General features: G+C 45.9%; 24 protein-coding genes. 8 read left to right on the forward strand and 16 right to left on the reverse strand.

Annotated features, from left to right (window positions below):
- Nucleotides 1–1,026 precede the first annotated feature (1,026 nt).
- Nucleotides 1,027–1,371 (reverse strand): DUF4870 domain-containing protein, encoded by a 345-nt coding sequence (locus QUB11_RS21960; protein WP_333162138.1) that lies wholly within the window; start codon nt 1,369–1,371, stop codon nt 1,027–1,029.
- Nucleotides 1,372–1,472: 101 nt separating this feature from the next.
- Here QUB11_RS21960 and prfC point away from each other — a divergent pair, with 101 nt between their 5' ends.
- From prfC to QUB11_RS21975, 3 genes are all read left to right on the forward strand, one after another.
- Nucleotides 1,473–3,101, forward strand: coding sequence for a peptide chain release factor 3 (gene prfC / locus QUB11_RS21965; RefSeq protein ID WP_333206076.1), 1,629 nt, complete (start codon nt 1,473–1,475; stop codon nt 3,099–3,101).
- A 167-nt stretch (nt 3,102–3,268) separates the two neighbouring features.
- The gene (locus QUB11_RS21970; RefSeq protein WP_333206075.1) at nt 3,269–3,715 is read left to right on the forward strand and encodes a hypothetical protein; all 447 of its coding nucleotides are present in this window, start codon (nt 3,269–3,271) and stop codon (nt 3,713–3,715) included.
- 454 nt (nt 3,716–4,169) lie between these two features.
- A complete protein-coding gene (locus QUB11_RS21975; RefSeq protein ID WP_333085680.1) occupies nt 4,170–4,439 on the forward strand; it encodes a hypothetical protein in 270 nt (89 codons plus the stop codon).
- A 263-nt stretch (nt 4,440–4,702) separates the two neighbouring features.
- Here QUB11_RS21975 and QUB11_RS21980 read toward each other — a convergent pair whose 3' ends face one another.
- From QUB11_RS21980 to QUB11_RS21995, 4 genes are all read right to left on the reverse strand, one after another.
- Nucleotides 4,703–5,116: a PIN domain-containing protein gene (locus tag QUB11_RS21980; RefSeq protein ID WP_333050292.1), complete on the reverse strand. Its 414-nt coding sequence runs from the start codon at nt 5,114–5,116 to the stop codon at nt 4,703–4,705.
- Nucleotides 5,113–5,463, reverse strand: a complete 351-nt coding sequence (locus QUB11_RS21985) for a hypothetical protein (protein WP_333206074.1) — start codon at nt 5,461–5,463, stop codon at nt 5,113–5,115. The genes QUB11_RS21980 and QUB11_RS21985 overlap by 4 nt, the downstream gene beginning before the upstream one ends.
- A gap of 199 nt (nt 5,464–5,662) precedes the next feature.
- Nucleotides 5,663–5,998, reverse strand: a complete 336-nt coding sequence (locus QUB11_RS21990; RefSeq protein WP_333206073.1) for a DUF5615 family PIN-like protein — start codon at nt 5,996–5,998, stop codon at nt 5,663–5,665.
- Complete coding sequence (locus QUB11_RS21995) at nt 5,998–6,228, reverse strand: DUF433 domain-containing protein (RefSeq protein ID WP_333206072.1); 231 nt, start codon at nt 6,226–6,228, stop codon at nt 5,998–6,000. Before QUB11_RS21995 ends, QUB11_RS21990 begins: the two co-directional genes overlap by 1 nt.
- A 306-nt stretch (nt 6,229–6,534) precedes the next feature.
- Here QUB11_RS21995 and QUB11_RS22000 point away from each other — a divergent pair, with 306 nt between their 5' ends.
- Nucleotides 6,535–9,108, forward strand: coding sequence for a zinc metalloprotease HtpX (locus QUB11_RS22000; RefSeq protein ID WP_333206071.1), 2,574 nt, complete (start codon nt 6,535–6,537; stop codon nt 9,106–9,108).
- 1,116 nt (nt 9,109–10,224) lie between these two features.
- The gene (locus QUB11_RS22005; protein WP_333094544.1) at nt 10,225–10,788 is read left to right on the forward strand and encodes an RNA-binding protein; all 564 of its coding nucleotides are present in this window, start codon (nt 10,225–10,227) and stop codon (nt 10,786–10,788) included.
- Between the two features lie 338 nt (nt 10,789–11,126).
- Here the strand turns inward: QUB11_RS22005 and QUB11_RS22010 are convergent, their stop codons facing one another.
- The 7 genes from QUB11_RS22010 to QUB11_RS22040 form a co-directional block, all read right to left on the reverse strand.
- Nucleotides 11,127–12,134 (reverse strand): tellurite resistance TerB family protein, encoded by a 1,008-nt coding sequence (locus QUB11_RS22010; RefSeq protein WP_333206070.1) that lies wholly within the window; start codon nt 12,132–12,134, stop codon nt 11,127–11,129.
- A gap of 403 nt (nt 12,135–12,537) precedes the next feature.
- Nucleotides 12,538–19,629 (reverse strand): CHAT domain-containing protein, encoded by a 7,092-nt coding sequence (locus QUB11_RS22015; protein WP_445300862.1) that lies wholly within the window; start codon nt 19,627–19,629, stop codon nt 12,538–12,540.
- A 451-nt stretch (nt 19,630–20,080) separates the two neighbouring features.
- Nucleotides 20,081–21,187 (reverse strand): hypothetical protein, encoded by a 1,107-nt coding sequence (locus QUB11_RS22020; protein ID WP_333206068.1) that lies wholly within the window; start codon nt 21,185–21,187, stop codon nt 20,081–20,083.
- Nucleotides 21,184–23,079, reverse strand: a complete 1,896-nt coding sequence (locus tag QUB11_RS22025; protein ID WP_333391751.1) for a CHAT domain-containing protein — start codon at nt 23,077–23,079, stop codon at nt 21,184–21,186. The genes QUB11_RS22020 and QUB11_RS22025 overlap by 4 nt, the downstream gene beginning before the upstream one ends.
- Nucleotides 23,080–23,110: 31 nt before the next feature.
- Nucleotides 23,111–24,271, reverse strand: a complete 1,161-nt coding sequence (locus QUB11_RS22030) for a DUF1822 family protein (protein WP_333391753.1) — start codon at nt 24,269–24,271, stop codon at nt 23,111–23,113.
- Nucleotides 24,261–25,052 (reverse strand): sigma-70 family RNA polymerase sigma factor, encoded by a 792-nt coding sequence (locus QUB11_RS22035; protein WP_333391755.1) that lies wholly within the window; start codon nt 25,050–25,052, stop codon nt 24,261–24,263. The genes QUB11_RS22030 and QUB11_RS22035 overlap by 11 nt, the downstream gene beginning before the upstream one ends.
- 148 nt (nt 25,053–25,200) lie before the next feature.
- Entirely contained in the window at nt 25,201–25,392 is a 192-nt protein-coding gene (locus QUB11_RS22040; RefSeq protein ID WP_333206064.1) for a hypothetical protein, read from the reverse strand.
- Between the two features lie 385 nt (nt 25,393–25,777).
- Here QUB11_RS22040 and QUB11_RS22045 point away from each other — a divergent pair, with 385 nt between their 5' ends.
- Entirely contained in the window at nt 25,778–26,983 is a 1,206-nt protein-coding gene (locus QUB11_RS22045; RefSeq protein ID WP_333391757.1) for a hypothetical protein, read from the forward strand.
- 208 nt (nt 26,984–27,191) lie between these two features.
- On the opposite strand, the gene QUB11_RS22050 is transcribed toward QUB11_RS22045, so the two are convergent.
- The 3 genes from QUB11_RS22050 to cobU all read right to left on the reverse strand — a co-directional run bounded on the left by QUB11_RS22050 (nt 27,192) and on the right by cobU (nt 30,613).
- Entirely contained in the window at nt 27,192–29,261 is a 2,070-nt protein-coding gene (locus QUB11_RS22050) for an AarF/ABC1/UbiB kinase family protein (protein WP_333206062.1), read from the reverse strand.
- A 77-nt stretch (nt 29,262–29,338) separates the two neighbouring features.
- Entirely contained in the window at nt 29,339–29,761 is a 423-nt protein-coding gene (locus QUB11_RS22055) for a hypothetical protein (RefSeq protein WP_333055383.1), read from the reverse strand.
- A 276-nt stretch (nt 29,762–30,037) separates the two neighbouring features.
- A complete protein-coding gene (gene cobU, locus QUB11_RS22060; protein WP_333055385.1) occupies nt 30,038–30,613 on the reverse strand; it encodes a bifunctional adenosylcobinamide kinase/adenosylcobinamide-phosphate guanylyltransferase in 576 nt (191 codons plus the stop codon).
- Between the two features lie 309 nt (nt 30,614–30,922).
- Between cobU and QUB11_RS22065 the strand changes: the two genes are divergently transcribed.
- Together QUB11_RS22065 and QUB11_RS22070 are read left to right on the forward strand one after the other, a co-directional pair.
- Nucleotides 30,923–31,894, forward strand: a complete 972-nt coding sequence (locus QUB11_RS22065; protein ID WP_333055386.1) for a glycosyltransferase family 2 protein — start codon at nt 30,923–30,925, stop codon at nt 31,892–31,894.
- 101 nt (nt 31,895–31,995) lie between these two features.
- The gene (locus QUB11_RS22070) at nt 31,996–32,952 is read left to right on the forward strand and encodes a glycosyltransferase family 2 protein (RefSeq protein WP_333107235.1); all 957 of its coding nucleotides are present in this window, start codon (nt 31,996–31,998) and stop codon (nt 32,950–32,952) included.
- A 460-nt stretch (nt 32,953–33,412) separates the two neighbouring features.
- Here QUB11_RS22070 and QUB11_RS22075 read toward each other — a convergent pair.
- Nucleotides 33,413–40,681 (reverse strand): Ig-like domain-containing protein (locus tag QUB11_RS22075; RefSeq protein ID WP_333391759.1); only part of this gene is annotated, 7,269 nt, incomplete at its 5' end.

Consider the following 40,681-nt stretch of genomic DNA (forward strand, 5'->3'; position numbering starts at 1 on the left):
GTCCAAAAAGGACGGGCGGGACGCCCATCCCACAATAACAATTAAAATTGTAAGTTATTTAATTCGCGATCCTTAGCGGTATTTATCACAAATGTAGCCATCTTATGGTATTTGCTCCACCATTTGCCGAAGCATGGTAAAGGAGCTTAAAGTTTTGATTATTCAGAGGAAACTCACTGGATTTTATAAATGTCAGCATTTTCCCTTTAAATTTCATAAAACGGCTGATCCGTCAAATAAAAACCTCAATCTTTACAATAATTTTGTGATTGTAAAGATTCGATAAAGCTACGAGGGGTTAGACCCCCTATGAGTTATACTGACATATATATAGATGCACCCTGATGGCTTTCCCGTTCCACAAGAGCGGGATTTTTATTGGAAAAATATTGTATTAAGTTTTAAGACATCTGGTAGAGATAGAATTGGTGGAACATTTCCATAAAACGATCGCCAGATGCAAAAATAGCACAGCTAAAGCAAAAACGAGGGTTCGGAGCGATCGAACATCCGCCCTAACTCTGCGAAATAACCCAAAGACGTTAGCATAGTGTGGGAAACGGCATCAATGGAAGCTCAACTTAGCGTTCGCAACAGCGCTGCAACAGGGCGAAAACACCATAATTAATAGTTGATTTTGCTATAATTTTTGAAGTCTTATGGATTAAGAAGATTTCACTCATGATGTTAGGTCAATTTTCTGGAATCCCCAACTGGATGATGCTTAGTTTCACAAAGTTTTAAGTTTTTTTACTGAATCTTGTCTCCGATAATCAACCCTCTTTGTCACTTATATCATGTCCGATCGAGCGATTAAAAGGGCGGGTTTTTGAGATTGTCAATTATTGGAAGATATTTTTCGTGAGGGGAACCCCTACGGTATTAGGGGTAATCGACCGGACATAATATTAAGCAGTGTATTTGCCAGTTGGGGGTAACGAATGTGAGTTATAAAACAATTAAAAACCCGGTTTCTTATTGAAGAAATCGGGTTGGTGAAATCGATGGTGAAGCGCGATTTGCTGTCTAAACTATTCGGAAAATAAAAGGGTAGCGGTAAGGTTGGTTAGGATTTTGCAAAACCTGGAGGATAGCCATTATTGTCAGTCCCCAGTGTAGCAGATAACCTAGGGGCACTAGGATAAAGCCAGCAAGACCAAAAGTGACGACAGTTAACACCACAATCACGGTGCTGTACACCCATACATTAAGGTGAAAATTGATGGCTTCTGTGGCGTTTTCTTTGACAACGGGGTCATCTGATACTAACAATACAGCGATCGGCGCTCCGATCGAGAACAGTAACGTGCTGAAAAAAATCGCCCCGTGGCACACCAGTGATAGCAGTTTCCGCTTGTCGGAGTCGTACATATTATTTTTGTTCCTTGACTTTATTGATAATTTTACCTTTAATAGCAACTGTAGCACAGGCTATAATGGCGATCGGGTGATGATTCCCCTACCTAATTGTGATGACAACAGAACTCGAAACTGAACTGCTAACTGCTGTTGAGCGCCGGCGCAACTTTGCTATTATCTCGCACCCTGACGCGGGTAAAACTACTTTGACAGAAAAGCTGCTGCTGTACGGAGGTGCAATTCACGAAGCAGGTTCTGTGAAAGCGCGGCGGGCTCAGCGACACGCTACCTCTGACTGGATGGCGATGGAACAGCAGCGGGGAATTTCTATTACTTCTACTGTTTTGCAGTTTGAGTATAAAAAATATCACATTAATCTGCTCGATACTCCGGGACACCAAGATTTTAGCGAAGATACTTATCGAACTCTGGCGGCGGCTGACAATGCAGTGATGCTTGAGGATGCTGCTAAGGGTTTGGAACCGCAAACTCGGAAGTTATTTGAAGTTTGTAAGCTGCGAAGTCTGCCTATTTTTACTTTCTTTAATAAGCTCGATCGCCCTAGCAGAGAACCTTTGGATTTGTTGGACGAAATTGAGAAGGAATTGGGGTTGCAGACTTATCCGGTAAATTGGCCGATAGGTACGGGCGATCGCTTTAAAGGTGTTTTCGATCGCAGGGCGCGCAAAATTCACTTATTCGAGCGGACTAAACACGGTTCTCGTGCTGCTGTTGATACCGTCATTGAATTGGGCGATCCGCGCATTGAAGATTTGTTGGAACAAGACCTTTACTATCAGCTCAAAGAAGAGTTAGAACTGCTGGATGAGTTGGGAACTGAACTCGATTTAGAGTCCGTTCGGGCTGGAAAAATGACGCCAGTTTTCTTTGGCAGCGCCATGAGCAATTTTGGGGTCGAACTGTTTTTAGATGCGTTTTTAGATTACGCTATGAAGCCGATCGCCCGCAAGAGCAGCGCCGGAGATTTGCCGCCAACTTATGAAGACTTTACCGGGTTTGTGTTTAAATTGCAAGCGAATATGGACCCAAGACACCGCGATCGGGTGGCGTTTATTCGGGTTTGTACGGGCAAGTTTGAAAAGGACATGAACGTGACTCACGCTCGCAGTGGTAAAACGGTGCGTTTGTCAAGACCTCAAAAGTTATTTGCTCAGGATCGCGAGTCGATCGAGGTTGCGTATCCGGGCGATGTGATCGGTTTGAACAATCCGGGAGTATTTGCGATCGGCGATACTATTTACACTGGCCAAAAACTGGAATATGAAGGGATTCCCTGTTTTTCTCCTGAACTTTTTGCTTTTTTGAGAAATCCTAATCCTTCTAAGTTTAAGCAGTTCCGCAAAGGCGTTTCTGAGTTGCAGGAAGAAGGCGCAGTGCAAATTATGTACTCGGTTGATGAGTCGAAACGCGAGCCAATTTTGGCGGCTGTCGGACAGTTGCAATTTGAAGTTGTGCAGTTCAGAATGCAGTCGGAATATAATGTGGAAACGACGATCGATATGTTGCCTTACAGTGTAGCTCGTTGGGTTGACGGCGGTTGGGAGGCGCTGGAAAAAGTTGGGCGGCTATTTAATACGGTGACGGTGAAAGATACTTGGGGAAGGCCGGTTTTGCTGTTTAGAAATGAGTGGAATTGCCGACAGGTGGAAGGGGAACACCCTGTTTTGAAGTTAAATGCGATCGCCCCTGTGGTTTCTGGTTTGGCTGTTAGCGAGGAGTAGGGCTTACGCATGGAACCCAGAAACCGGGTTTTTTTACGAGAAGACGCATTACACACCGTAAATTCGGTAAAAAACCCGGTTTCTTTGTCGGAGTGCGTAAGTTATGTGAATGATTAAAGAGATGAAGGAGGCGATCGAAATTATCTCGAAGAAAAGGAGGAAGAGTGATGCACAAGTACATTATTTTTCAGGCTGAGTCAGATGAGGATGAAGGCTGGAGACAGAGAAAACTCCAACACAGCCAAGCTCTAACTTTTATCATTGCAGAAAACTGGGACTCTTCTAACGAACCGATTCCTGAACCGGGATATCGCCCTGTAGAATTTGTGCGGGTGGAGTCAGAACACGATCCAAAGGAACACGCACACAATACTCACTATCGCGTCAGCAATTGGGAAGTTGTGCGGGTGCAAACATACACGCCTGACATTCCAACTCCGATGAGCGACTATGACGTAATTGTGATGTGTTACTGTCGGTACAACCCGATCGATACTCCTCTCAAACCGATGCCGAAACGACAGGTATCGATCGATTCTTTTGGGGGCGATGAAATAGCTTACCAGCAATACCTAGAATCGGAAGAGGGCAAGAAGTATGCACAGTCAATTTAAGCGTCAAGTCCTTTATAACGCTAAATCCTCAGCCTGACCCAAAACCTCCCAATCCCCCTCTTCAATCCAAAATCCAAAATCTAAAATCCAAAATCGGTTGACGGCGGCCCCCCTCTGCGGCTACGCTTTGAAGTGAGAGGTTGCTTGCTTGTAGAGGAGGCAGCCCGCGTCGCCCAAAAATCTAGTTGCACTGCCCAAAGCTGTTGGTAGCAGCAATGGACAGCATAACCGCCAAACTGGAATCAGCAGTCTGGAGGCTCCGAGAATCTTAACATTCTCTGTAGCCGCCCTGCTAAGTAGGTGTGCAGAATTAATTACACAATATTTCTACTGAAACCCTTGCCTAGCAAGGAGTCTTTATGTAATTAATTTTGTGTGGTTACTTATGTCTTAAAATGCGGGGCGGCTGGGTTTTTGGGTTTTTCTAGAAAACCCAAAACCAGGAGAACATATTATGTCACAGGAATTCGTGCCTGACGACAACAAATCCCAATGCCCAAATGACGACTCAGCAGCAGTATGCGAACAGGAAGTGGTGCTGTTAACGGTTGTCGGTTCGCCCAAGGGTGTCCGGGAAACCATACTCACTTTGTACCGGCTGGGATTTGCAGAAGTGGGCGATTGGAGTCCCGTACAGCGCGCGGCTAATCCGAAGCAGGTGATGAGCGTGCTGATCCGTCGGAAGCGGGCTGAGGGTACATCGCCGAGAAAATCTGGGCGGTAAGCTGCAAGGTTAAGTCCTTTTTAGGGCTTACGCATGGGGCCCAGAAACCGGGTTTTTACGAGAATACTTGGTTGTGACCCACACATTCGGTAAAAAACCCGGTTTCTTTGTCGGAGTGCGTAAGTCCTATTAATCTGATATCTTGCACCATTATCAACTACCTGTTTAGGAACGGGCAAGATGCCCGTTCCACAAAACTCAATTTTATTGTGGAACGGGCATCTTGCCCGTTCTTAACAATGGTGCAAGATGTGAGATTAATCTTATTCCAAACGTTTTAATAACTCTTTAGGTGATAGAATTGGTAAGGTGGCACCAGCGAAATCTCCTGCATCGCGGGTTACGATCGCCTCCAAGTTATCTGACAGCGCACAAGCTAACTGCACGGCATCTTCAAAATCGGTTAAATTAGATGCAAATGCTATTTCCAAAACGTGGCGATCGACGGCAGATACTTTCATTAATGCTAGTGTTTCAGCAATAGCTTGCCTAGCGCGATCGAGGCTGCGAGTTTGCCTTCTGACAATATAGAAGATATTTGTTAAGGTTGTTGCCGTTACATATCCCTCAATTTGCTCATTTTCGATCGCCTCAAATAAAGCATCAGCATCTTCTACAAACGGTTCTCGTTCTAGCAAACTATCAAGGATAATGTTGGTGTCTATTAATACCTTCATTCTAGGTATTTCTCCACCAAACGCTCTTCTAACATGAGTGCAACTTCGGCATCTGTTGGAGGTGGCATATCAGTTTTTGCTAGCCCTCTGAGTCGCTTTGCCGCACCTTTGCGATCGCGCCGCAATCTAATTTCAAATTCGTCATCTGTTGCGGGTGGCGTATCAGTTTTTGCTAGCCCAGTCACGGGTTCCACAAAATCATCCAGCAGAGGTTGGCGGGATCTGAGTTCTTGTCTGATGGACTCAACAATCGCGTTGACTAAAGCTAATCTGTCGGTAACTGATAGTTTGTGCGCTTCTCGGCTTAATGGCAGCCAAGGAATTTGGGGTATTTGGGATTCGTTCATATTTATATTTTGATATTTTCTGGGTCTATTTTAGCAAATTTAGGGCTGACGCGCGGGTGGCCAGAAACCGGGTTTTTTCGACAATTTTTGATTGTGATGCGTAGATTTGGTCAAAAACCCGGTTTCTTTAAACGTTTTTATTAAAACTGAGATGTTGCACCATTCTCAATTACTTGTTTAGGAACAGGCAAGATATGAGTTAAAACAAACTGATAATACCGCTATTAGGAGTGTCTCTTAAAACTGCGATCGCATCATAGTTATCTCTTAGTAGCCTCTCGATATCCCGCGTCGAGCAATTTCCGCGTCGTATCCAAATTACCTTGGGAGGAAACCCCAACAATAGACTCAATTCGCTAAAATCCGCATCCTTGGTAACGACAATATAGTCATGCTGACGAGCATACTCCCAAACTTCGCGATCGGGTGCGGTAGGTAATCCAATTGCATCAACATGAGCGGAATCTGGATAAATATCAGCAAGGAGATTGACAAGACGAGGAGAGAGATTTTGGTCAAATAACAGTTGTTTCATCACCCAACAACTAACATAAACTGCTCTCGTTTAGCAGCGAAACTCAAGCAAGCTAAAATATCCTGTTGCGTGAGATAGGGAAAATCCTCTAGGATTTCTTGATAAGTCATCCCAGAAGCGAGATATTCCAACACGTCATAAACCGTAATTCTCATACCTCGAATACAAGGTTTACCACCTCGCTTACCCGGTTCGATAGTAATTATCTTAGCGATGTCTTGGTCTGACATGGCATTTTTCCTTTAGCTACTGTTTTCAATTTTAGCATCAAAAAATAGAGATTAAAGCCTGGCGATTGAAATCGCTTCTTGTCAAACAAAGTCCGCGCAACGCGAGACTAAAAGAGCAAGGAAGTATTTAACCACAAATTGACATAATTCTTCAGTCCTCTTTTAGAGGACTTTAGCTTTGAGGCAGGGGTTTAAACCCCTGTCGGATCCTGGTGATCGTGCAATATCTCAGAAACAAATAATTTTAGTGAAATTATTTAAGTACCTGGCGGCAAAAGTTGCAACTAATGACAGCAAAATAGAGCTGTGTTAGAACAGTTATCGATCGACCAGCCAAGCTATCTTAGAAAGGACGCGATCGCCAGCACTGTAATGGTATCTCCACCTAATTCAAATCAATCGGGTTCATCTGCAAAACAGTCTCTAGAGGCTGGGTTAGCTGCTTTGAAAGCGCGGGATTACGATCGGGCGATCGCCCTTTTAGAATCCGTTACCCAAACCGCCGCCAATCAGTCGTCGGGAATCCGCGCGCAGATGGGGTTAGTGGCTGCGTACAAAGCAACCGGTAATGTGAAAGAGGCGATCGCCCTGTGCTCTTCCCTCGCCAAAAGTCCCAACCCTCAAGTCAAAACTTGGGCCGATCGCGCTTTAAAAGAATTAACCCCCCCTCGCCCCCCAAAACCACCGGAAAATAAACCAAAATCCGCAGAAACTCCCCCCCAAACAGGCTTTGTCGCCTTTGATGCTGCAACAAAATCGGCGAAAAAATCGATTGGGGGCGATAGACCGACCGCCGATAAAAAAACAGGATTTTTACCTTTAGAGCCGACTGCCGCGCCTGTAAACGCCAAATCGCAACCGATTTCCCCGCCACCTCCACCCCCCACACCGCCGATTCGCCCGACATCAGAGGGCGGGCACGGGGGCACCGCCCCTACAGAAACCGCACCCGATACCGCAGAAATTAGCGGCGAAAATAGTTCCGCTTCCCCAACAGATATCCCCGGAGTCGCCAGCCCAGATACTTACCAACTCACTTGGCGCGACACCGGGCGCGCGAAAAGCCCGCGCCCCCTCAAACCGCTGAAGTTGCTGGAGTTTCGGGTGCAAGCCGTTGCAAGTGCGATCGCCCTATTTTTCCTAGCCCGGTTTATCCTGCAATTCCTGCTGACAAACACTAATTCTCTGTTGGTTCAGCTTTACATATTCACTAGACTGCCTATTTTCGCGCCGATTCAGCTTTTTTACCGCGATCCAACTCCGTTTGTTCAGATGGTTTTTGGATTGCTTTTGGCCTCGTCTCCCTGGCTGATAGACGCGCTGCTGAAACTGTTTTGCGGCATCGAAACTCTGCGCGGGTCAGTTTTATCCAAGCACAGCAAGGAAGCTAGTCGGGTACTGCGAAGCTTTTGTACGAAGCAAAATATGCCGGTGCCGGTGCTGAAACTCTTGCCGCTGAATGTTCCTGTAGCTTTCAGTTACGGCGGTTTGCCCCGTTTTGCTCGGATTGCTGTGAGTCGCGGGCTGTTGGAACAATTGACGGATGATGAAATTGCTACTATTTTCGCGCGCGAGTTGGGCCATATCTCTCACTGGGATTTTGCGCCGATGTCCCTGGCGCTGCTGGTGATTCAGATTCCTTACTTGATTTATTGGCAGGTGGCGCACTGGCAAGAGCGGTTGTGTGATTTAATGACGATCGAGTTTTTGCGTTCTGCTGTTAAATTTGTGGCCGCTGCAATTTCTGCTATTAGTTACGGGATTTATAAGTTGTTGCGCTGGCCGATGTTGTGGCTGTCGCGCCGCAGAGTGTATTTTAGCGATCGCACTGCTGCGGAAATTACGGGTAATCCTAACGGTTTGACGCGGGCACTGGGTAAAATTGCGATCGGCATTGCTGCTAATATCGAGCAGCAAAAACAAACTAGCTTTTTCCTCGAAAGTTTCGATCTATTGTTACCCGTAGGTGTTGGACAAGCTGTAACCCTTGGTTCTGCTGCATTACACGCGCCGCTAGAACAGATTTTGCTGTGGGATGTCAGCAATCAGGAGCGCAATTGGTTGACGGTTAATCGCGCGCATCCTTTGCTGGGAGAGCGTTTGAAGCTGTTGGCTCTTTATGCTCAATTCTGGCAAGTGGAGACAGAGTTAGATTTGGCAAACGCGGGAGTGCAAGAACAACCCAGGAAAGGAAAATTGTCTCTGTTTAAGTCAATACTCGAATTTAAAGACTCAAAACTATTTTTACAGGGTGCGCCGTTTTTTGGGATTCCGATGAGTTTGGGGATAGTCGGCGTGCTGTGGCTGATTGGCTGGATTTTTTCGAGGACGAGTATCTGGCAGTTGGATTGGCTTTGGGGCGATCGATCGATTCTTTGGGGGTGTTTGCCGATCGGATTTAGCATCGGTACTTTGATGCGGATCAATTATTTCTTCCCGGATATTATACCGCGAGAAACCGCTTCCCCGAGTTTGCCGGAAATTTTGTCAAATCCCGAGAGTTTGCCGCTGGATGCTGAACCGGTGCGGCTGGAAGGGCAACTTTTGGGTAGGCCTGGTATGAATAATTGGCTGGGACAAGATTTGATTTTGCAAACGGCGACGGGTTTGGTGAGGTTGCACCATGTTTCGAGGTTTGGCTACATTGGCTCTTTGTGGCCATTTTTGTTCAAAGAGACTACTCGCCCCAGCGATTTGATCGGAACATCTGTTGTCGCGACTGGTTGGCTGCGCCGGGGTGCTACTGTGGCGATCGACCTTGAAAGTCTCCGCAGTCAAGGAGGGAGGGTTAGTGACAGCGGACATCCGATTTGGTCTGCGGTTTTGGCTTTTGCTGCTGCTTTTTGGGGCGCATACATCATTATCCAGGGGCCAAGGTGAGGAATAATTGTCGGATTGTGGGGTGAATCTCACATCTTGCACCATTCTCAGGAACAGGCAAGATGCCTGTTCCACAAGAAAATTCACTCTTTGTGGAACAGGCATCTTGCCTGTTCATAAAAAGCTTATTGAGAATGGTGCCACTTCTCAGGTGAATCGGTCTCAACGGGCAGCCTCGATCGGTTTTGAGTTAAACAGCGGATGGGCGATCGGATTCTGGAGTTGCTCCCTACGCACCCTACAGTCTATCCGTTACATCCGTTACATCCGTTACATCCGTTACAAAATCCGTTGCCGAACTTCCTTCGTAAAGAAAAGTTGCTTTTTTGCCCGCAGTCTGTTACATTAGTTTACAGGAATTGGATTGAACCAAATAGCGCGATAACTTCAGTTGGCTAAAATCCCTTAAGGCATTGCGTAAAAATTGTCAACATCCCAACACAGCAAGTACAGCCAGCCGCTTGTCGGCTGTTTTTTTTCGATCGCTATTTTTGCTGTGCCAGATGAATTCTCAAAAGTGATTCAGATGTGGTTTCCGTTAAATTCAGACTGAAATCTTCCTAAATAACTAGCTCTGTTACCAAGGCTGTGATACCTTTAAAGAATGCTCGGACTCTGCCGGGCCTGATTTAAGGGATAGCAGGTAAGTGAGTAGTTCTCAGCATTAGGAGCGAGATTAGGATCGAGGTAAGATTACTGGCTGAAAAAATGTTAGCCATTTTATCCATCACTGTATTAAACTGAATACTGGCATTCCGATCGCTTACAATTGACATCCTTGGACATAAATTTCTAGACGGCGCTGGCTATAAACATTCTGAATCAAAACCGGAAGCAAGTAATACAGAATAGCCAATAGCCTAAACATTTGAGTGATGACTAAAAGTTTACACAACAACCTGAGATTTAAAAGCTCTCTGCATCGGCGGTTAAGTTCCGGCCTTATCAGAGTAAATCATCTTTTTGTTCTAAAAGGTGGGGGGAGCTGTCAAGGTTGGTGGGAGGAATGCGCTAATTCTCGGGTTAGGTGGTGTTTGCCTGAAGTAAATATTCAGTTGACTTCAGGTAATTCTGTTCGAGCAAATTAATTAAAATCCAAGTCGGGAGGAATTTTTCATGTCTATTCGTCTTTATGTTGGCAATCTACCAAAGGAACTCGATCGCCAAGAATTGCAAGAAGTTTTTGCACCGGAGGGCGAATCTGTTACCACCAAGGTAATTACAGACCGCAAAACTGGAAAATGCCGAGGATTCGGTTTTGTGACGGTGCTAACCGACGAACAAGCCGACCAAGTTATTGAGAAATACAACGGCTTGATGTTCAAAGAAAACCCGCTGAAAATAGAGAAGGCATTACCCCGCTCTAAGGGTAAATCTGAGAAGGGCGAAGACGATCAGCAGCAGTCGCCGCAGTCACCGCAATTGGTGTCGGCATCGGCGTCTGTGCCTATGCCTGTGCCTGCGCCTCAGCAACAGCAGCGCTCGGCTCCTCCTACCCAAGGTGGAGGCGGTTCCAGCAAAAGCAATCGCCGTCGGGGTGACAACAACAAGTCTCGCCGCAATCAGTCAGCAGCAACGGTGTCGAGCGCTGATTCCGGCTCGGTGCAGCCAGATCCGCGCTGGGCGAGTGCTTTGGAAGAACTCAAGCAAAGATTGGTGGAAGCTCAGACTACTAATTAGTCGAAAATGGCGGCTAATTGCTGCTGCCTCTCGACTTTGGTTGACTGAATGTATCTGGAAGTGCGATCGAGAATCGGTCAAAAAAGCCTGTTGTCGATCGCACTCTTTATGGCAAAAAACCTCTAATATCTAGCAGTGCGGTAAAATAAGCGCGAGCCGGGAAGTAATGAAAACTCAAGTCTTCACTACCAACCAGTTTAATTTTGGTCGATCGATCGGACCCGATGTCATATCCTGAGAATGGTTGGCCAAAAACCCGGTTTCTCTGAAAATATAGGGTTAAGCAGCGAGACATTTAGAAAGAAACCCGGTTTTTAGCCCCCCTAAATAATTCCTGCTTATTCGATTGGCCCGAATTCGATTGTCTCAATAAACTCAAAAATCTTGTTCATAATTCCCTCAACTTCAGACTCCAGGGAACCCAATTCATCCCCCTCCTGATAAATGCGCTGACAGCTTACGGTGTAGCAAAAATCGTCAGCAATAAAAGCCATAAGTCCCCGGTAAGCATCCAACCGAGTCAAAGGGCCATCGTTTTCTTGCACGCTGATAGTTGCACCCGCAGGCAAATCTAAAACCACGAAATAAGCTTCTTCATCTTCTAAATATTCTGCGTGGAGTAACTTAGAATTGGGAACATTAGCAAGAATTGCCTGAGAAACAAAATTGTCGAGAAAAGACTTGAGATAACCTTCCTCACCAACCGACTCGATTGTTTCTTCCACTTCACCAGCAACAGGGAAATAATCAATTTTCAGCAAAACACCAAAGTCGTCTGAAAATGCGACACAGCCTTCTTGATCATCAATTTTACCGCCTCGTTCCTCGTCAACTGGAATGGGAACGCTAAAATTGCCTTCAGGAGATACGTACCATGCCCCATCGAAATCAGACTCTTCGCCCTCTACTTCCGAGTAAGCAGCAATTACATCCTCAATAATTTCTGCAGCTTCCTCGTCTTCCACACCTAATGCTTCCTGGAATTCTTGGAGAAAAGCCTGGTGCTTCTGGGATATTTCGCCATCTCCGACAAACATTGCTGCGGTAATTGCAAAAGTATCCAATACTAACTCATCTGGCATGGATTCCCAAGCAGTATTAAATAATGCTCCTAAACCGTCTTGGGCAACAATACCGGCGAGTCTTTGAAACATTGCTGACATATCATCTTCCGAGTATTCAGCAAAGATTTCTGATTCCCAAAGTATGCTTTCTAAGATATCAGCATCCGTATCAGGGGAATTTGCCTCTGCTGCAACAAATGCTACCGCTGCTACGGATTCTTCTAAAGTCAAGCTTGCTTCGGATTGGTCTTCTGAATTGAATATTTTATCAAACTTGCCCACAGGTTTTGCCCCGCTAGTGTTTAGTTTTGCTATTCATAGCAAATTTATGACATAAAAAGATAGTAGTCAGGGATACATTTACTTTTTGCAAAATGCCACCAGTCAATGTGGGGTGTGCACGAAGCGCATTGGTGTCAACAGAAGTCTGGGTAAATATCAAATCTCCGATTAACGGCGTTGCATAATGGCGGGATGATTTTGATTGTTTTGTGGGATGGGCGTCCCGCCCGTCCGCTTATTTTCAAAGCAGGCGGGACACGTACCCCACAAGCATCATCCTCAAATTGTGCAAGGCCCGATTAACACCACTAAAAAAAAAGAATCCAAGTGTAGGCCCGTGCTCCAAACCCATACATCATCAGTCATTCCCAATTCTAAAATCTAAAATCTAAAATGGTATAACCTACCAAGGACTGCCAATTATTGTGAATCCGGCCCAAAACTTGGGGTGTGAGAAATCTGCATTGGCTACTTGTGTGGCTTGATTAATGTCGATCGCGCCTTGAGTTCCCCGCAATTGACCGTCTTTTACTACAATTTGTTTGTGAATCATTGCCAGTTGAGCTTTTCTGAGCGCTTCAGCTTTAATTGGCGCCGATCGCAAATTGCCATAAAACTCGGTCATCAACGCCAAAGTGCCGATATCATTAACTTTCCACAAACTCGCTACCGCTGATTTGACACCGCTGCGGACGGCCAGTCCAGCAAATCCCATTTCTGCTGTACTGTCACCGATCGCAGTTTCGCACGCACTCAGCACTAATAACTCGACTTGTCGGCGATCGTACCACTTCGCCAACCTAAATTCATCCAGCGCCAAAGAGCTGTCCCACAAATCAATCTCAGCTTCTTTTCTTCCATTTTCGCCTTGAGGAAAACTGGTGTGAGTAGCTAAGTGAACGATTCCAAATGCCTGTTGTTCTCGCTGTTTTGTCAGGTTTTCTAGGGTAAAGTCTTGATTGAGAAAAGAGCGACCTTGCCACAAGGGAAATGCTGCTTGATTTTGCGTTTCAGTTCTCCTCCCGGCGATCGCAGATAATTCGATCGGCACCGCAGCCAAACGCTCTTTCTTGGTGTGTGGAAACTCTGAAGCACCCATTGCTAAAACTTGAGCGTTTTTCAAACTTTGATACTTTGTGTTACTGAGGCTGACACTGGGGATTGAGCCGAGGCTGTACTTTTCTACTAGAAATTGCTTCCCGTCGTGCAAAGCGGATAGTGGCAGTTGGCGCAAACCTGCATCGAATGAAAAAATTAGCGTATCGATATTTAACGATTCCAATTCTTTAGATATTGGTGCAATTAACCATTGGTAAAGTTGCTGCGCGTTTTCCAAATATGCTGTATCTTGGGAACTTTGTGGCTGTGCCAAATAGCCCTGAAAAAGATTCACAGTTTTTAGCAGTGTTTTGCTGTTAACCGGCGCTTGTTTGAGAATAGGAGGCCCGTCGGGAACTACTAACACTAGCGACACTTCTTTGAGCCGGACGATCGCGTAAACAATTACAGCTTGCTTCCCGGTTTCCTCCTTAATTGTTTTGAGAGTTTCTCTTAGATATTGAACGTTGATTTTTTTATCTGTGAAATTTTCCCCATAATAATTTTCGTAGTCTTGTTCAAAGAGTTGGTCAATTAGAGCAACAGCATCATTAGCATTGCCTTGGTCTAAAGTTTGTTCGACGAGCGACCTGCTAATTTGTGACGGAAAGATATTTGGGATATCTGCGGGTAAGGGATTTTCTGCGATCGGAGGGGGAGTGGGAGTTGGTGCGGGAATTGGCGCTGGTGCGGGGGCAGGAGTTGGAGTTGGGGCTGGAGTTGGTGCGGGCGCTGGAGTTGGTGCTGGTGCTGGTGTTGGTGCGGGTACTGGATTAACGGGAGGTGATTCTATTTGCGGCAGAGAGATTTGGGGAATATTTGCCAACCAATTAGTAGGGTTTTCAGGAGGTTGTTCTGGAGGAGGCGTCTCGGCGGGAGGGGGATTTAAGACTATGTATCCGTCGGGTTGTTCGGTGGAAGAAGCGCCAAGCTGCGGCGGGTTTTCGGGAGGGTTTTCTGAAGCTGGGATAAAGGTAAGATTGGGTGTTTCAACAACGGGCGGTATGTCGATCGATATTTGTCGATTATTTTCTAGCAGAAAGCCAACTCTGGTATTTCCAGTTTCAGGATTTAGCTCGAAAGAAGTTTCAGCACCCAATAAATCGCCAATTAAAAAAGCTAAATTTTGTTGGGGAGTCTGGCTGGGGCTGACAGCGGGTGCGGGGACGGGTGCAGGTGCGGGTACGATCGCACTTACAGGCGCGGGTACGATCGCACTTGCAGGTGCTGGCTGAATTGGAGCTAACGGCTGGGTTACGGAGGCAAGAGGGGCTGTGGGCGCGGGATTTGGTGCGTTTGAAGGTTGGGGGGCGATCGCAGGTTGAGCGCCGAGGGAGGAGGTGATTTGGGAAACAGAGGGAAGGGTAGGCCTCGAAGCTATGCGGGCAGCAGCGTTTGGGGTTGTGGGTGTTGAGGGCTGGGTGGGGCGCGCGCGGGGTGGCAGTACGAATGAATCGGGGATTGATGGCAGTCGGATATTGAGGGGAAAACCAGGTATCGGATCGGGTGTTGCCGAAGGTGCGATCGAACTTTCGGGAATTGGGGCAGGTGCGATAAATATTTGGGGAATTGGGAAAGGTGCGATCGAGCTTTCGGGAGTTGGGGATGGTGCGATCGAGCTTTCCGGTGTTGCCGAAGGTGCGAGGGGTAAACGCGGTGGGATTTGCGGTGGGGGTGTGGGTGCGGGCGCTGGAGTCGGTGTTGGGGAAGGCGCTGGAGTAGCTGCGGCTGTGGGTGCGGGCGTGGGAGTAGCTGCGAGTGTCGGTGCGGGCGTGGGAGTAGCTGCGGGTGTCGGTGCGGGCGTGGGAGTAGCTGTGGCTGTGGGTGCGGGTGTTGGAGTAGCTGCTGGTGTCGGTGCGGGCGTTGGAGTAGCTGCGGGCGTTGGTGCGGGCGTGGGAGTAGCTGCGGGCGTTGGAGTAGCTGCTGGTGTCGGTGCGGGCGTTGGAGTAGCTGCTGCTGTGGGTGCGGGTGTTGGAGTAGCTGCGGGCGTTGGAGTAGCTGCTGGTGTGGGTGCGGGTGTTGGCGGCGGTACGGAAATAATTTGAATGCGATCGACATCCTGTCTGTGAGTATAAAGATAGGAGTTATCCCGCAAAATTGTTTGAATAGGATTAGAATTTCCCCTAGTAATTGCACCCGCCGTTCCATTTGTGGCAGAATCACCGACAATAAACGGCGTTAATCCTGCGCCTCCGTGGCGGATAATTATAGTACCGCCGCTGCTATCTCCAGGACTTCCAGCCGTAGAAATGCTAGCATTGATGCCGTTTCTGTCTGTGAAGGAATTGAGCGATCGAAAAAACATTCCCATCAGAATCTCCACATTTCCGCCGATACCGCTGCCCTGACTCTGAGCATCAATTTGACTCACAGTAATATTGCCAGAAGTGCTGCGGTTATAAGCCGTGACATTCCCTGCATTCCCCTGCGCCGAAGAGTCAATTTTACCAACAGTAATACTTCCGGTAGCGTCGAGCAAGATACTGCCGCCATTACCAGCAGACGAGGTATTGATATCGCCCGCAGTAATATTAGTTCCAGCATTCAAATCGATATTGCCGCCCGTGTTAGGGGAAGTCGCATCGAGATTTTGGGTTGTGATTTCTCCGTTCTCACTAAACAAAGAAATTCCGGCGGGTGACGTAATATTTTTGGCGGTAATATTATTCGTAGTAATAATGTTAATTCCACCGGAAATTTCGGGGATATCATCTTGAATATTGACGCTGTTGAGGGGAGTAACACTGCCAACAGCATCGCCAAAGTCAACACTTCCCGCATCGGGTTGAACAGTCAGACTGTAAGGGCCGTCAACAGTAGACTGAAAAGTAATATCGCCAGTTTCTAAAATTTTTACCGACAGGTTGTCACCTAATGTTACCGGAGCGTTAAAAGTAATGTTATTGCGGTTGGTTTCGATCTTGCCCTTGGCAGTAATAGTGTCCTTTGCCTGGACATCTATATTGCCGCCAGTCACAGTAATACTGGGAGCGAAAGTGCGGGAATTAATATCAGATGTCGAAACTGTTCCGCCAGCATTTATGGTGATTCCTCCGCCCTTACCATTGGCCGCAGCGGTAATAATTGGGCCGGCAGTTGTGTCGATATTACCGCCGCTTTGAATGCGAAGATTCCCGCTATTGGCGTTGAACCCACTTAATAATAAAGCGCTACCAATTCCTGCCGTACTGATGTTGGTTCCAGCTTCGAGGGAAATATTGCCGCCGTTGTTGCCGCCGATCGCATTGATGATTCCGGCCGTAGTGTCGATCGCCCCGCCGCTCTTAAAAGTAATCGATCCGCCGTCTTGAGTACCACTGGCTTGAATACCACGAGTAGTAATGTTGCCAGTGCTGGCGGTAATATTAACACTTCCACCCTGCAATTTTCCGCCAGAATTGACATTACCTATTTGAATATTACCGTTAATCGTAGATAGAGTAATGTTGCCACCATTCCCATTAGGAGAACGAGTCGATAATAAATCTAAGCTATATCCTGGTATTTCACTTGGTGTTTCTATGCCATTCTTAGCTTGGAGGTTGATATTGCCAGCATTGCCACTAATATTAGCTTCGGTATTGAGAATGCCTGTGCTAATTTTACCATTCATGCTAGTGAGGCTAATATTACCGCCGCCAGTATCACCTGGTATGTACACGCCTGAAATGCTTAGAAGATTAATATCGCCATTAGCCAAAATGGTTACATTACCGCCAGTACCCTTGCTGTCAGATCGGGCATCTATGGAGCCAGCTACTGAGTTTGCCGATCCAATAGAGATCGCACCTCCACTTGAAAGAAAAATATTACCAGGAGTATTACCAATTGTATCGATCTGACCTGGAGAAATTATAATGTCACCATTGGTAGTCTTGAGGGTAACATTCCCACCCGTTGGGCATTGAGGGCCACCAGCGCTGATGCTATTCCCATTAAGATTAATTCCATTACCAGCCTCCATAGTTATATTACCACTAACACCATTACGAGAATCGGAATTAACACTCCCTTTTAAGCTAAGGCTCTTATCACCTATCAACGTTATTGCCCCACTATTTTGCAAGGCAGATGAACCAATGCTATTAGTAGTAATATTGCCGCCCGCACTGAGATTAATTGCGCCACCTCTGTTAGTTGAAGTGAACAAGGAACTTTGCAACTGACTTGTAATGATATCGCCCTTAGTGTTGGTAATATTAATATTTCCACCCTGCAATATACCAAAAGTATCTACGCTACCAATATTAATATTTCCATTAGTAGTAGATAAAGTAACGTTGCTGCCATTGCCGTTACTAGAAGTACCCGCGATAATTCCTGTTGTCGGTGTTGTGATGCCACTGTTAGCTTGAATTGTAATATTTCCAGCAGCGCTATCGCCCGTTGTATCGATCGTTCCGATATCAATTGAACCGCCGCTCGTAAGTGCTATCTGCCCGCCGTTTTGAATCGCCTTTACATTGAGATCGCCAGTCGTAATAGTGCCACCTGCATTCAAAGTAATATCGCCGCCATTCTTGAGACTGCCCAGACTAAGCCCAGTAGAAAGTGTACCTGTAAGGATGTTGCCTCCAGCAGTTAAAGATATTATACCACTACTATCATCCATTGTCTGACCTGTATTAATACTTCCTGTTTGAATGTTGCCTGTGGCTTGCATAATTATAGGGACTGTATTATTTAAAGTAGGACTATAAGCCCAAAAGTTTCCTGTTTGAATGTTGCCGCCAGATTGTAAAATTACCGCTCTAGAACCGCCCCAAATCAATTCATAACCCGTAGGAGGGCTACCATAAGCTGCAGCGGTACTGGTAATTCTTATATCTCCATTAACAATAATATTTCCCGTACCCGAAGTCGTATCTATTTTGATAGATGGACCTATATAAGTTCCCGAAATAATAATGTCATCTATAGCTTGCATAATTACAGGCCCTGCGTTCTTGGTTAGAGAGATATAAGTATCAATACCTCTTGTTTGAATCTTGCCGCCAGATCGCAAAATTACCGCTTGCGAAGTACGCAGAATAAATTCATCTGTGCCGGGATCACCGCTAGTAATATTTGTGTCTGGACTCGTAATACTTATATCTCCATTAAAAATAATATTTCCCGTACCCGAAGTCGTATCTACCTTGAGGGAAGCCCCCGTATATCCCCCAGAGATATAGTCATTGGGCTGCGTAAATATTGGATCGTACAAACTGGTAAAATTAGCAGGTTTGCCCGATCGATCGAGAATTGACATATTATTGCCACTGCGAAAGTGAGCATCTGTAGATATCATGCCATCACTCACTAAAGTCAAATTTCCACCGCTCACAAATGGCGTTTGCGAAAGATGATTCAGCGCCAAAATATCGATACTTTGATTTCCCTGAATGTAGAGATTTCCGCCAGCATTCGCCACAAACGGATTTGCCACACTATCGCGCACCCGCACTGTATTGTCAGCCAGCAAATTCAAATCGCCAGTTGTACGCAACAGACTTTCAACTAATGTCAAATTGCGATTAGCTGACAGCGTTGCATTCTCCGCAGTTACTTCTTTAGCAGTGACATCTCCATTCTCTACCTGCAAACCAGAACCAGTTAATTCTATTTGCCCTCCAGCGTTGACTGTCACCCCCGTTGCACTTCCCCCGCCACCCGCCAACAACTGCGGCAAAGATGCAACTGGCAACACCCAATTTTGAGGCAAACTGCCCGCTGCAGATTGCGGCTGAATCTCCAAACTCAACAGATTTCCCGGTTGACTAATTCTGACTAAACTCTCGCCGGGAACCGCCGCAACAATAATATTTCCTCCCGGTGCAGAAAGTTGTCCCGTACTCAAAACTGTACCACCCAATAAAGTTAAATTTTGCCCTTGTCCCACGGCCAAATTGCCTAAATTGACAATTCCTCCCGGTTGCGTATTTGTAAAAGCAAAACTATTAGGATTTCCGATTAATTGAGTATAATTATTAGTACCAGCCGCACTAAACCAGTTATTGCCAAAACCGATGCCCGTCGCAGTAGTCGCAGTGAAAGCAGCAGGCACATTCAAACTGGCATTTGCACCAAATACAATCCCCGCCGGATTCATTAAAAATAAATTGGAATTGCCGCCCGTTATTTGAATTAATCCGTTAATTAGCGAAGCATCGCCGCCGACAACTCGCCCTAAAATATTGCGGATATTGGGGTTTGATATAAAGTTAGCAGTTTGTCCTTGAGTTAAACCAAATTGCTGGAAACTGTGAAAGAGATTTGCACCGTCGCCGGATTGTTGGCCGCCGTTGATGTTGAATTGGTTGCCGCTGGGAGTAATTTGAGTATTAGTGCCGTCGGTTGCGGGGGTAATTTGGGCTGTGGCTGTTTGGGATGGGGCGAAAAGTCCTATTTCCCACATTGCTAATGCGGTAAATGAGAGGAAGGTGAGGAAAAAGCGGGTTTTTTTTTGTGTTGATTTCATGGTTTTGTTAGTAGATGTTATGATCGTACATTCATCAACAATAAATTATAATATCACAATCCTGTAGGGGCGGGTTCACCGAAATATATGACACCCAACGACGAATCGTAAAAACCCGCCCCCACCCCACCCAAATATTAATAATTCATTGAATTTAACCAGATAAATTGATGTTGTTTGGGGTAATTGGTTGGGTGGGGGCGGGTTTATAAAGATTATTTGTGGGTGACAAAATCCCTCGCGAACCCGCCCCTACGAATTGATGTTGTTTGGGGTAATTGGTTGGGTGCGGGCGGGTTTATAAACATTATTTGTGGGTGACAAAATTAGTCGCGAACCCGCCCCTACGAATTTTGGTTATTGCGATCGTACATTCATCAAAAATTCACTATTTCCTGTCTTCCCTCCTTTGCAAATCCCGCAATTGTTTATCAATCTTTTCCACCATTGGCAAATCTCCCAAGGTTGTATATCCATCTTTTGCCATTCGCAAATATTTCATAGCTTCCAGATTATTTCTCATCGCTGAATGAACTTGCCCCAATCCGTATCTAGCGGCTGTCAACTCCTCAATATCGTCAGGTTTCGCGGTATTAATCACCTTGGAATAGTAGACTTTAGCCTGGGGAACCAGTTGTAGCTTTTCTAGATACAAATCGCCCAACGTGCGATAAATGGGCGGTGTTTCCACGCCTGTTTCTTGTAAATTTTCTAAAATTTCTCTTGCTTCGGCAATCAAGTTTGTGTTAAGATAAACGCTAGAAATTGCTAATTTTTTGGCGTTTTCGTTAGGTACTTGTTTGTCGATCGCCCCAACCGCATCCTTAACAGCCTCAACCTGCTTCTCATCCAGCAAGCTAAACTCTGTATCTCCTTCTCCCACGGCACTTTCAGAAGAAGCGCCCGTATTCGCCTCGACAATCAATCGGTACCTAACACCCGGTTTCAGCGCCGGTTCCCCCGGATAGACAGCCTCAGTACCGCTAACAGTCATTTCCCAGTTTAATTTCGCTCCATTTTCCCGGAGGCTCAACTTATAGCTAGTCGCACCAGCAACCGGATTCCACCGCAAAATTGGCTTGCTGTCGAGCAATTTCGTCCGCCGCGGACTGATTATATAAGGAATTGGCGCGCTATTCCAAGCAATTTTATCGTCGCCGCGATCGGGACATTTAACCAAGTCGGCGCTACAATCAGATTTAGACTCTTCTTTGGCTAACAAACAGCTATTCAATTGATTTTCACTCCCTGCGATCGACTTAATTCCCCAATCTGCACATTGGATCGTCAGTTGTGCGTTTTGTGCGGTTCGCAATTTGTCTCCCGGATAAATCGGCGTACCGCTGGTAGGGCGGACAATTAGCCCGTTTTGGCGCTCGATCGCAACTTCCCCGCTACTATGGATAATCAGTCCGTTGGATATTCTGTTACTCGCTGCTAGTACAGTAGTTGCGATCGAGCTTAAAGCTATAAAAACTGCAATCCTGATTTTCACTTGATATTTCCTTTTATTCGTAAATGTTGTTTGGCAGTTTGGATACATTTATCTTGTTCTGGTACGCTAGATTTAGAATATTTAATCGTTTTTTCCCAGTGTTCTAACGCTTCATGGGGCTTACCTTTAGTTTCCATAACCCGTGCTAAAAAACAGTGAGCTTCAGGGCTATTGTCTGTCAATCCAATTGCTGTTTTAAAATCTATCTCTGCATCGTCATATTGCTGTTCTTTGAACCGTATCCAGCCACGATTTTTGATACAAGCAGCTTTTACACCGTCGTATTTAGCGTGTTCTAAACAAAGGTTTATCGCCTTTAAAGCTGCTTGATGTTTATCCTTGCGAATGAATAATTTAGATATTTGAGCAGAAGCATCAGGAAGTCCTCGCAATACAGCATTTTGCATTGCTTCTAACGCACCGCGATCGTCATTCAATTCGTCGCATAACATAGCTAAATTATAGTAAGGCTGTGCATAATTAAGGTTAATTAAACTTGCTAATTTGTAGAATCTTTTCGCAATTAAAGGTTTATTTTGACGGTGGTTTTCCATGCCAATTTGATTAGCAACTGGGGCAAGTATCGGGCCCATTAACATATAACTGCTAGCGGTAGTAGCTAAACCGATTCCCAGGCGCTGCATCAAATTAGAAATAAAAATAGAGATATCGTTGTTTGGGCGATCGTCCCCAGTATCACCCAAAACATCTGCCACAGCAACAACCGGGCGATTCCCTACGGGATAGCTGCGCCGCGCGTGCTTTAATTGCAGTAAAGTCAACCCCTCAAAAGTTGGCTGCTGACAGAGCACTGGTATCGCACTCGCACCGGGAAACTCAGATTCCCACTTCTGTAAATAATCCTTAGCTTTTCGTACTGCTAAAAACAAAGGATATTCTTTGCTTAAATATCCGAATAAAGACTTAACAAAATCCTGAGCAATTTTATCTGGTATCGGCGCACGCATCACAATCATTGACGGTAAAGGCAAGCCTCCCGCCACTAAATCTGCTGCCAATTGGAGGCTAGAACAAGAGTTTAAAATTAGCAACTCCAATCCTTGAAAAATTGATTTTTCTAAGCCCTCTTTTAAATAATCTATTGTGACAGTATTATCGCAATCTGCTTGATTGATCTGGAGCCATCCATTGGCAGAATTGCTATCGCTATGTCCGCCGTAATACAAAATTTGCCAGTTTTTTTCATCCTGTGAAAGATGATCGCGCAACTGTTGAGGGGTTGGTTGTTGAATAAATTCTAACTCGCAGCGATCGCCAAAAGACATTTGAAGACTTTTCTCATCTTGTCGCAGATCGAGTCCGTCACTATTACCGGAGACACATAAAATTCTACCTCGCGAAGGCAGAGGCATTCCGCCTGTAGTTGCCTTTTTGAGAGCTTTTCTATACTGGGACGGACTTTTAATTATTTCACAGTTTTTGTAATCTTCGCGAAATTTCCACGCATCCCAAGGCAGATGCCAATTTTCCGAATCTTTGATTTCGAGAAATACTTCAAAGCACTGATATCGACCACCAAACGCATCGACTACACTTCTAAAATTTTCCTCAATTCCCGCATAAAATTCCTCACTCCTCAGCCACAGCCTCATAGATTCATTCAAATATTGATAGATCAATTGAGGATTATCTTCACAAATATTGGTTGTCCCTGTAGCCTTAACTTTAATTCTAGAAAGGATGTTGCTAGATTTTCCCGCACGACAAATAAGTTGCCATCTTTTTTGCAGATCATCAACTTCCGGGGCTGGTGGCAAACTTCCTTTAAATTTATGAACTGTTGTTTGGTTTTCTTGAAACTCCCCTGTGATGTCGGGAAAACCCTTGTGTAAATCCCCAATCCCTAAACCCAAGATAAATCTTAAGCTCATAAATTAGACGCGAGTAGAGTTAATCGAGATATCATACCACAAAATTTTCTGTGACGCTGAAATCATCTAAAGCTACTCGAATACTAAAACTCTCGTCTCGATCGACCTCAATATCCTTCAGCAAAATGTACCTCTCCTGAATCCTTGATTGTGACTCGGTTAGATTTTTACCGATGTCGGAGATTAAGGAAAGTTTAATATTCTGGGGCAGGTAACGTTCTCCGATCGCCGGATGCAGTTGAACGTGAACTCTGACAGTGCGATCGCTCTCTTCAGCAATCGCCACCAACAAAGCCACCGTTGTCCTTCCCAGCCGCATTCCCAAGTCAATCAACTTAGCCCGCGTGACATCGGCTTCGGGAAACCTATTGATGCTACTTTGACTGCCCTGTAACGCAGATTCTTCTCTCGAATTTTCACCTCCTCGTAATGCAAAACTGGGGGTTTCGTCAGGAGAAATCAAGTTTTTTAAATTTTGTTTACCTCGATCCAATTGCTGCAAACATCTGTCTACAAAATTTTGCCACCAATTGCCTAACTGAGATTCAACCGGATTTTGAATCTCCACCTGAGAAGTTTGTGTCTGCTGGTTAAATACCGCTTCAAAAGGCAGCCAATCAGCCGTAAATACATTCATCAACCACTGACTGAGGTTAATTTGAGATTCCAACAAATGTTCTAGATGCCCTAAAAAATCATCCAGGGAATGCAATTCGCTCAATACTAATTCCCCCGCATCCGCATTGGGAGAAAAACCAAGCAATCTCGCTTCCTTTTCCTCCTCATCAATTTCTACAGCAATATAGCCAATGCGTTCTGCCCTTGCTTCCACCGGCACCGGGCAAATCTCAGGCGGATGTGCAGATGAATTCTGGTTGCCAGTTTCTTGAGTTTGAGGTCGATTTTTAATTGGACGGCATTCGATTTTTCCCAATCCTTTAACATACAAATCTCCCGCATCTGCAAACAGGCGAATTACGGGATTCCAGCTATCGCATTCAGTCAAGTCAGTCTCAATATCGATGATTTTTAGATAATCGCGAACTGCCAGCACTGCCAAAGTATTGAGATAAACTTGCTCGTGCCTTTGCGGGTGGCGCTGTTGGGTGGCAAACTGCTGAGCAACTTGCAGTGCCTTCTGAGTAATTGGCATTGGCAAAGATTCGATTTCCCAAAGGTTGTTATGGTTCATTGTTTTGGTACACTCCTGGTATATTTAAAGTTTGATATCCTTGGTCTTCGCAAAATTTTTGCAGCAGATGACGGCAGTCATTGTTGAACAATTGATATAAAGTAGAATGGGCGCAGCCAAACTCTTTGGCGAGTTCTTGAAAACTTTGACCGTACAAACATTTTCGCTGCAATAAAACTTGACAATTTATCTGCGGTTTTCCTCTAACGTGTCTGCTTTTCAACTCGTTATTGGGATCGGTTTCTATCCATTCTATAACTTCTTCAACATAGAAAATTGAATCCGCTTCTGCTGGTAATTTTTCAATTGAATTGACATTTTCTTCGTCTTGTTCTCCTTCTAAGGACACTATTTGACGGGGTTTTTGTTTTTGCTGTTCTTTTCGTTGGGCTAGGCGATAATCTAACAGCCGCTTTTTGAGATATGGATTTAACCAAGTCGTAATCAGGCTTTCTTCGGGATCGTAAGGTCGTTTTGCTGTGGTAGCTTCACATAAATTTCGAGACAGATAGATCCATGTCTTGTTCAGTGCCTCTTCATAGTAAGGTGTGTTTTCTTTCCAGAGTTTGCCCGATTTGAGAATCTCTAGAATCAGTCGATGCAAGAAACGACCTCGCTGGATACTGCCGGGGGGCTGCTGGCAAGCTTTGGTGACGAGTTCGACGATTTGCTGGTGTGCGGGATCTCGATCGAACTTTTCCGATTTTACTGAGCACCCAACAGCATCGGATTCGTCGGATAAGTGGTCTTCCCCCTCGGAGGGGTTGGATTTATCAGTCATAGTTAAGTGCGGCCGCAACTTTGTTCCTACATTTACTTATCAGGGTGAGTTCAGTAGTTTTATGCGAAATTCAGAAAATTTTTTGAGCCGATGGTTGAAAGTCTTGCTGTGCAGTGGATTGGGCCGTTCAATTAGATGTGAATTTTTGTTAAGACGCATCAAAACCTGCATAAACCGGGTTTTTGCGATTTATGCAGGTTTGTAACGAAGTCTTCTGCGAAAAACCCGGTTTCTGACCACCAGTGCGTAAAATCGCCCTTAAATCCCCAAAACACCCGTGGTTCCGTACTTCCACGCAGTCTTTGCCAAACTCGACCAAAAAAACTGGAGAGTTTTGCATAAAACTACCGAGCTCACCCCGATAAGTAAATAGAAGGGAAATGACGAAGTACGCGCGAGCGAAGCTATAAGGAGAGGATTGTCATTCGTAGCTCTGATTAATCCTAGATAAGTGGACATCTATCGAATACATAAAAACCAGGTTTATGGAATAAACCTGGTTTTTGTTTGTGGATATTTTTCTTTAAGTCAGTTCTGGAAGCATACCGAGTCAAAAACCAGGTTTATACGTCAATATATCTCGAATCAATCCACGATTTTTGGGATAAATCGGCTTTTTTGCGTCCATGACTGACTGAATTAATCACCAATGTAAAATCTTGTTACAAGTTACTTGACATCAGTCATTAAATCTATTTTGGAATGACTATAATTGGGAAAACGTAATGCTGTCATTCGCTCTGGGTTGCGAAGAAGCTCAAACCCTTGCCACACAGCCATTGAGTGCGTCAGTCCTGACTATTAACAAATCAGAAAATTTCATGCAGAAACTAACTCGAATTTTATTCACTACAGCTTTAACCCTAAGTATCTTATGTTCTCCCACAGCAGCTTTCGCCAAAGCAAAAATTCAGATAGCCATCCTTTTAGATTCTAGTAATAGCATGGATGGACTGATTGACCAGACGCGCACTCAAATTTGGCAAATTGTTAACTCTTTAACTAAAGTAACCAAAGATGGCGAAGTACCAGAGTTAGAAGTTGCTCTCTACCATTATGGTAACGACACTTTACCTTCATCCGAAGGTTTTGTCAGATTATTAACTGGATTTACTCCTGAATTAGATTTAGTTTCAGAAAAGTTATTTAGTATCAAAACCAACGGCGGTCAAGAATATGCTGGCTGGGTAATTCGTTCAGCAATGCAAGAATTAAACTGGAGTAAAAATCAGGAAGATTTTCGCGTGATTTTTATTGCGGGTAATGAACCATTCGATCAAGGCCCAATAGTTTGGAATCAATCGGTCAATCTCGCTGTCAAAGGAGATACACTCGTTAATACAATCTACTGTGGTTCAGCAGAAAGTCAGGAGCGACAACTTTGGGTATCAGGAGCAGATTTAGCAAAAGGCAGTAGCTTCAACATTAATCAAAACCAACAAATTGTGGTAATTAAGTCTCCTTACGACGACGAAATTTCTACTTGGAATACTAAACTTAATCAAACCTACATTCCTTACGGTAGAGAAGGAAGAATCGGACAACAACGTCAGGCTGTTGAAGATAGTAATTCTGGCACAAGTTTTGCTTCGCGTAGTGCCTCCAAAGCTTCTGAATACTATGATAATGCTTCTTGGGACTTGCTGGATGCTCTCGAAAACGGCACAGTTAAACTAGAGGCAATATCAGATGATAGTTTACCAGAAATCATGCGAGGGATGACGCTAACAGAAAAGAGAGCATATGTTGCTGGAAAGAAAACCGAAAGAGAAGCGATTAAAAAGACCATCCGCGACTTATCTCAGAAGCGTACAGCATATATTGAACAACAGCGCCAATCTAGTACCAATAGTGGTGAAAATACTCTCGATCGCGTAATGATTCAAAGTCTCCGCCAGCAATTAGCCGCTAAAGGATTCAAGCTTAATTAAAAGAACGCAGACGACATTTCATCTGCGTTCATCTGTGTTTATCTGCTAATATCTGCGGTCAAAAAATCCCAATCTCCCAATTTAATATCATGGTCGATCGACCACGCTCAAAAGCCGGGGCGGGTTTACAGAATTTCTCGTTTCTATTGTAGATATTGGTGAACCCGCCCCTACAGGAATTATGGTCAATTCGCCTGACATGAGATAACTACTTCGCCGCAGGTAAAGACAACTGAGGCGAAGTTTTAGGATAGCTTCCATTCACGGGAATCGCATCCGGTTCCTGCGAAAGCAAAAACTCGCGAATAACCCTAGCAACTGCTCTTTGAGCTAAACCGCCGACTACTTTCTGCCCCATATTCTGCACTTCCGGTTTCACCAACAACTGCGGAAGTAGCTGCAATACTTTCATCGAGTCAAAACCGGGAGTTGATTGCAAAATATCCCAAATCCGCTTGATGTGTTCTAAGTTTTTTTGTTCAGTTGGTGAAACCACAGGTTGATTTGCCTTAACTCCAAACCATTCGCCGACGACTGCTTTGGCGTTAGCAAAGGCGTTGCTGGAAAGTGTGTCGAGACTCTTGACTAATTCGAGGACAATACGATCGCGAATGAAATCTCCTCTTTCGGAAAATAAATACTCTAATGCTTGGTTCAAGATTTTGCTGACATCGTAGTCGTCACTCTCGCGGGCATTGTTGAGCAAGTTTTCTAAGCGGTTCCAGCGGAATTCGCCTTGTTTGAACAGCAAATCTTGCAGGGATGCTCTCAATTCCGGTGCGGGGTCGCTCAACAGCCGTTTTGCAACGTAAGGATAAGCTTTGCTGAGCACTTTGAATTCTGGATCGACATTAATGGCAATCCCTTCTAAGGTGACGAGCGATCGAATAATCAAAGCGTAGTAAGCTGGAACCCGGAAAGGATATTCGTACATCACCGCCGAAAGCTCGTCAGTAATGCTTTTGAAATTGAGTTCGGCAACGCTAGCACCCAAAGCATTGTTAAATACGCCCGCCAAAGCCGGAATAATTGGCGTCAAATCGGTATCTGGCGTTAAAAATTCCAACTTGACATAATCTTTTGCTAAACCTTCAAAGTCGCGGTTCACCAAATGCACCACAGCTTCCAACAAGCCGTATCGCTGATAAGGTTTAACTTCGCTCATCATCCCGAAATCGAGATAAGCTAATTGACCGTCAGGAGTTGCCAAAAGATTGCCGGGATGCGGATCGGCGTGAAAGAAACCGTGTTCTAGAAGTTGTCTGAGAGAGCACTGCACCCCCACTTCAATTAAGTAAGGAGCGTCGATTCCTTGAGCTTTAACGGCCTCTAAATTCGTAAGTTTGATGCCGGTGATCCACTCCATTGTTAAGACGCGGCGGCGGGTATATTCCCAGTAGATGCTGGGAACATAAATGTCTTTGATGTGGCCGTATAGTTGGGCAAACCGTTCGGCATTTTGACCTTCGTGGGTGTAGTCCATTTCTTCGTAAATGCGCTCGCCCAACTCGTCCATAATTGCTGCGAGGTCACTGCGAATTATTTTGAAGGTGTTTTGCGCCCAAACTGCAACGCGCCGCAGGATGTAAATATCTAAGCCGATGTTTTCGGCTAAACCCGGTCGCTGGACTTTGATTGCGACTGTTTCTCCGGTTTTGAGTTTGCCTTTGTAGACTTGTCCGAGAGATGCTGCTGCGATCGGATCGGGGCTGATTTCTGCGTAGATGTCTTTGGGGTGGGCGCCCAATTCTTCTTGGATGAATTGATATGCTACTTCGTTGGGAAATGCTGGCAATTGGTCTTGCAGCGTTGTTAGTTCTTCTAAATATACTGGCGGTACTAAGTCGGGGCGTGTTGAGAGTGCTTGTCCGATTTTGATGAAAGCTGGGCCGAGTTGACCCAGAATTTCTCGCAGTCGGACGGCGCGGCGCTTTTCGTTGGTGGCGGTACGACCTGTTTTGCCGTCGAACCACACACTGAAGGCAAAGCTAAAAAATGTCCAAACAACGCTCGACAGCCTTCCCCAGACTTGTAGAGGTCGATTTCGGTACTGGGCTGCGATCGCCACTGGATCGTACCGAACAGCATCTCCGGCTAACTCGAAAGCTATGTCTCTGGCTGATTTGAGCCGATCGTCCGTTACGTGCTCCGTCTCTAGTGATACTGGTACTGCTTGCAGGGGAATTGTATTTGCATCTTGGAGATTGCTTAGTACAGCCTGAGTCCCTGAATTTACATAAGTTGGCGGGGAGGCTGGCGATACTGTCTTGACATTCATAAATCAGACCTAGTGTGAAGCATTGTAAATATATTGTAACAATTTAAGGAAGAAGACCCTTCTTCCTTCTTATATACTTACTCGCCGCTGGATCTTTGGAGTCGATCGCGAATGCCTGATAGTTGCGATTGGCTGCTGACGGGCGATCGAGGTTGGGGCATTTCGGTATCGGGCCAGTTCGGTAAGTCGTTACAGGGACAGAACTCCGGGGGCATTCCGGTTTGTTTGAACACTACGGGCATAGCGCAGCGCGCGCAGGGACTGATTTCCCAAGCTGGCGTCAGCAGTTGGGCAATTGTTTCGTTTGTGCCTTCGAGGTAACAGTCTCCGCTGTCGCGGGAGATGATTTTTTGCCAGCAGTCTTCAAATTCCTGGCTGTAGCGATCGCCCGCATTTACCGATTTGGGCTCCAGCGCTTCGGAACCGTTGCGAATTAATACTTTTTTGCCTAACTGAAACCAGTAAGCAATATATTTTCTTACTTCACTATCTGATGCCATAACTTTTAGTCAACCCTTCAACTAATTGATTATTTTAGACTTTGAATTTGAAATCACCACTCTTTCTTAAGAGACATTTTATCTTTTACATAATTTCAAAATTCGGCTATTCCTCATGTCTAATTGTTGGGCTTCCCCCCTAGGGATTAGGTTTTTTTACTAATTTATATGACTCTTGATTTTTCAATCTTAGTTAAAATCATAGCTGATTTTTAGTTAAAATTGTCGTTCGGGAAACCGATATTTTTTCTCTCTTGTCGATCGCGACTCTGGCTGTTAATTTTTCGCTACAGGCGGCAGTGGCGTACCCAAAGCGGTGAGATTCAAGGCGTAACCTCCGGTGGCGAGATAAACAGTATCGGCGATCGCCCCGATGTGGCGCACGAGAGTGCCGAGGCGATCGCGAAACAGCCGCCCCGCCGGATAAGCAGGCACAACACCCCATCCGGTTTCTTCCCCTACCAAAATTACATCAGCCGCCGCCGACTTCAAACAGGCGAGCAAATCTTGCTGCGTAGTCGCCCAAACAGCCGCTTCTTGTTCCAAAAGATTCGCCGTCCAAGTTCCCAGAGAATCAATCAACAAGCAATCTGAGGGCTTGCTGGCTTGCACAACTGCTGACAAGTCGATCGGCACTTCTAGAGTTTTCCAATCAACCCGACGGCGATTTCGGTGCTGTTCGAGGCGACGAATCCACTCCAAATCAGCTTCATCAACCTGACCGGTAGCCACATAAATTACTTGTTTTCCCGAACCCGCCGCCAGAGTTTCGGCCCATTCACTTTTGCCACTTCGGGCCGGCCCAGTTACTAAGATTAATTGTCTAGATGTGGTGGGTTCTGAGTTACTCATTAGTCAGTCGATTTTAGATTTTAGATTTTAGATTTTAGATTTACTCCACAACAAATGATTTTGGGAGATTGAAGTTTGGTTAAAATTTTTGGGCTGCTCGCGACTAATGTTGCGGGCTTGTCTCCCTTCTTTGGGCGGGGTAACATACAAAGGATTAAACATAATTCCCAATTGCCAATTCCCAATTAGCAATTACCAATTATGATTTAAACGGCTAACTACCAAATGCTTTTTAAGCGATAATAGCATTGATGAGACAAGATCAGAGTAAGTCGATCGAGAACCCCCGTATTTCCCAAGCTGTTATTTATGCCAGATCGTCCTCAGATATCAGCGATTATTTGCACCCACAATCGCGCCGCCTATTTAGGTGGGGCGATCGACAGCTTGCTGGTACAGGATTTTCCCGACAACTTTGAAGTAGTAGTAGTGGATAACGCTTCTAGCGATTATGCAAGCCCCGAAAGTTCGACTTCGCGCACCCGCGAGGTGGTAGAAGCAAGACAGGGCGATCGGCGCCTCAAGTACGTCTGGGAGCCGGAAATCGGTCTGTCAGTAGCCCGGAACACCGGCGCAAAGGAAGCTGGCAGTGAAATATTAGCTTATCTCGACGACGACGCTATTGCTGAGCCCAATTGGCTCAGGGTGCTGCACGCGGCTTATCAAAGCAATCAAAAACTCGCCGTAGCTGGTGGCAAAGTAAATTTGCTCTGGCCTTCGGGAGTCAGCCCGCCCGAATGGCTGTCACCGGGATTGGCCCAGAACTTGGGATCATACGATTTAGGCGATACTTACCTATACGTGACTGCTGCCGGTTTGACTCCCAGGGGAGTAAACTACTCAATCCGGCGCGCTTTTCTCGAACAAATTGGCGGCTTCGATGTCAAACTCGGTAGAGTCGGCACAAAATTGCTGTCAAATGAAGAGTTGCGGGCCACAGAATTAGCTTTAGAGTTAGGTTGGCAAGTAGTTTATCTACCGGAGGCCCTGGTGCTTCACCATGTCGCGACAGAAAGGCTCAACAAAGCTTGGTTTCTAGAGCGCGGGTGGTGGCAAGGCATCAGCGAGTGTTATCGCGAACAATTGTCCGATCGAGCCGGTATTGCTCAGCTTGGGTGGGGGGGTGAAAGAATCTTGAGGGGTGTCTGGAAGTCTTTTAAATATATTAGAGATCCAGGGCTGCGCTTTGAAAATTTCGTTTTTGCCTGGGGTCAAATCGGTTATTTGATCGCAGCCATCCGCGGCCTGATTTTTGCACCGAAATCGACCAGCAGGCATTAGGCTATAGGCAATATCCCTCGCTGCTCAAGTCGTCGGCCCTGCTGTGCCGATCGCATTTCATCCACCAAAACTCGACCGCATTTAGGTTCAAGCACTCGATTATGACATCTAGTTCATCCAAGATTCCGGTTTCAGTTCTCATTCCGGCAAAAGACGAAGAACTTAATCTACCTGCGTGTCTGGCCAGCATTGCCAGGGCGGATGAAGTTTTCATGGTTGATTCCCAAAGCAGCGATCGCACGGTAGAAATTGCCATCAGCACGGGCGCAAAAGTAGTGCAATTCTACTTCGACAACCGCTGGCCCAAAAAGAAAAATTGGTCTTTGGACAATCTGCCCTTTCGCAACGAATGGGTATTAATTGTCGATTGCGACGAGCGCATCCCGCCAGAACTTTGGGACGAAATCGCGCAGGCGATCGAAGACCCCAATTTTGACGGCTACTACCTAAACCGCAAAGTCTTCTTTTTAGGTCAGTGGCTGCGTTATGGCGGCCGATATCCCGACTGGAATTTGCGTTTGTTCAAGCATCAAAAAGGACGTTACGAAAACCTCGGCACTGAATCCGTCCCCAATACTGGCGACAATGAAGTTCACGAACACGTCATTTTAGCTGGTCAAGTCGGCTACTTAAAAAATGACATGATCCACGAGGATTACCGCGATTTATTTCACTGGATAGAACGGCACAACCGCTATTCAAATTGGGAAGCTCGCGTTTATTACAATATTATTGAAGGGCGCGACGACAGCGGCACTATTGGCGCTCACCTATTTGGAGATGCCGTACAGCGGAAACGCTTTCTCAAAAAAGTTTGGGTGTGGCTGCCTTTTAAACCAATGCTCAGATTTATTTTATTTTATTTTATTCAGCTCGGCTTTTTGGATGGAAAAGCTGGCTATATTTATGCAAGGCTATTGAGTCAATATGAGTATCAAATTAATGCAAAACTTTACGAGTTGCGTTGTTGTGGCGGTCAGTTAAATGTGGCAGAACCTGAGCCTACTCTGTCGCCGCCAGTAGTTATCAGTCAGGAGACTGAAGTGAAATTGCCGTAATAGTAGGTATGAAATTTTAACCGCAGATGGCGGCGGATTGACGCCGATGAACGCAGATAAATGTTGATTTGGGTTAAGTGCGATCGCCCTTTTTTTACTTATACCAATTTAATGTGAAGTTGCATATATTTCGCTCCCCCTCGCATACCCCCTACTCCCCCTTAATAAGGGGAGTAGGGGTTGACTTTGACCAAGCTCTTGTCCCACCCCCTACTCCCCTTAATAAGGCAGGGCTGTTTCATTCTCACGAAAATCAGGCTTTTGTAGGGGCGGTGCCCCCGTGCCCGCCCCTCCACGGACGATGAAATCGATGTTTCAAATATCGGGGCAACCGGGCGTGGGATTGCCCCTACAAGAGAATGAAACAGCCCTGCTTAATAAGGGGGGTTAGGGGGGATCAGATTCTATGCAACCTCATATAAAATTGGTATTAAGGGCGATCGCACTTTTCTTTCCTTTCCTAAACCAGCATGAAATTAGCAGAGGTAATCGCATTGGCACTCACTCCAACCATCACACCTAACTGCTCCCCTGTCAAGAGATTCTTAATAAGAGTTCCCTGAGTATTTTGAGTTATTTCTAACTGACCAAAACTCAAGCCACCGCTTAACCCAATCAAATCTTGACCAAGAGTAAAATCAGCGATAATATCAAATCCTTGACCTGCTTTTAAGGCAAAGATATCGTTGCCGCTACCGCCAATCAAACTATCATTCCCCATGCCTCCGTCAAGGAGATCGTTGCCTTTGCCACCTGTGAGAGTATCGTTGTCTGCGCCTCCGAAAAGAGTATCATTTCCGGCACACCCTCCCAGGATATCTGCTCCTTCATCACCGTTGATTAAGTCATTACCTTCACCGCCGCAGATGGTATCCGAACCCTGTTGTCCAAACAGATTGTCATCACCTTGACTGCCAAGCAGGATGTCGTTACCTTTGCCTCCATATAAGATGTCATTATCCTTACCACCATCGATGAAGTCATCATCTTTGTTGCCATAAATGATGTCAATACCTTCGCGGCCATGTAAGAAGTCATTGCCTTTGCCTCCGAAGATTAAGTCGTTACCAGACTCGCCAAGGATGATGTCGCTTCCTTCATCTCCGTAGAGAGTATCTTCATCTTTGCCTCCGGCGATGAAGTCATTGCCTTGGTTGCCATTAATAATGTCATTATCGGCACCACCGTATAGGTTGTCATCCCCGGATTTGCCCTCGAATATGTTGGCAGCATCGCTACCTAGTAATTCATCGTTTTGGGCAGTGCCTATCTGAATGCCGGATGCGTCGAGTATGGTGTTTTCAACTGAGTTGGGTCGGTTTAAGTTGGGATAGGTAATTGTGTCGCAGATGCACTCATCGTCTGAGAGGTTATTAGTTGTTGGCGTGGGAGTTGCTGTTTCCGATGGTGTCGGTGTTTCTGAGGCTGTTTCCGATGGTGTGGGTGTTTCCGAGGCTGTTACTGATGGGGTCAGAGCGATCGGTCGGGTGGGAGCGATCGGTGTTGGGGTGTCAGTGCCGGTTTCGGTGTCGGTTTCGGTGCCGATTTCGCCAGATGTAGGTTCCTCGGGAGCGATCGCCTCTGTGGCATCGATCGTCTCGACAACAGGGCGAACGGTAGGGTCATTTACCTTCACCTTCTCGATCCGAGCCAGAATCGCCTCTTTGGTGTTTTGAGCAAGGAACTGTTCAACAGTCACAGTTCCCGCAGCCAAATCGGACAAACCGACAGCTATTTGACCTACAGACACCGCCTGCAACTTGGTGATGTCAAGAGCGATATCTTTGATGGGGCGACCGCTAGCGACGAGATCCTTGACCATTTGATTGCCCAAAGCCATGATTTGAGCCGCAGCAGCCGCACTCGCAGCCAGTTGTGTCGGGTTGATTTTGGGGTCAGACTCTGCTGCTTTGGTAATGGCTGCTTGAAGGATAGCCAATATTGTTTCTGTTTTACCCAAATCTACAGCAGCGCCACCCTTGAGTTGATTTGCGATCGCCCCGATACCACTAAATGCGAGTTGAGCAATTGCTGTTTCCGAAACTCCCTCAATGAATTTCGCCGTCTGGACGATCGTATTTTGCACCAGAATCATTGAGCCGAATACCGATACACCATTCGCGTCCCCTTTGGCGATCGCTTCTAAGGGGTCATAGCTGCCCAAATCAAGACCTGCGGGGATTTCTAATGCCGATTCTACCTGGGTTTGTGCCGTTAGTGGGTCAATACCTTGCTTCACCAACTCGGCGATAATCGTCGTTAAAGGAGTCACAACCGTTGACTCTACCGTTGAAATCAGTGGGGTTGCCATCGGCAAGCCGGTGGCTACATCCACTCCACCGATGATGTCCATGCCTCCCATCAGGACAAATTGACCTTCGGTATAGTCGATTTCACCGTTTTGGTTGGTATCAAACGTTTCGATATCTACGTTCAGGTCGAAGCTGCCATCGGCTTTGGTAATCGTAAAGGGTTCAGCATCATCCAATGTCCCGTTTAAGTTGGCATCAAGGAAGACCTTACCGTTAGCAATGTAACCGTCAATGATGCGAAGACCACGGAAAAGTTTTCTTAATAGTTGGGTTTGGAAACTAGACCCGAAAGGCTGGCTTCCTGTGTTACCCGTAGGAGACTGGCTTCCTGTGTTACCCGTAGGAGAAGGCTCATACACAATCTTTTCCAGTCCAGTGATTGTTTTGAAACTGCCATTGGGACCAGCAATTCGTCCTTGTGCCAATGTCCCCGTAATTTTATAGTCTGTCTGTTTGCCGGACAAAAACAACGTATCGAAGCCATCTCGGCCGTTAATGATATCGCTACCAGCTCCTGGATAGAGGTTATCGTCACCAGCTCCACCATCAAGGTTATCGTTGCCTTCCTCACCGTAGACCGTATCATTACCTCCTCCACCAGAGAGGGAATCGTTACCACTCCGACCATAGATGAGGCTGTTTCCTTGTCCGCCTTGGAGAGCGTCATTGTTTTGGGTTCCCGTGAGGGAATCATTAGACACCATCTCATACAGAATATCTTCAACATCCCAAGTCACGATTGTGATATCGCCTTTGGAAGTAGTAAGTTGCCGCCCTGTGGATGTTGGGGTAATTTTATAGTCTGTCCGTGGGCCGGACAAAAACAACCTATCGAAGCCACGTCCGCCGTTAATGGTATCGCTACCAGTCCCAGCAAAGAAACTATCGTCACCAGCTCCACCATCAAGGTTATCGTTGCCTTCCTCACCGTAGAGCTTATCATTGCCTTCTCCACCTGAGAGGAAATCGTTACCACTCCGACCATAGATGAGGCTGTTTCCTTCTCCGCCTTGGAGAGTGTCATTGTTTTGGGTTCCCGTGAGGGTATCGTTAGAATAGTTTTGATACCGGAAATTCTCAACTCCAATGACAGTTTTTACATCACCATTAGCAGCAATAACTTCCCATCCAGTTGATGTTTCCCTAATTTTATAGTCACTGTTATTGCCGAGTAAAAACAACGTATCGTTGCCCTCTCCTCCGATAATTAAATCGTTACCAGTCCCAGCATTGAAGTAATCGTCGCCAATGCCACCGAAGAGAGAGTCATTACCATCGCCACCATTGAGGTTATCATTGCCATCTCCGCCGTCAATGGTATCGTTACCTACGTCAGCATTGAAGTTATCGTTGCCAGTACCACCTGCAAGATAGTCATCACCATCTCCACCATTAAGGTTATCAATACCAACGCCACCGAAGAGAGAGTCATCCCCAGCATCACCGAACAATAAGTCATTACTTGTGCTGTCCGGGGAGCCGTTCCCTTCACCATAGAGAGCGTCATTGCCGTCTCCACCGCGAATCCAGTCATCGTTCTGCTGACCGTAGAGAGTGTCATTGCCAGTTCCGCCTTCCAGGGTATCATTACCCTCCCATCCGTGAAATTCGTCATTACCTTCATTACCGCTGAGAAGATCGTTGCCAATCTCACCCAGAAGGATATCGTTACCGGCTTGGCCAGAGAGGGTATTATTTCCAGCATTACCAATCACTAAGTCGTTATTAGCTGAGCCAATGACATTTTCAATCGAGGTTAACAGATCTGTATTGCCAGAAAATTGGGCCTTGCCATTGTTTAAATTGACATCAACAGCACCAGTAGAAAATCTGTAGTCGGCAGTATCAGTTCCGTCACCTCCATCAAGGACGTTGCTGCCATTGCCACCAGAGAGCGTATCGTTATCTCCCTCGCCATAGAGAGAGTCGTTACCATCTCCACCATCTAAGGCATCGTTACCAGTCCAACTAGCGAGATGGTCGTTTCCACCTTCTCCTCTCAGGATGTCATCATCCTCATGACTAAAGAGGCGATCGTTACCGTCACCACCATTGAGGTAATCTTTACCCCCAAAGCCTTCAAGGAAATCATTGCCACCTCGACCAAAGAGCGAATCACTACCGTCCTCGCCGTTTAGAGAGTCGTTGCCGCCACCACCGTCGAGGAAATCGTTTCCTGCTTCTCCTCGGAGTATGTCATTGCCAGCTTCACCGCTAAGAATGTCATCATCATTCCCACCAAGGAGCAAATCGTCACTCAAACCGCCGAAGAGAGTATCCTTACCATTTCCACCTTCGAGTGTGTCTTTGTCGTTGCTACCGTCGTAGTTTCCTCCCGTTTTTCCGTTGTCTTCGCCATAGAGAACATCATCCCCATCTCCACCTTGGAGGAAGTCCTTATCTCCCTGACCATAGAGAACGTCGTTGTCATTTCCGCCCTCAATGGTGTCATTACCCTGATAGCCGTGCAGTTCGTCATTGCCATCCTGACCCTTCATCAAATCATTGCCATTCTGACCAAAAACACGGTCATTACCAGAGTCAGCATTTAGGGTGTCATTACCATCGCCACCATCAAGCAAGTCCGCACCGTCAATACCGAACAAGAGATCATCGCCAGCATTACCATAAAGGAAGTCAGAACCCGATCCCCCATCAAGTGTGTCTTTGTCTTCATTGCCTTCGAGTTTGTCGTTGCCGTCCTCACCGTACAGGTAATCGATATCTTGTTGACCCTGGAGGATATCGTCACCACCCCCACCACGGAGAATGTCTCTGCCCCAACCACCTTCTAACTTGTCATTTCCTCCGTCGCCATGCAACGTATCATTGTTATCGTTACCTTCGATTCTGTCATTGCCATCCCAACCTTCTCCTTTATCATTTCCCGACCCCAAGATGAGATGGTCATCTCCACCTTTACCTCGAATATAGTCATCACCCCCCTTTGCGTCATATTTGTTATTTCCGTCATCCAGCCATTTGTCATCGCGACCATTCGACGGGCCCCCAAACCAGCCAAGAACGCTGTTAAACGCACCTTCAAAAAAGTTACCAATTTTATTGAAGGTATCGAGTACACCTGATGAAACACTATTAAATCCATTAACGACACCATCAATGGCTTTATTTACAGCCTCAGTGGCTGCACCCAGGGCACCGCCCGTCACTTTGTCAAACAACTCTTCGATACTTCTGAGCGGAGCTAGTGACACGGTATAGTCACCTTTGAGCACCCCAGCCTCATAACCTACCTTTACCTTGGAACCACTAGCTGTACCATCTGAGGTAATCTCAAGGTTTGCCCCAACATTGCCAACGAGCGGGAGATTGTAGCCTATGAATCCTTTAACTGTTAGCTTGCCATTCTGGAGGCTGATGTCGGCGCTGCCTAAATTTTGACCAAAAATTTTGGCTGTCCCTCCGATTTTTATATCGGTTGGACTTTTGATATCAATGAGCGCGTTCTCGATTGATAAGACCCCGAATAAGTCAAGATTTCCTTCAACTTTCAGCCCATTACTATCAGCTTTAATCTTCGCTCCGGCAACTTCTCGCCCAAGAATCTTTACAGAACCCGATCCACTGACTGTCTTTTTAGCAATATCAACTGAAAAATCGTTAATATCTAGTGCTACGACTCCTAAATTCAAATCAAAATCTTTGATTTTGGCACTCGTGGTTGTAAATTCCACGTTTGCTTTAGCAACAGTCTGGCCAAAAATCTCAAGTTTCCCATCTCCTTTAAGGTATTGTTCAGTGGGACTGACCTTGACGGCAAAATCCAAAGTCTTATCGTTGGGACCATCCGCACCCGTGAGTTTCAAAAATCCCAAGTCAATTTCAGGAATCTGTAAAACTCCTTCTAAACTTGGATTGCTTTGAGCGTAGGGATTGGCATTGAGACTGAGTGAAGCTTCTTTTCCCCAAGCCGTTACCTTCCCATTAATACCAAGACCTTGGGTTAATTTTGTTTCAGCAATTTCTGTCTCTAACGGCACTAACTTGAGTAGTGGATCAAACTTTGTATCTGCATCAGGCCCATCAACAGAGACAATATTGACATTCAAGGTTTGCCTCAAAAACGATTCTGCCTTCTTAACAAAATCGACTTCCTTCCCCACTTGTTTGATGACATAAGAGTAAACGGGACCAGCCAACAGATCAACAAGGTTGACAGGAGCATTTGCCGTTAATTCCACTGCAAATTTCTTGGGGTCGTTAGAACTGACAAAGAAAGCCGACTTGAGATCGAAGTTGCCAAACTTTAAATCTCCCACAAATCCAACATTATCAACCCAAGGTGGTGCGTAGGTTCCGCCAACTTGTAAGGCTAAATTCCGAATTTCTGAATCCGGTAAGCCAAAGGGATTTTTCCAGGGAGTTTTGGCCGTGAGTTGAAGCGCACCCGTAATTGATTTGGGGTCGAAAGTTAAGCCTCCCGAAAACGTTAATTCAGGTTCCGTTGTTTGGAAGGGATCATAACCTTTAATTAAATAACTGCCTACTATACCGAAATTCGGGGGAGAAGTTGAATCTGCTGAGACGCTTAATTTAGCACCACCAATCTCAATCGAGAATGGGTCAACTTTCAAAAGTGTTAGGTTTTCAGTGCTTAACTCAGCACTGAGGCTCACTTTTGGTACAACACCTGTTCTAACTTCTGCTTTTAGCTCTACCTCCTTAATTTTTAGCTGCTCATTAATGAAGTCTAAAAAATTTGTTTTACCATCATTCTTAGCATCTGCAAAGTTTATTTTTCCACTGAGTCCGTAGGTGGGAGCGGAGGTGTTTAGGTTGGATAAGGTGAGGCTGGGTTTGCTTATGGGTATAGTGACACCGGTTGCAACCTGAGCGACAAGAGGAAGAACTCCGAAGTTAGCGAAAGGTACGCTCCCGTCATGGGCGAGTTTCAGTTCGTTGTTTGTAAATTCAGCCGTTAATGGCTTGACCATCGGTACAAGCGCTTCGAGGACTTTTTTTTCTACATTAGGTACACTAATCTTGTTGTTTTTCAGATAGGCGTCTAGCTCGCTCCAGTTTTCAATCCGAGAATCGAAAGTGCGCGTTAAAGGTGCAGCAGTGATATTGTTGTTACCCGCTGCATCAGTGGCGCTGCTGGCGGGAACGTTGACGGTTACGATGCCGCTACCCGTTGGTGTGACAGTGAAATTGTAGTTACTACCGGTGCCGGTAAACCCACTGACAGTGGCGTTGGTGAGGCTGATATCGCTGGCAATAAACCCGGTAACATTTTCGTTGAAAGTTGCGGTGACATTGAAGGGATTCTTGACTGTTGCCCCAGCGTTTGAAGCGAGGGTTACAGTGGGCGGTGTGGTATCAACGGCCGCCGCAGTGCTGAAATTCCAAGCTGTTGCGCCTGTAGTACCGGCATAATTGTTACCTGCTAAGTCTTT

Origin of the sequence: Microcoleus sp. B6-A1 (genome assembly GCF_036705085.1) — a bacterium.
GTDB lineage: Bacteria > Cyanobacteriota > Cyanobacteriia > Cyanobacteriales > Microcoleaceae > Microcoleus.

Excerpts from the sequence above, each read along its gene's own strand:
- cobU (WP_333055385.1), bottom strand. The coding sequence starts at position 30,613 with ATGAGTAACTCAGAACCCACCACATCTAGACAATTAATCTTAGTAACT.
- QUB11_RS22030 (WP_333391753.1), bottom strand. The coding sequence starts at position 24,271 with ATGAACCATAACAACCTTTGGGAAATCGAATCTTTGCCAATGCCAATT.
- QUB11_RS22005 (WP_333094544.1), top strand. The coding sequence starts at position 10,225 with ATGTCTATTCGTCTTTATGTTGGCAATCTACCAAAGGAACTCGATCGC.
- QUB11_RS21960 (WP_333162138.1), bottom strand. The coding sequence starts at position 1,371 with ATGTACGACTCCGACAAGCGGAAACTGCTATCACTGGTGTGCCACGGG.
- QUB11_RS21995 (WP_333206072.1), bottom strand. The coding sequence starts at position 6,228 with ATGTCAGACCAAGACATCGCTAAGATAATTACTATCGAACCGGGTAAG.
- QUB11_RS22015 (WP_445300862.1), bottom strand. The coding sequence starts at position 19,629 with ATGTGGGAAATAGGACTTTTCGCCCCATCCCAAACAGCCACAGCCCAA.
- QUB11_RS21980 (WP_333050292.1), bottom strand. The coding sequence starts at position 5,116 with ATGAAGGTATTAATAGACACCAACATTATCCTTGATAGTTTGCTAGAA.
- QUB11_RS21975 (WP_333085680.1), top strand. The coding sequence starts at position 4,170 with ATGTCACAGGAATTCGTGCCTGACGACAACAAATCCCAATGCCCAAAT.
- QUB11_RS21985 (WP_333206074.1), bottom strand. The coding sequence starts at position 5,463 with ATGAACGAATCCCAAATACCCCAAATTCCTTGGCTGCCATTAAGCCGA.
- QUB11_RS22025 (WP_333391751.1), bottom strand. The coding sequence starts at position 23,079 with ATGAGCTTAAGATTTATCTTGGGTTTAGGGATTGGGGATTTACACAAG.
- prfC (WP_333206076.1), top strand. The coding sequence starts at position 1,473 with ATGACAACAGAACTCGAAACTGAACTGCTAACTGCTGTTGAGCGCCGG.
- QUB11_RS22035 (WP_333391755.1), bottom strand. The coding sequence starts at position 25,052 with ATGACTGATAAATCCAACCCCTCCGAGGGGGAAGACCACTTATCCGAC.
- QUB11_RS22040 (WP_333206064.1), bottom strand. The coding sequence starts at position 25,392 with ATGCAAAACTCTCCAGTTTTTTTGGTCGAGTTTGGCAAAGACTGCGTG.
- QUB11_RS21970 (WP_333206075.1), top strand. The coding sequence starts at position 3,269 with ATGCACAAGTACATTATTTTTCAGGCTGAGTCAGATGAGGATGAAGGC.
- QUB11_RS22045 (WP_333391757.1), top strand. The coding sequence starts at position 25,778 with ATGCTGTCATTCGCTCTGGGTTGCGAAGAAGCTCAAACCCTTGCCACA.
- QUB11_RS22055 (WP_333055383.1), bottom strand. The coding sequence starts at position 29,761 with ATGGCATCAGATAGTGAAGTAAGAAAATATATTGCTTACTGGTTTCAG.
- QUB11_RS22065 (WP_333055386.1), top strand. The coding sequence starts at position 30,923 with ATGCCAGATCGTCCTCAGATATCAGCGATTATTTGCACCCACAATCGC.
- QUB11_RS22050 (WP_333206062.1), bottom strand. The coding sequence starts at position 29,261 with ATGAATGTCAAGACAGTATCGCCAGCCTCCCCGCCAACTTATGTAAAT.
- QUB11_RS21990 (WP_333206073.1), bottom strand. The coding sequence starts at position 5,998 with ATGAAACAACTGTTATTTGACCAAAATCTCTCTCCTCGTCTTGTCAAT.
- QUB11_RS22070 (WP_333107235.1), top strand. The coding sequence starts at position 31,996 with ATGACATCTAGTTCATCCAAGATTCCGGTTTCAGTTCTCATTCCGGCA.